The sequence below is a fragment of the Kitasatospora sp. NPDC056076 genome (genome assembly GCF_042266305.1).
Taxonomy (GTDB): Bacteria; Actinomycetota; Actinomycetes; order Streptomycetales; family Streptomycetaceae; genus Kitasatospora.
In genome coordinates this window covers 1-54,439 of sequence record NZ_JBHJWG010000013.1, presented here as the reverse complement: position 1 = coordinate 54,439, position 54,439 = coordinate 1, and the positions used below count along the sequence as shown (strand labels likewise).

General features: G+C 74.5%; 56 protein-coding genes (1 of these 56 cut by a window edge). 28 read left to right on the top strand and 28 right to left on the bottom strand.

Features of this window, described 5'->3' with window-relative positions:
* The 5 genes from ACFC1T_RS13290 to ACFC1T_RS13270 form a co-directional block, all read right to left on the bottom strand.
* Nucleotides 1-570: the 5' portion of a 3-oxoacyl-[acyl-carrier-protein] synthase III C-terminal domain-containing protein gene (locus tag ACFC1T_RS13290; RefSeq protein WP_375887501.1), read on the bottom strand. It extends 363 nt beyond the left edge of the window; only the first 570 of its 933 coding nucleotides appear in the window; the start codon lies at nt 568-570; its stop codon lies off the left edge, out of view.
* A gap of 102 nt (nt 571-672) precedes the next feature.
* Complete coding sequence (locus ACFC1T_RS13285; protein ID WP_375887499.1) at nt 673-2,268, bottom strand: ABC transporter permease subunit; 1,596 nt, start codon at nt 2,266-2,268, stop codon at nt 673-675.
* Nucleotides 2,262-3,203, bottom strand: a complete 942-nt coding sequence (locus ACFC1T_RS13280) for an ABC transporter ATP-binding protein (protein WP_375887497.1) — start codon at nt 3,201-3,203, stop codon at nt 2,262-2,264. The genes ACFC1T_RS13285 and ACFC1T_RS13280 overlap by 7 nt, the downstream gene beginning before the upstream one ends.
* A gap of 110 nt (nt 3,204-3,313) precedes the next feature.
* Complete coding sequence (locus ACFC1T_RS13275; RefSeq protein WP_375887494.1) at nt 3,314-3,913, bottom strand: TrmH family RNA methyltransferase; 600 nt, start codon at nt 3,911-3,913, stop codon at nt 3,314-3,316.
* A complete protein-coding gene (locus tag ACFC1T_RS13270) occupies nt 3,910-4,554 on the bottom strand; it encodes a class I SAM-dependent methyltransferase (RefSeq protein ID WP_375887491.1) in 645 nt (214 codons plus the stop codon). The genes ACFC1T_RS13275 and ACFC1T_RS13270 overlap by 4 nt, the downstream gene beginning before the upstream one ends.
* 368 nt (nt 4,555-4,922) lie before the next feature.
* On the opposite strand from ACFC1T_RS13270, the gene ACFC1T_RS13265 reads away from it, so the two are divergent.
* Nucleotides 4,923-5,120, top strand: coding sequence for a hypothetical protein (locus ACFC1T_RS13265; RefSeq protein WP_375887489.1), 198 nt, complete (start codon nt 4,923-4,925; stop codon nt 5,118-5,120).
* A 42-nt stretch (nt 5,121-5,162) separates the two neighbouring features.
* Here ACFC1T_RS13265 and ACFC1T_RS13260 read toward each other — a convergent pair whose 3' ends face one another.
* Both ACFC1T_RS13260 and ACFC1T_RS13255 read right to left on the bottom strand, forming a co-directional pair.
* Nucleotides 5,163-7,955 carry a lysylphosphatidylglycerol synthase domain-containing protein gene (locus tag ACFC1T_RS13260; RefSeq protein ID WP_375887488.1) on the bottom strand — a complete coding sequence of 931 codons (2,793 nt, stop codon included), beginning with the start codon at nt 7,953-7,955 and terminating at the stop codon, nt 5,163-5,165.
* A gap of 155 nt (nt 7,956-8,110) precedes the next feature.
* Nucleotides 8,111-8,872 carry an SDR family oxidoreductase gene (locus tag ACFC1T_RS13255; protein ID WP_375887485.1) on the bottom strand — a complete coding sequence of 254 codons (762 nt, stop codon included), beginning with the start codon at nt 8,870-8,872 and terminating at the stop codon, nt 8,111-8,113.
* 196 nt (nt 8,873-9,068) lie between these two features.
* Between ACFC1T_RS13255 and ACFC1T_RS13250 the strand changes: the two genes are divergently transcribed.
* From ACFC1T_RS13250 to ACFC1T_RS13230, 5 genes are all read left to right on the top strand, one after another.
* Complete coding sequence (locus ACFC1T_RS13250) at nt 9,069-9,965, top strand: helix-turn-helix transcriptional regulator (RefSeq protein WP_375887482.1); 897 nt, start codon at nt 9,069-9,071, stop codon at nt 9,963-9,965.
* Between the two features lie 50 nt (nt 9,966-10,015).
* Nucleotides 10,016-10,282, top strand: coding sequence for a UBP-type zinc finger domain-containing protein (locus ACFC1T_RS13245; protein WP_375887480.1), 267 nt, complete (start codon nt 10,016-10,018; stop codon nt 10,280-10,282).
* 120 nt (nt 10,283-10,402) lie between these two features.
* Entirely contained in the window at nt 10,403-10,669 is a 267-nt protein-coding gene (locus tag ACFC1T_RS13240; protein WP_375887478.1) for a hypothetical protein, read from the top strand.
* A 151-nt stretch (nt 10,670-10,820) separates the two neighbouring features.
* Nucleotides 10,821-11,798 (top strand): sigma-70 family RNA polymerase sigma factor, encoded by a 978-nt coding sequence (locus ACFC1T_RS13235; RefSeq protein ID WP_375887475.1) that lies wholly within the window; start codon nt 10,821-10,823, stop codon nt 11,796-11,798.
* Between the two features lie 83 nt (nt 11,799-11,881).
* The gene (locus ACFC1T_RS13230) at nt 11,882-12,373 is read left to right on the top strand and encodes an NUDIX domain-containing protein (protein WP_375887473.1); all 492 of its coding nucleotides are present in this window, start codon (nt 11,882-11,884) and stop codon (nt 12,371-12,373) included.
* 67 nt (nt 12,374-12,440) lie between these two features.
* Here ACFC1T_RS13230 and ACFC1T_RS13225 read toward each other — a convergent pair whose 3' ends face one another.
* The 4 genes from ACFC1T_RS13225 to ACFC1T_RS13210 all read right to left on the bottom strand — a co-directional run bounded on the left by ACFC1T_RS13225 (nt 12,441) and on the right by ACFC1T_RS13210 (nt 15,850).
* Entirely contained in the window at nt 12,441-13,199 is a 759-nt protein-coding gene (locus tag ACFC1T_RS13225; protein WP_375887470.1) for a Clp protease N-terminal domain-containing protein, read from the bottom strand.
* A 97-nt stretch (nt 13,200-13,296) separates the two neighbouring features.
* Complete coding sequence (locus ACFC1T_RS13220) at nt 13,297-14,034, bottom strand: tyrosine-protein phosphatase (protein WP_375887468.1); 738 nt, start codon at nt 14,032-14,034, stop codon at nt 13,297-13,299.
* Between the two features lie 177 nt (nt 14,035-14,211).
* Nucleotides 14,212-14,970, bottom strand: a complete 759-nt coding sequence (locus ACFC1T_RS13215; protein ID WP_375887465.1) for a VC0807 family protein — start codon at nt 14,968-14,970, stop codon at nt 14,212-14,214.
* 157 nt (nt 14,971-15,127) lie between these two features.
* The gene (locus ACFC1T_RS13210; protein ID WP_375887463.1) at nt 15,128-15,850 is read right to left on the bottom strand and encodes a hypothetical protein; all 723 of its coding nucleotides are present in this window, start codon (nt 15,848-15,850) and stop codon (nt 15,128-15,130) included.
* Nucleotides 15,851-16,182: 332 nt separating this feature from the next.
* Between ACFC1T_RS13210 and ACFC1T_RS13205 the strand changes: the two genes are divergently transcribed.
* From ACFC1T_RS13205 to ACFC1T_RS13195, 3 genes are all read left to right on the top strand, one after another.
* The gene (locus tag ACFC1T_RS13205) at nt 16,183-17,058 is read left to right on the top strand and encodes an RNA polymerase sigma factor (RefSeq protein WP_375887460.1); all 876 of its coding nucleotides are present in this window, start codon (nt 16,183-16,185) and stop codon (nt 17,056-17,058) included.
* Entirely contained in the window at nt 17,055-18,131 is a 1,077-nt protein-coding gene (locus tag ACFC1T_RS13200; RefSeq protein WP_375887457.1) for a hypothetical protein, read from the top strand. The genes ACFC1T_RS13205 and ACFC1T_RS13200 overlap by 4 nt, the downstream gene beginning before the upstream one ends.
* A 376-nt stretch (nt 18,132-18,507) precedes the next feature.
* Entirely contained in the window at nt 18,508-20,157 is a 1,650-nt protein-coding gene (locus tag ACFC1T_RS13195) for a protein kinase (RefSeq protein WP_375887455.1), read from the top strand.
* A gap of 15 nt (nt 20,158-20,172) precedes the next feature.
* On the opposite strand, the gene ACFC1T_RS13190 is transcribed toward ACFC1T_RS13195, so the two are convergent.
* The gene (locus tag ACFC1T_RS13190) at nt 20,173-20,916 is read right to left on the bottom strand and encodes an MBL fold metallo-hydrolase (RefSeq protein WP_375887453.1); all 744 of its coding nucleotides are present in this window, start codon (nt 20,914-20,916) and stop codon (nt 20,173-20,175) included.
* 80 nt (nt 20,917-20,996) lie between these two features.
* Here ACFC1T_RS13190 and ACFC1T_RS13185 point away from each other — a divergent pair, with 80 nt between their 5' ends.
* Together ACFC1T_RS13185 and ACFC1T_RS13180 are read left to right on the top strand one after the other, a co-directional pair.
* Nucleotides 20,997-21,599: an ABATE domain-containing protein gene (locus ACFC1T_RS13185; RefSeq protein WP_375887451.1), complete on the top strand. Its 603-nt coding sequence runs from the start codon at nt 20,997-20,999 to the stop codon at nt 21,597-21,599.
* A gap of 7 nt (nt 21,600-21,606) precedes the next feature.
* Complete coding sequence (locus ACFC1T_RS13180; protein ID WP_375887449.1) at nt 21,607-21,981, top strand: VOC family protein; 375 nt, start codon at nt 21,607-21,609, stop codon at nt 21,979-21,981.
* A 45-nt stretch (nt 21,982-22,026) separates the two neighbouring features.
* Here the strand turns inward: ACFC1T_RS13180 and ACFC1T_RS13175 are convergent, their stop codons facing one another.
* Nucleotides 22,027-22,698 (bottom strand): GntR family transcriptional regulator, encoded by a 672-nt coding sequence (locus tag ACFC1T_RS13175; protein ID WP_375887695.1) that lies wholly within the window; start codon nt 22,696-22,698, stop codon nt 22,027-22,029.
* Nucleotides 22,699-22,943: 245 nt separating this feature from the next.
* On the opposite strand from ACFC1T_RS13175, the gene ACFC1T_RS13170 reads away from it, so the two are divergent.
* The gene (locus ACFC1T_RS13170; protein ID WP_375887446.1) at nt 22,944-23,066 is read left to right on the top strand and encodes a hypothetical protein; all 123 of its coding nucleotides are present in this window, start codon (nt 22,944-22,946) and stop codon (nt 23,064-23,066) included.
* Between the two features lie 10 nt (nt 23,067-23,076).
* Nucleotides 23,077-24,207 carry a methyltransferase domain-containing protein gene (locus ACFC1T_RS13165; RefSeq protein WP_375887444.1) on the top strand — a complete coding sequence of 377 codons (1,131 nt, stop codon included), beginning with the start codon at nt 23,077-23,079 and terminating at the stop codon, nt 24,205-24,207.
* Between the two features lie 100 nt (nt 24,208-24,307).
* Here the strand turns inward: ACFC1T_RS13165 and ACFC1T_RS13160 are convergent, their stop codons facing one another.
* From ACFC1T_RS13160 to ACFC1T_RS13150, 3 genes are all read right to left on the bottom strand, one after another.
* Complete coding sequence (locus tag ACFC1T_RS13160; RefSeq protein ID WP_375887441.1) at nt 24,308-25,807, bottom strand: Ig-like domain-containing protein; 1,500 nt, start codon at nt 25,805-25,807, stop codon at nt 24,308-24,310.
* A 127-nt stretch (nt 25,808-25,934) separates the two neighbouring features.
* Nucleotides 25,935-26,126: a DUF397 domain-containing protein gene (locus ACFC1T_RS13155; protein WP_375887439.1), complete on the bottom strand. Its 192-nt coding sequence runs from the start codon at nt 26,124-26,126 to the stop codon at nt 25,935-25,937.
* On the bottom strand, nt 26,119-26,982 hold the full coding sequence (locus tag ACFC1T_RS13150) for a helix-turn-helix domain-containing protein (RefSeq protein ID WP_375887436.1): 864 nt from the start codon (nt 26,980-26,982) through the stop codon (nt 26,119-26,121). The genes ACFC1T_RS13155 and ACFC1T_RS13150 overlap by 8 nt, the downstream gene beginning before the upstream one ends.
* A 262-nt stretch (nt 26,983-27,244) precedes the next feature.
* Between ACFC1T_RS13150 and ACFC1T_RS13145 the strand changes: the two genes are divergently transcribed.
* Together ACFC1T_RS13145 and ACFC1T_RS13140 are read left to right on the top strand one after the other, a co-directional pair.
* Nucleotides 27,245-27,610, top strand: a complete 366-nt coding sequence (locus ACFC1T_RS13145) for an ATP-binding protein (RefSeq protein WP_375887433.1) — start codon at nt 27,245-27,247, stop codon at nt 27,608-27,610.
* A complete protein-coding gene (locus tag ACFC1T_RS13140) occupies nt 27,610-27,870 on the top strand; it encodes a hypothetical protein (RefSeq protein ID WP_375887431.1) in 261 nt (86 codons plus the stop codon). Before ACFC1T_RS13145 ends, ACFC1T_RS13140 begins: the two co-directional genes overlap by 1 nt.
* 132 nt (nt 27,871-28,002) lie before the next feature.
* Here the strand turns inward: ACFC1T_RS13140 and ACFC1T_RS13135 are convergent, their stop codons facing one another.
* The 5 genes from ACFC1T_RS13135 to ACFC1T_RS13115 form a co-directional block, all read right to left on the bottom strand.
* A complete protein-coding gene (locus ACFC1T_RS13135; RefSeq protein WP_375887429.1) occupies nt 28,003-28,527 on the bottom strand; it encodes an ion channel in 525 nt (174 codons plus the stop codon).
* Between the two features lie 133 nt (nt 28,528-28,660).
* Complete coding sequence (gene tatA, locus ACFC1T_RS13130) at nt 28,661-28,945, bottom strand: Sec-independent protein translocase subunit TatA (protein ID WP_360226432.1); 285 nt, start codon at nt 28,943-28,945, stop codon at nt 28,661-28,663.
* A gap of 161 nt (nt 28,946-29,106) precedes the next feature.
* Nucleotides 29,107-29,676 carry a methyltransferase family protein gene (locus tag ACFC1T_RS13125; RefSeq protein ID WP_375887426.1) on the bottom strand — a complete coding sequence of 190 codons (570 nt, stop codon included), beginning with the start codon at nt 29,674-29,676 and terminating at the stop codon, nt 29,107-29,109.
* Nucleotides 29,677-29,809: 133 nt separating this feature from the next.
* Nucleotides 29,810-30,445, bottom strand: coding sequence for a class I SAM-dependent methyltransferase (locus ACFC1T_RS13120; protein WP_375887423.1), 636 nt, complete (start codon nt 30,443-30,445; stop codon nt 29,810-29,812).
* Nucleotides 30,446-31,034: 589 nt separating this feature from the next.
* Entirely contained in the window at nt 31,035-32,600 is a 1,566-nt protein-coding gene (locus ACFC1T_RS13115; RefSeq protein ID WP_375887420.1) for an MFS transporter, read from the bottom strand.
* A gap of 109 nt (nt 32,601-32,709) precedes the next feature.
* Between ACFC1T_RS13115 and ACFC1T_RS13110 the strand changes: the two genes are divergently transcribed.
* Nucleotides 32,710-33,303: a TetR/AcrR family transcriptional regulator gene (locus ACFC1T_RS13110; RefSeq protein WP_375887418.1), complete on the top strand. Its 594-nt coding sequence runs from the start codon at nt 32,710-32,712 to the stop codon at nt 33,301-33,303.
* Nucleotides 33,304-33,360: 57 nt separating this feature from the next.
* Here ACFC1T_RS13110 and ACFC1T_RS13105 read toward each other — a convergent pair whose 3' ends face one another.
* Nucleotides 33,361-33,678 carry a cupin gene (locus ACFC1T_RS13105; protein ID WP_375887415.1) on the bottom strand — a complete coding sequence of 106 codons (318 nt, stop codon included), beginning with the start codon at nt 33,676-33,678 and terminating at the stop codon, nt 33,361-33,363.
* Between the two features lie 136 nt (nt 33,679-33,814).
* Here ACFC1T_RS13105 and ACFC1T_RS13100 point away from each other — a divergent pair, with 136 nt between their 5' ends.
* Nucleotides 33,815-34,081: a hypothetical protein gene (locus ACFC1T_RS13100; protein WP_375887413.1), complete on the top strand. Its 267-nt coding sequence runs from the start codon at nt 33,815-33,817 to the stop codon at nt 34,079-34,081.
* A gap of 78 nt (nt 34,082-34,159) precedes the next feature.
* On the opposite strand, the gene ACFC1T_RS13095 is transcribed toward ACFC1T_RS13100, so the two are convergent.
* Nucleotides 34,160-35,317 (bottom strand): acyl-CoA dehydrogenase family protein, encoded by a 1,158-nt coding sequence (locus tag ACFC1T_RS13095; protein WP_375887410.1) that lies wholly within the window; start codon nt 35,315-35,317, stop codon nt 34,160-34,162.
* 207 nt (nt 35,318-35,524) lie between these two features.
* On the opposite strand from ACFC1T_RS13095, the gene ACFC1T_RS13090 reads away from it, so the two are divergent.
* Nucleotides 35,525-36,769, top strand: coding sequence for a TetR/AcrR family transcriptional regulator (locus ACFC1T_RS13090; RefSeq protein ID WP_375887407.1), 1,245 nt, complete (start codon nt 35,525-35,527; stop codon nt 36,767-36,769).
* Nucleotides 36,770-36,903: 134 nt separating this feature from the next.
* On the opposite strand, the gene ACFC1T_RS13085 is transcribed toward ACFC1T_RS13090, so the two are convergent.
* Nucleotides 36,904-37,227: a hypothetical protein gene (locus ACFC1T_RS13085; RefSeq protein ID WP_375887404.1), complete on the bottom strand. Its 324-nt coding sequence runs from the start codon at nt 37,225-37,227 to the stop codon at nt 36,904-36,906.
* A 241-nt stretch (nt 37,228-37,468) separates the two neighbouring features.
* On the opposite strand from ACFC1T_RS13085, the gene ACFC1T_RS13080 reads away from it, so the two are divergent.
* The 8 genes from ACFC1T_RS13080 to ACFC1T_RS13045 all read left to right on the top strand — a co-directional run bounded on the left by ACFC1T_RS13080 (nt 37,469) and on the right by ACFC1T_RS13045 (nt 49,660).
* Nucleotides 37,469-39,481 (top strand): ATP-binding protein, encoded by a 2,013-nt coding sequence (locus ACFC1T_RS13080; RefSeq protein WP_375887401.1) that lies wholly within the window; start codon nt 37,469-37,471, stop codon nt 39,479-39,481.
* A 208-nt stretch (nt 39,482-39,689) separates the two neighbouring features.
* Complete coding sequence (locus tag ACFC1T_RS13075; protein ID WP_375887399.1) at nt 39,690-42,047, top strand: hypothetical protein; 2,358 nt, start codon at nt 39,690-39,692, stop codon at nt 42,045-42,047.
* 186 nt (nt 42,048-42,233) lie between these two features.
* The gene (locus tag ACFC1T_RS13070) at nt 42,234-42,887 is read left to right on the top strand and encodes a DedA family protein (RefSeq protein WP_375887395.1); all 654 of its coding nucleotides are present in this window, start codon (nt 42,234-42,236) and stop codon (nt 42,885-42,887) included.
* Between the two features lie 317 nt (nt 42,888-43,204).
* Nucleotides 43,205-44,944 (top strand): threonine/serine exporter ThrE family protein, encoded by a 1,740-nt coding sequence (locus ACFC1T_RS13065; protein WP_375887693.1) that lies wholly within the window; start codon nt 43,205-43,207, stop codon nt 44,942-44,944.
* 113 nt (nt 44,945-45,057) lie between these two features.
* Entirely contained in the window at nt 45,058-46,143 is a 1,086-nt protein-coding gene (locus ACFC1T_RS13060) for a hypothetical protein (protein ID WP_375887392.1), read from the top strand.
* A gap of 240 nt (nt 46,144-46,383) precedes the next feature.
* Nucleotides 46,384-47,709 (top strand): C40 family peptidase, encoded by a 1,326-nt coding sequence (locus tag ACFC1T_RS13055; RefSeq protein ID WP_375887390.1) that lies wholly within the window; start codon nt 46,384-46,386, stop codon nt 47,707-47,709.
* Between the two features lie 74 nt (nt 47,710-47,783).
* Entirely contained in the window at nt 47,784-48,338 is a 555-nt protein-coding gene (locus ACFC1T_RS13050) for a GNAT family N-acetyltransferase (protein ID WP_375887387.1), read from the top strand.
* A 41-nt stretch (nt 48,339-48,379) separates the two neighbouring features.
* Nucleotides 48,380-49,660: a GNAT family N-acetyltransferase gene (locus tag ACFC1T_RS13045; protein WP_375887385.1), complete on the top strand. Its 1,281-nt coding sequence runs from the start codon at nt 48,380-48,382 to the stop codon at nt 49,658-49,660.
* Nucleotides 49,661-49,768: 108 nt separating this feature from the next.
* Here the strand turns inward: ACFC1T_RS13045 and ACFC1T_RS13040 are convergent, their stop codons facing one another.
* On the bottom strand, nt 49,769-50,569 hold the full coding sequence (locus ACFC1T_RS13040) for a TetR family transcriptional regulator (RefSeq protein WP_375887382.1): 801 nt from the start codon (nt 50,567-50,569) through the stop codon (nt 49,769-49,771).
* Between the two features lie 10 nt (nt 50,570-50,579).
* Nucleotides 50,580-50,729: a hypothetical protein gene (locus ACFC1T_RS13035; RefSeq protein WP_375887379.1), complete on the bottom strand. Its 150-nt coding sequence runs from the start codon at nt 50,727-50,729 to the stop codon at nt 50,580-50,582.
* 32 nt (nt 50,730-50,761) lie between these two features.
* On the opposite strand from ACFC1T_RS13035, the gene ACFC1T_RS13030 reads away from it, so the two are divergent.
* A complete protein-coding gene (locus tag ACFC1T_RS13030; protein WP_375887376.1) occupies nt 50,762-51,400 on the top strand; it encodes a GNAT family N-acetyltransferase in 639 nt (212 codons plus the stop codon).
* Here the strand turns inward: ACFC1T_RS13030 and ACFC1T_RS13025 are convergent.
* The gene (locus ACFC1T_RS13025; RefSeq protein WP_375887373.1) at nt 51,385-51,864 is read right to left on the bottom strand and encodes a macro domain-containing protein; all 480 of its coding nucleotides are present in this window, start codon (nt 51,862-51,864) and stop codon (nt 51,385-51,387) included. The two genes, ACFC1T_RS13030 and ACFC1T_RS13025, sit on opposite strands and share 16 nt — an antisense overlap.
* 9 nt (nt 51,865-51,873) lie before the next feature.
* Nucleotides 51,874-53,130, bottom strand: a complete 1,257-nt coding sequence (locus ACFC1T_RS13020) for an MFS transporter (RefSeq protein WP_375887371.1) — start codon at nt 53,128-53,130, stop codon at nt 51,874-51,876.
* 116 nt (nt 53,131-53,246) lie between these two features.
* Between ACFC1T_RS13020 and ACFC1T_RS13015 the strand changes: the two genes are divergently transcribed.
* Entirely contained in the window at nt 53,247-54,233 is a 987-nt protein-coding gene (locus ACFC1T_RS13015; protein ID WP_375887368.1) for a LysR family transcriptional regulator, read from the top strand.
* Nucleotides 54,234-54,439 lie beyond the last annotated feature (206 nt).

The following is a 54,439-nucleotide window of genomic DNA, read 5'->3' as shown; positions in this document are numbered from 1 at the left end:
GAACCGCGGGTAGGTGCGCGCCGCGTAGCCCGTCATCCGGTCCGGGCCGGAGCGGTCCGCGCTCACCAGGACGGCGGCGGTGCCCTCGCCCATCACGGTGACGTCCGGGATGGACTGGGTCTGCGCGGTGCAGGCCTTCTCCCCGGCGACGACCAGGGCCAGCGCGTTCGGGTCCGGGTCGGCGGCGAGCAGGGTGCCGGCCAGGTCCAGGGCGAGCAGGCCGGAGGCGCAGGCGTGGTGCGAGACGACGAACGCGGTGGCGTGCTCCAGGCCGAGTTCGGCCTGGAGCGGCCCGAGCGAGGTCAGCGGGTACGGCAGTGGCGAGGGCATGGTGCGGGCCTGGAGGACGTACTTGACGCGCTGTTCCTGGCCGCGCAGTTCGACCAGCTTGGTCGCGGCGCGCAGCAGCAGCTCGGTCTCGGTGGCCGCCGGGTCGCGGCACACCTCGGCGAGCCCGTAGAAGCGCTGGTAGCGCCGCAACTGGACGTCCGTCAGCTGGAGTCGCTGCTGGAAGCGGGCGATCGGGATGGTGTCGGGAAGGCAGCTGGAGACCGCCGTGATCGACGTCATGCCCACTACGGTGGCGCGCGGCGCTGACGGGCAGCTGACGCCGGGCTGACCGTCTCCGGCCCCCACCGCCCGGCGTCACCCTCCGGCGTCACCGCCCGGGCGTCACCGTACGGCTCGGCGTATCGCCTCCAGGGCGAGCGCGGCCGCGGCCAGCGCGGCGGCCAGCCCCGCGACCGCCGCCGGGGCCGGGGCTCGGTCTCCGGAGACGCCCAGGAAGTCCAGCCCGGAGACGTGGTTGACCATCCCGTACCAGAGCATCGGGTAGACGGTCTGGAACAGCCGGGGCCCACGGCTGAGGCTGCCGCAGAGCAGGGCCAGGGCGGGCACCAGCAGCGCGCCCGCCACGGCGCCCAGCGCGGCCCGGGACTGCCCGGCGGCGGCCAGCCGCAGGGCCGGCACGGCCGTCACCGCCAGCGCCGGGACGATCCCGGCGAGCAGCCCGGCCAGCCCCCGGCGCAGCGGGGACGGGCAGGTGGCGAGCAGCTGCTCGGTGCTGCCGCCGTCGGCCCGGTGGCCCATCCGGGCCCAGAGCGGCATCGGCCAGAGCACCGCGAACGGCAGCACCGCGTGGCTCGGCCCGTCCGGTGCGACGGCCGCCGCGGCCACCGCGAGCAGGGCCGCCCCGGCCCACCAGAGCCGCTGCCCCCGCACCAGGATCCGCAGCTCCCCGAGCAGCGCGTCGAAGCCGATCCGTCCCTGCCGGGGAGCGGCCGGCCGGGCCTGGTCCAGGGCGAAGCCGGCCGCCGCGGACGGGGACCCCGCCGCGCCCCCGCCGGGCCCGTCGGCGACGCCCGGCCCGCCCGCGACGCCCGGCCGCGCCGGCCGGCTGCCCCGCCGGGCCGGATCCCCGTCGAAGCGCCGGAACCAGAGCGCCCCGACCAGCGCGATCCCCACCGCCGCGCCGACCAGCAGCACCCCCGTGGCCGCTGGTCCGCCCGCCTCGCCGGGCCCGAGCCCGGGCCAGTCGAAGGTGCCGAGCACCCGGTTGTCCGCCGTCAGGCCCACGCCGAACTCCACCCCGGCGACCGGCCGCCCGCCCGCCGCGAGCGACTCCCGGATCGAGGCGGTGACCCGCCGCATGCCCAGCAGGTCAGGCCCGCCGCCGGCCTGCGCGCCGAGCACCGTCACCAGCCAGACCGCGAACCAGACCGCCGCTCCCAGCCCGCCGCGCAGCCCGGGCACGGTGTCGAAGAGCACCGCGCACCCGGCCACCGCCGCCAGCAGCGGCAGTGTGATCAGGACGTACGGCAGCAGCAGCCGCACCGCGTCCACCCGGCCCGAGTCGCCCTTGACCAGCTGCACCGCGAGCGCCGTCCCGGCGAGCGCGAGCAGCATCGAGCCGAACAGCAGCAGGTTGCCGACGAACTTGCCCGCCAGGTAGCCCGCCCGGCTCAGCGGGGTGGCGGCGAGCAGTCGGCCGACACCGCTCTGTTCGTCCCGCCCGATGCCGCCCCGGGCGATCCCGAAGCCGGCCAGCGAGAGCCAGACCGCGCCGCCGAGCGCGGTGACCGTCCCCACGTAGCCGCTGGTGTAGCGGCCGTGCAGGTCGGTCACCTGGAACACCTCCCAGCGGGAGTCGCCCACCGGCGCGGCGAGCAGCCCGAGCGCGAGCGTGCCGAGCAGCACCACCAGGTAGCCGGGCCGGCGCCGGCGCTCCCGGAAGTCGGCCAGGGCCAGCGCCCCGATGCGCGTCACCACGCCCTCACCGCCTCCGGCTGCCCGGGCCCGGTGCGGTCGGCGGTGAGCAGCAGGTAGGCGTCCTCCAGCCGGGGCGGTACGGGCCGCGCCCCGGGCGCGGGCACCTGCCGGGAGAGCACCCGGGCCCGGACGCCCTCCGGGGTGCGGGTGGTGGCGCCGACCGGGAAGCGCGAGCGCAGCGCCGGGAGCCCGTCCGCGGCGACGGTCAGCTCCCAGACGGAGCCCTCGGCCCCGCGCAGCAGCTCCTCCGGACTGCCGTGGTGCAGCAGCCGCCCGCCGCCCATCACCGCGATCCGGTCGGCGGTGGCGGCGACGTCCGGGACGATGTGGGTGGACAGCACGACGATCCGGTCGGCGCCGAGCCCGCTGAGCAGGCTGCCGAAGCGCAGCCGCTCCTCCGGGTCGAGCCCGACCGTGGGCTCGTCCACGATCAGCAGCGCCGGGTCGTTGAGCAGCGCCTGGGCGATGCCGACCCGTTGGCGCATCCCGCCGGACATCGCGCCGAGCCGCTGCCCGGCCGCGCCGGTGAGGTTGACCAGGTCGAGGAGCTGCTCGATCCGGGCCGCGGCGGAGCGCCGCCGCAGCCCCTTGGCGGCGGCCAGGTAGGCGAGGAACTCGCGGGCGGTGAGCTGCGGGTAGACGCCGAAGTCCTGCGGCAGGTAGCCGACGGCGCGGCGCAGCGGCCCGGGCCGGCGGGCGATGTCCACCCCCTCCCACAGCACCCGCCCCGAGGTGGGCCGGGTGACCGTGGCCAGGATGCGCATCAGGCTCGACTTGCCGGCGCCGTTGGCGCCGAGCAGGCCGAGCACGCCGGGCCGGAGCGTCAGCGAGAAGGAGTCGACCGCGCGTCTGCCGCCGCGGTACTCCTTGGTGAGGTCGAGGATCTGGAGTTCGGTCACGTCCCGAATGCTTCCGTCCGGGCCGTGCCCGCACATCTGCCGTTCGGCAGATATCCGGCGGCTTCCGGCACCGGATCACGCCGGGGAACGCCGGAGGGGTGTGCCGTTCGGCACACCCCTCCGATCATCTGACGACGGATCAGATGTCAGTCCTCGTCGCCGAAGTCGCCCTCGACGTCGCCGCCGAGGTCGCCCCCGGCGTCACTCCCGTCCGGGGTGCCGCTGATCGCGTACCCCTGCCGGCGCGCCTCGTAGCAGGCCACCGTCGCGGCCGCCGAGACGTTCAGCGAGCCGACCCGGCCCAGCTGCGGCACGAACACCACCTGGTCGCAGAGCTCCAGCGCCTCGGGCGTGATCCCGCGGTCCTCGTGCCCCAGCACGAAGGCCACCGCGGGGGTCAGCCCGGCGGCGAACATCGGCACCGCGTCGTCCGCCAGCTCCAGCCCGACCACCTTGAAGCCGTCGGTCTTCGCGGCCGCGACCGCCTCGGCGACGGTCGGGAAGTGCTCCACCTTCAGGTACTTGTCGGTGCCCATCGCGGCCTTCTGCGCGCCGGACGAGCGCACCGACGGGGTGTCCCCGGTCAGGTACAGCTTCTCGGCGCCCATCGCCGCCCCGGTGCGCACCACCGAACCGACGTTGAACGGCGACTGCAGGTTCTCCAGGATCATCGCGAGCCGGAACTCGTTGCTGCGCCGCCAGGTGCGGTGCAGTCGCTTCAATTCGGTCCCGCGCAGCTGCTTCACGACGTCGTTCCCCGTCCACTCTCGGTGCCCTCGCCCGCTTCCGGGCGGGGCCGCGCTTCCAGAATCCGGAACCCGTTGACCGACGCGACCCGGGAGGTCGGGTAGCCCTGCTCGTTGAGCCACTTCTGCAGCGAGTCCGAGCCCAGGTGCTTCTGCACCACGAGGAACGCCGAGCCGTCCGGGGTCAGCCGGCCGAGCCAGTGGGTCAACAGCCCGCGCAGCTCGGCCTTGCCGATCCGGATCGGCGGGTTGGAGTAGATGGTGGCGAACCGGAGGTCCTCGGGGACCTCGTCCGGCAGCGCGGCCTGGACGTTGCCCAGCCGCAGCGCCCCCGCGTTCAGCCGGACCAGCTCCAGCGCGCGCTCGTTCACGTCCACCGCCCACACCGGGAGCCGCTTGCGGCGGCTCGCCCAGGTCAGCGCGATCGGGCCGTAGCCGCAGCCGACGTCCAGGATCGGGCCGCGGACCCGCGGCTGCGGGGCGTGCTCCAGCAGGACCCGGGTGCCCTGGTCGAGCCGGCCGTGCGAGAACACCCCCGCGTCGGTGGTGAGTTCGAGGGTCAGGTCCGGGAGCGAGACCGTGATCGGCCGGCGCTCGCTGGCGACCTCGGGCGCACTGGAGAAGTAGTGCGAGCCGGACATGGGTTCCCCGTCGTTCGTAAGGGCCGTCGTGGTCAGGCCGTCGTGCGGATGGGCCTCGGGGCCCACCGGGTGGGTGCGGGACGGCCCTGGGTACGGCACCGATCGTACCCCCGGCGGCCTGCGGGGCGTTCCGCCCGGCCCCGGGGGGACGGGCCCGCGGGCGGGGCCCCGGACCGGTCGGCGCGGCCGCCCGGGCGGCGTCCGGGGCGATCGTCGCGCGGAACGCCTCCGGAGCGGGGCGGGCGTGGTCGAGGCCCGGACAGTACGCCGGAGGGCCCTCGGCACGTCGCGTCCGCGCGCCCGGCGGCGGATACTGCGAGTACCGCCATCCGGGCCCTGGGAGCCTCCCGACAGTGAGGACGGACGCCATGCCGCAGAATCACGAGGACTACCTGATCGACGAGGCTGCCGAGACCGTCGAGCCCGACGACGCAGCGACCGACGGCGACGAGTACGACGAGGTCGCCGAGCGCCGGGCCGTCGGCGGGGACCCGGCCACCGACCTCGCGGACGCCGCCGAGCAGAGCCGGGTCGTCCAGCTCGACGAGGACGAGTACCGGGAGTAGCGGCAAGCGCCCACCGGCACCTCACCAGCCCCCACACGTCCCCTACAGCGCCTTGCGGCGCTGCAACCAGGTCATCGCCGCCCAGCCCGGCAGCACCGGCAGGATCAGCGTCAGCAGCCGGAACAGCGCCACCGCCGCCAGTGCCCCGCCCTCCTCCATCGACGCGGTCTGCTGGAGCCCCAGGAGCAGCGCCCCGTCCACCGCGCCGACCCCGCCCGGGGTCGGCGCTGCGTTGCCCGCCGCGTTGCCCACCAGGAACACCACCGCCACCGCGGCGAAGGACGGTGCCCGGCCGATCGCCAGGGCGCAGCAGTACAGGCAGGTGATCAGGCAGAGCGACACCGCCAGCTGTCCGGCCACCCCCACCGCCAGCCGCCCCGGATTGCGCAGCAGGTCCAGCAGCCGCGGCAGCACCTCGGCCGTCAACGGCCGCAGTCGCGCCGCCAGCCACCGCCGGGCGGGCGGGATCGACCACACCACCACCAGCAGCACGGCCGCCACCACCAGCCCGCCGACCACGGCCGGCAGCGCCGCCAGCTCCGAACCGCCCGGCTGCGCGTCCACCAGGTAGACGAAGGCCCCCAGCTGCAGCAGGTGCAGCACCAGCCCGATCAACTGCCCCACCCCGACGCTGGACAGCGCCTGCGCGGTGGGGATGTTCGCCCGCTGCAGCAGCCGGGTGTTCAGCGCGATCCCGCCGACGCCCCCGGGCGACACCAGCTTCACGAACGCCCCGGCCAGCTGTGCCAGCACCACGTTGCGGAAGTTCAGCCGCTCCGGCACGAACCCGACGAACCCCATCGCCGCCGCCACGTGGCTCAGCCCCGCGGCCAGCACCGCCAGCGCCATCCACCACGGATCGGCATCGGTCAGCGCCGCGATCGGGTTGTCCTCCACCGCGAAGAACTGCGGGATCAGCAGCACCCCGGCCACCACCCCGCCCGCCACGGCGAACAGGGTCCGCGGCCGCAACCGCTCCAGCCGCACCGGCCGCCCCACCACCTCCGGGCGCCCGCGCGACACCTCCGCCCGGATCTCCTCCAGCAACCCGCCGGCCACCCCGGCCTCCGCCCCGGCCGCGGAGCCGGCCTCCGCGGCCGGGCCGACCCGGCCGACCGCCGGAGCGGCGGACGACCAGGTGGGGACGGCAGCGCTGCCCGAGCTGCCGTCCGGGACCACCGGCTGTCCGGTCTGCTGCCCGCTGCCGGCCGCGTCGCCCGGCGCCTGCCCGCCCGGTGTCGACGCGCCCGGTGTCGACGCGACCGCACCGTGGCCGCCCCTCTCCGGGGCCTCCGCCCCCACCCCCGCCGGACCGGCGCCTGGGCGGCGCTTGAGCGCCTGGCGGGTCGAGCGGGCGAGGGCGATCGGTTGGAGGAGGGGGAGTGCGGCGCCCAGCGCGTCGCGGCCGAGGACGGTGGTGGCGGTGCGGACGGCGCGGTCGGCGCCGGCCCGCAGGGCGAGGGTGGTGAGCAGTTGGACGACGTCGCAGCGCAGGACGAGTTCGCTGGCCGCGATGTCGCCGTCGGCGAAGTCGACCAGGTGGACCGCGCCGGTGCCGTCGACCAGCAGTGAGGACGGGACGAGGGCGCGGTGGGCGATCTCGCGGCGCTGGAGCAGGGCGAGCTGGCCCCAGGCGTCGGTGAGGAGCCCGTCGGTGATCTCCTCGTCGTCGAGCCGGTCGAGGGTGCGTCCGGCCAGGTGCTCGTACGCGATCAGGGCGGTGTCGTGGCCGAGGCCGGCGGTGGCGGCGATCCGGCGGGTGCGGACGCCGGCGGCGAGGGCGGCGTAGGTGACCAGGGCCTCGTGTTCCAGCCCGGTGCGCGGTGAGCGCAGGGCGCGCGGGTGGGGGGCGGTGCGCAGCCGCAGGCGGCGCCAGGCGCGCTGGACGGCGGCGGCGGTGACGGCCTGCCGGTCGAGCAGTTGGACGTCGAGTTCGGGCCGGTCGTCGGCCTGCCGGACCCGGTAGCGGTCCGGTCCGGCGGGCAGTGCCTCGACCGGTCGCAGTCCGCTGTCGCGCAGGGCGCGGAGCACTTCGCCGGGCCGGGGCCGCGGGTCCGGGGTGCCGACGGCGTACAGGGTGCCGTGGGCGCCGGTCCAGCCGATGAGCAGCCCGAGCAGCAGGGCGGTGGGGGTGGCGTACCCGCCGGCCAGTCCGGCGAGGCCGGAGAGGGTGAGGACGGCCCAGGGCAGGCGCCGTTCGCGGCTGGCGGAGGCGGTCATGAAGGCGAGGACGGGCGCCAGGTAGCCGTAGACGGGTTCGGTGTGCGCGAGCGCGTCGGCGGGCAGCCGCTGGGTGAGGGCGGTGAGCAGTGAGGCCGGGGCGAGGTCGTCGGCCCACAGGTCGAGGGCGAGGGTGGCGCCGTACGCGATGACGGCGGCGAGCAGCCCGTCGGAGACCTGCTGGAGGGCGCGCCGCCGGTCGGGGCCGAGCAGCCGGCGGACGGCGAGGCCGACGGGCAGCAGCAGGACGGCGGCGGTGGTGAGCCCGCCGGCCAGGTTCGCCAGCGGCCTGGGGACCAGCGCGGCGGCCCCGGCGACGTCGGCGGCGATGCCGCCGGTGGTGGCGCGGGCGTAGTCGGCGAGCAGCAGGGTGAGCGCGATCGTGATCAGGCCGGTGAGCAGCCGGATCAGGGCGACGGGCTGTCGGACCCGTCCGGCCTCGGCCAACGGGCGGGCCCGTCGTCGCAGGCCTCCCGGTCCTCCCGGTCGGCCGGGTGCGGCCCTGTCGGCATGCCGCTGCCCGGGTATCTCCCCGTCGCTGTCCGGTCGTCCGGCCGGGGTGGTGGTGCCGCCCCCGCCGGTGTCGCCGTTCGTACTCCCCGTCACGATCGCCACGGGTGGCATGCTCCCATGCCGCCCGTGGGCCGGGGGCGCGGGTTCGGCGCCCCCGCCCCGCCCCCGTCGCGCCCCGCCCCCCGTCGCGCCCCGGCCCCCCGTCGCGCCCCGCCCCTGTCGTGCCCCGCCCCCGTCCCGCCCCGGGCCCGCCCGCGTCACGCCTGCCGGGTCGGCAGCACCACCTGGTGGCGCAGGTTGACGTGCCGGGGCCGGCTCACGGTGTAGGCGATGAGGTCCGCGATGTCGTCCGCGCCGAGCGCCGGGATCGCGGTGAACAGGCCGCCGAGCTGTTCGCGCAGCACCGGGTTGTCGATGTGCTCGCCGAGTTCGGTGTCGGTGAGGCCGGGCTCGACGGCGCTGACCCGGACGTCGCGCGGGCCGAACTCGGTGCGCAGGGCGGTGGAGAGCTGGGTGAGGGCGGCCTTGGTGGCGCCGTACACCGCGTAGTCGGGGAAGGAGACGTGCGAGGCGATGGAGGAGACGTTGACCAGGTCGGCGGTGCGGCCGTCGGCGGCGGCCGCGATGAGGTCGGCGGTGAAGGCGCGGACGATCCGCAGGGCGCCGGTGAGGTTGGTGTCGACCATCCGGGTCCATTCGTCGATCCGCCCGTCGGCGAGCGGGTTGGCGAGCATCACCCCGGCGTTGTTGACCACCAGGTCGACCGGGCCGTAGGCGGCGTGGACGGCCTTCGCGGCGGCGTCGACCGAGGCCTGGTCGGTGATGTCGGCGGTGACGGCGAGGGCCTGCCCGCCGGCGGCGGCGATCTCGGCGGCGAGCGCGTCGATCCGCCCGGTGCGGCGGGCGAGCAGGGCGACCCGGGCGCCGTTCGCGGCGAGCAGCCGGGCGGTGGCGGCGCCCATGCCGCTGGCGGCTCCGGTGACGACGGCGGTGCGGGTGGCGAGGGCGGGGTAGCTCATCGGGGACTCCTGGAGGGGTTCGACCTGCTGACGTCGACCACTCTGCGGCGCCGCCGCGCGCCTACCCAGGGCCACGTTCTTCCCGGGTAAGGACTTCCCGGGTAAGGACTTCCCGGGAAGTCCTTACCCGGGAAGTCCCTGCCTGGGAAAGGCAGTACCACCCTCGGGCCGTCGCCCCGGGGCTACCCTGCCTGGCATGGAGAACACCCTGGGGGACTTCCTCCGCTCGCGCCGGGCCCGGATCCAGCCGGAGGAGGTGGGCCTGCCCGCGCACGGCCGCCGCCGGGTGCAGGGCCTGCGCCGGGAGGAGGTGGCGCAGCTCGCCGGGGTCAGCGTGGACTACTACATCCGGCTGGAGCAGGGCCGCGGCGGGAGCGCCTCGGACGCGGTGCTGGACGCGGTCGCCCGGGTGCTGCGGCTGGACGAGGCGGAGACGGCGCACCTGCGGTCGCTGAACCGCCCGCCGAAGGAGGCGCCCGCCCAGGTCCGCGGGGACCGGCGGGTCCGCCCGGGGACGCGGCTGCTGCTGGACCTGATGACCGGGGTGCCGGCCTTCGTACTGGGCCGCCGGATGGACGTGCTGGCCTGGAACGCCCTGGGCGACGCGGTGAACGGCTTCTCCGAGCGCGCCGCGGCCGGAAAGCCCGGTGCGCCGCTCAACCAGGTCCGGGACGCCTTCCTCGACCCGGCCGCCCGCACCCTGTACCGCCAGTGGGACGCCGTCGCCGCCGAGACCGTCGCCCAGCTGCGCCGGGACGCCGGGCTGCACCCGGACGACCCGGCCCTGGCCGCCCTGGTGGGCGAACTGTCGGTGCGCAGCGAGGAGTTCCGCCGGCTCTGGGCCGACCACCTGGTGCGGGAGAAGACCAGCGGCGTGAAGCTGCTCCGGCACCCGCTGGTCGGCGACCTCGACCTCGGTTTCGAGACCCTGGCCGTCCAGGGCTCGCCGGACCAGGTGCTGGTCGCCTACACCGCCGCGCCGGGTTCGCCCACCGCCCAGAGGCTGGCCCTGCTGGCCAGTTGGACGGCCGCCGGCCCGGTTCCGGAGCCCGCGGAGCGCGCAGAGCCCGTGGAGTCCGGGGACGGGTCCTGAGCGAACGGTCTGAGCGGGCGGCCCGGCCGGAGCCGTCATAGCCTTCGAACATGACCGCCTGCGAAGACCTCGCCATGGCCCCCCGGGACATCGAGCCCGCCCCGCCCACCGACGGCTGCGCGGACTGCCTGGCCGGGGGCAGCCGGGACTGGGTGCACCTGCGGGTCTGCCTGGACTGCGGCCACATCGGCTGCTGCGACAACTCGCCGCAGCGGCACGCCACCGCGCACTTCCACAACTCCTCCCACCCGGTGATCCGTTCCTACGAACCGGGGGAGGACTGGCGCTGGTGCTACGTCCACGAGGTCATGGGCTGAGCCGGCCCCCGACCGCTCCGGTGGCACCGGCCCGTCGACCGGATAAAATCCGGACATAACACCCGAGCGGCCCCTCGGTCCGGCATCCGTCCGGCCGCGGCCGCCGAAGGGAGGCCGACGATGACCAAGCGAACCGCGGGCAGCACCGCCCAGCTCCGCAAGGGCACCCAGGAACTGCTGGAACGCCGGGGCATGGCGACGATGCCCGGCCGGCTCGGACCGAAGCCCGCCTTCGGCGCGCTGTCCGCCACCGGGAGCCCGGCCGGCGACGTCTTCCGCCACGGCGGGCGGGACGCGGCCTCCGCGATGCCGCACGCCGCCCCGGCGATGCACGCGGAACTCAAGGGGCACCGCCACCGCGGCGCCGAGAAGCACTCGGCCCACTGAGCCGGCCCCGCGCCGACCACGCACCCCGCTGACCGGCCGACTGTCAGTGGGGTGCGCTACGTTCGAGCCGTTCACCAGGACGCGGCGGGGCGCCCGGAACGCACAGGGCGCGCCGGGGCGGACGGTACGCACGAGGCGACGGGGGCGCACCATGACCGACGTGACCACGCAGGAGCCGGTGGAGCTCCAACTGGAGCGCCACCGCACCGAACTCACCGGCTACTGCTACCGCATGCTCGGCTCGGTCTTCGAGGCCGAGGACGCGGTGCAGGAGACCATGGTCCGCGCCTGGCGCGGGCACCGGGGCTTCGAGGGCCGCTCGGCGCTGCGCTCCTGGCTGTACCGGATCGCCACCAACGTCTGCCTGGACGCGCTGAACGGCCGCAAGGGCCGGGCCCGCCCGATGGACCTCGCCGGTCCGGTGACGGTGGCCACCGCGAGTGACGTCCGGCTGCCCGAGGTGACGTGGATCGGCCCCGCGCCGGACGGCCGGGTGCTCCCCGAGACGGGGGACCCGGCCGAGGTGGCCGCCCGGCGCGAGTCGGTGAAGCTGGCCTTCGTCGCCGCGCTGCAGCGCCTCGCGCCCCGGCAGCGGGCGGTGCTGATCCTGCGCGAGGTGCTCGGCTGGAAGGCCGCCGAGGTCGCCGAACTGCTCGGCGTCACGGTCGCCTCGGTCAACAGCGCGTTGCAGCGGGCCCGCGCGGTGCTCGCCGCGGACGCCTCCGCCGCCCGCCCGGCCGCCGCACTGGACGAGGCGCACCGCGCCCTGCTGGAGCGCTACGTCCGCGCCTTCGAGGCGTACGACATGGACGGCCTGACCGCGCTGCTGCACGAGGACGTCACGCTCAACATGCCGCCGTACTCGATGTGGCTGCGGGGGGCGGCCGAGGTCCGGGCCTGGATGCTGGGCCCGGGGCACGGTTGCCGGGGCTCCCGGCTGCTCCCGGTGACGGCCAACGGCGGTCCGGCCCTCGCCCAGTACCGGCCGGGCCCGGCGGGCGGGTACGCGCCGTGGGAGCTGGTCGTGCCGGAGGTGTCGGACGGCCGGATCACCGGGCTCACCAACTTCCTCGACACCGACGTGCTCTTCCCGCTGTTCGGCCTCCCGGCCCGGCTCCCGGCCGAGTAGGCCGTGCTGCTCGGCGGGCGTGGCGGCGGCGCCCCGGTGGCAGAGTGGGGGCGACCGAACCGCCCTGCCCCAGGAGGAACACCGTGACGGCTGAGCCCTTGAGATCCCGCGAGGAGTGGCTGGCCTCGCTGCCCCGGATCTACGCGGCGGCGGGCTGCCTGCTGCGCGACGAGTCCGGCCGGATCCTGATCGTGAAGGCCGGGTACCGCGAGCACTGGCAGTTCCCCGGCGGGACGATCGACCTCGGGGAGGGCCCGGTCGAGTGCGCCGCGCGGGAGTTGGAGGAGGAGACCGGCATCGTCAAGGAGGCCGGCGACCTGCTGGCCATCTCCTGGACCCACCCCTCGAACGAACTCGACCACCCGGCCCAGCACTTGATGTTCGACTTCGGCACCGTCCCGGACGGCACCCCCGTGACCGTCCCGGCCGGCGAGCTGGACACCCACCGCTGGGCCCCGCTGGACGAGGCCCTGGAGCTGCTCGGCCCGGCCCGTTCGGCCCGGCTGCGGGCGGCCCTGGAGGCGGCCGCCGACGGCCGGGTCCGGATCGTCACCACCCACATCTCCGGCTTCTAGGCCGAGCTGCCGAAGTGCCGTGCCCCGGAAGGGAGTCCACCCCGGGGCACGGTCGGTGGGCCGGTCCTCACCGAGCCCCGGGGTCGGCCTCCCGGGCGGCGATCAGGGCGGCGACGGCCTCCGAGACGAAGGTCTCCGCCTCGGTCTTGTCCACGTTCAGCCCGGCGAGCACGCCCTTCCCGTTCTCCAACTCCAGGAGGGCGAGCAGGATGTGCTCGGTGCCGACGTAGTTGTGCCCGAGCTTGAGCGCCTCCCGGAAGGTCAGCTCGACGGCCTTCTTGCCCTGGGTGGAGTACGGGATCAGCGCGGGCACCTGCTGCTCGACGGCGGTCGGCAGCGCGGCGGTGGTCGCCGTCCGGACGGCCTCCGGGGTGACGCCCTGGGCGAGGAGCGCCTTGAGCCCGATGCCCTCGGGCTCGGCGAGCAGGCCGAGCAGGATGTGCTCGGGGCCGATCTCGGGGTTGTTGGCCCGGCGGGCCTCCTCCTGCGAGGCCACCACGACCTTGCGGGCCCGGGGCGTGAACCGGGAGAAGCCCTGGCTGGGGTCGAGGTCGGCCGGGCTGCCCGGGCCCTTGGAGACGAAGCGCTTCTGGGCGGCCTGCTTGCTGACGCCCATGCTGTGGCCGATGTCGGTCCAGGAGGCGCCGGAGCGGCGGGCCTGGTCGACGAAGTGGCCGATGAGGTGGTCGGCGAGTTCGCCGAGGTGGTCGGCGGCGATGACCGCGTCGGAGAGCTGGTCGAGCGCGTCGGTGTGGACCTTCTTGATCGCGGCGATCAGGTCGTCGAGGCGCAGCGGAGTGGTGTTGGGGACAACGGGATTCTCCATGCGTCAACCGTAGGTTGTCGATCCGAGGATCGTCAACCATCGGTTGACGCTTACCGTCGGGTAGCTTGTGCTCGCCCCCCGTCGAACTCCGCGACTCCTACGCGGCGGGCAGCAGTCGGCCCCGGACGGCGGCGACCTGGGCGGGCGTGACCCCGGCCGCGAGCAGGTATCCCGCCGGGTCCAGCCCGTCGAGCGCGGCGGCCAGGGCGGCCTCGGCGGTGGTCCCGGCCTCGGCCAGCGCGGCGTCGATCCGGCGGTACGGGTCCGGCAGGCCGAGCATCCCGTACAGCGGGCGGACGTTGGGGCCGCTCAGCAGGTAGTCCTCGGCGATCGCGGCCCGGTCGACCCCGGCCAGGGCGAGCAGCAGCAGGGCGGCCAGGCCGGTGCGGTCGCGCCCGGCGCCGCAGTGCACCACCAGGCCGCCGGGGCGGGCGTCGGCGATCGCGGCGACCAGCGCGGCGGCGGCGTGCGGGCAGTGCTCCAGGTAGGGGCGGAAGGCCAGCGGGGTGCCGTCCAGTCGGCCGTGGGCCGCCCACCAGGCGGGACCGGCCAGTTCGTCCAGCGGGACGCGGACCAGCTCGACGCCGTCGGGCAGCGGGAGGAGCGGCTTGTACTCCTCGGCGTTGCGCAGGTCGACCACGGTGCGGACGCCGTGGTCGAGGAGGGCGTCCCAGCCCTCGCGGGTCAGCCGGTCCAGGTTGTCCGCCCGGACTATCGCGCCGCGGGCGGTCGGGCGGCCGGAGGCGGTGGGGAGTCCGCCCAGGTCACGGACGTTCAGGCAGCCGTCCCAGACGAGGGTGCGGTCCTCGGTGGTGGTCAGTGCGTCGGTCCGCATGTGGGGCTCCCCGGTCGGTCGTCTCGGGGGATCCCGTTATCCCCTCGTTATATGGACTCCCGGGAGATCCCATTGGTTCCTGATCGTTCGAACCCTCGGCACCGGCAGTTCGTACGGCGTACCGACGGTGTGCCGGCTGCGTTCCGACTGCGTGCCCGGCTGCGCACCGACGGGGGCTCAGGCCGCGGTCGGGGTCCCGGTCTCGGCGGCGACCAGCTTCTCGATCGGGTCGACCGCGATCCGGCCGAACAGCGAACCGGCCGCGATCGCGCCGATCAGGAACACGGTGGACAGCCAGGCCATGGTCGACACCGGCAGGGTGAAGGCGCCGACCACCCGGGCCGCGCACTCGGCCAGCAGCGCGGTGCCCCAGATGCCGGCGAACACCCGCTCGTGGCGGCGGAAGGCCCGCGAGCCCGCCGCCCGGCCCTCGACCAGCCGCTGCCAGGCGGCGGTGCGGTCCTGCTTCCCCTTGGTGAGGAAGGGCATCAGCACCGGGGTCATCACCGGCTTGCCGACCGCCGCGGAGACCAGGATCGCCAGCGCCACGGTGCCGCTCAGCCCACCGTCCTTGGCGATCATCATCCGGGCGTCGCCGGTGACGAAGGTGAGCGCCAGGCCCGCCAGGTTGACCGCCAGCATCAGCGCGGCCCACAGGTTGACCTGACGCTCGCGCAGCAGGCCGAGGACGGTCCGGCCGGCCGGGAAGACGCTGCTCCAGGCCAGCGCGGCGAACTCGCTGAGACCGCAGACCGAGTGCAGCAGGTAGTACCCCGCCAGCGGGGCGGCCACGTCGAGGACCAGCGGACCGAGCCCCGAGGCCACCGGGTTCGGCGCCGGGGCGGCGGCCCCGTCCGCGGGGGCGGGGGAGGTGGCGGCGGTGTTGGCGGTGGTGGCGGGAACGGTGCCGGCGGCGCTGACGGTCTGGCTGCTCATGGTGGGTTCCTCCCCGGCTGGTGGCCGCGGGCCGCTGCCCGCGTCGTGCCTCCAGCTTCGCCGTCCGACCCTCCGTCAGAGCAGTGCCGTCCGTTGCCTGATCCGCATGACAGCTGTCACGGTGCGGCCCGTGACACCCTCGTTGACCTGCGCCGTTCTAGGGGTGCGTCGGGCCGAAGGCCCACAGCTCCCGGCCGAGCGTGTCCAGGCACCGCACCGTGCCGAACCGTTCGTCCCCGGCGGACAGGAAGCCCTGCGCCGCTCCGGCCAGCACCGTCCGGGCGACCCCGTCGCCCCGGGTCCAGGCGCCGGTCAGCACCAGCGCCCCGTCGGCCAGCTCGGCACGCTGCACCCGGGCCACCGAGGCGGTCAGCAGCGCGGCGTTGACGTCCTCCAGCTCGGCGGGGGAGAGGTACGGCCCGGCGCTGGGGGAGAGGTCCGCCGCGGCCCGGCGCCGCAGCTCCGGCAGGCCGTAGTCGCGGACGGCGGCGACGGCGTCGTCCAGCGGCAGCCGCCAGCGCGGCCCGGGCAGCACCTCCCACCAGACGTCCTCGCCGACCGGCAGCACCTCGCCGATCCGGGCCCGCCAGACCTCGACGCCGCCCCCGGCGTCCGGGCCCGGCCGCTCCCCGTCGGTCCCGTCGGTGCCCGCCCCGTCGGCGCCGCCACTGCCCCCGCCACCGGCCCGACGGACCACGCGGAGCCCGAAGGTGAAGGCGACCCGGTCGGCGGCGGGCCGCTCGACCAGCTCGACCAGCAGCCGGTGCGTGTCGTCCGGCAGGACGAAGGCCCGCTGCCGACCGGTGAGGCCCAGGGCGCGCAGGGCGGGCGCGAGGTGTTCGCGCAGTCCCGTCGTGTGGAGCTCGTGGGCAGTCGTCATCGCGGTCTTTCCCTGCTGGTCGTGCGGTCGTCCCGGCCCCGCTCCGGCCGGGGACAGCCCGGAAGCGCCCGCCCGAACGGGTTCGGGCGGGCGTCGTAAGAACGGGCGCGGCGGGGTCGCGGGGTCACGGCGCGGGGTCACGGCGAGGGTCGGGCGCGTCGGCGGGCCCGGCGTCCGGGGCGCGGTCGGCGCCCGGATCGATTCGCCTACCGACAAGGTAGGCAGGGGCGGTGTCCCGGGGCTGCGGGCGAACGGCAGCCGTCCACGGGACCTTGGCCCCGTCCGGCCCGGTCCTTCGACCGGAGCCGACCCGTTGGCCCGGATGGCGCATCATGTGGCGGGTGCAGAGTGCAGAACAGCCCGGAGCGGGCACCGGCAGCCCCCTCGGCCGGTCCGGACCAGTACCCTCCGTCGGCCCACCACCGGGCGGGGGCCCCGCTCCCACCGACCTGACCGAGGCGGTCCGCGCCGCACAGGAGGGGGACGAAGAGGCGTTCCGGCTGCTGTTCCGGACCGTCCAGCCGGGCCTGCTGCGCTACCTGAGGGTGCTCGTCGGCGGGCGGCCCGAGGACGTCCAGGACGCCGAGGACATCGCCTCCGAGGCCTGGCTCCAGATCGCCCGCGACCTGCGCGGCTTCTCCGGCGACGGCGACGGCTTCCGCGGCTGGGCCGCCACCGTCGCCCGCAACCGGGCGATGGACCACCTGCGCGCCCGGCGCCGCCGCCCGGTCGCCGACCTGCCGTACGAGTACCTGGCCGAACTGGCCGCCGGGGACGACACCGCCCGCACCGCCCTCGCCACCGTCGGCACCGCCGACGCGCTGGCCCTGATCTCCCGGCTGCCGCGCGACCAGGCCGAGGCGGTGCTGCTGAGAGTGGTCATGGAACTGGACGCCGAGAGCGCGGCCCGGGTGCTCGGCAAGCGGGCCGGCAGCGTCCGGATGGCCGCCCACCGGGGGTTGCGCCGACTGGCCAAGCTGCTGGACCAGCCGTTCGCCTCCGGGGCCGGGATCCCGGCCGCCCGCCGGGCCGAACCGGGCGCCCGCCGGGCCGAGCCGGCTGCCCGCCGGGCCGAAGCGGCCGCCGGGGAACGGTCGCCGGCCCGGGCGCGGGAGTCCGCGGGGCGACCTGCCGTGGAACCCACGGAAAAAACTTCTCCGCAGGGTGTGACAGAACGCCGGGCCGCGACGCTGAAGGACATGAGATGAGCACCAACCGATCCCGTCGGATCGACCGTGATGCCGCCGAGCACCTGCTCGGCGGTGCCGTGGGCGGCCCGTCGGCCGGGCAGGACGCCTCGCTCACCGGACCGGACGGTCCCGGGCAGCTCGCCCGGGTGCTGGCCGCGGCCGCCGCCCCGGCGACGGCCGCCGAACTGGCCGGGGAGGAGGCCGCCCTGGCCGCGTTCCGGCAGGCGAGTCTCACGCCCGACCCCGTAGTGACACCCGTCCGGAGACGATCCATGGCAACCGCCGCGCTGGCCAGGGCCTTCAGCACGAAGGCCGCTGCCGCCGTGCTCGGCGCCACCGCGCTGTGCGGGGTCGCGGTCGCCGCCGGCACCGGCAACCTGCCGTCCGCCCTGGGCGGCGGCCCGTCCGAACCCGAGCACGCGGTCGCCGCCCCGGGCGGCCCGTCCGGCTCCCCGCACGGCACCTCCACCGGAACGGGAACCGGCTCCGGCTCCGGCTCGGCCTCCCCGGGCGGACCCACCCGGCCGTCCATCGGCGCCCCCGCGGACCCGCACCGCACCGTCCCGTCCGACCCCGGCTCGCCCGACGGCCCCACGGCCGGCGAGCACCCCGGGCACCCCGCCCCGCCCGCCGCCCTGGTCCCGCTCTGCCAGCGCTTCGCGGACCGTACGGGCAAGGGCGAACGCCCCGGGAAGCTGGCCGGCGACCCGCTGTTCGCCCCGCTGGTCGCGGCGGCCGGCGGAGCGGACGAGGTCCAGGACTACTGCGAGGGCGCCCCCGGCCAGGAGGACGGGGACCACCAGGGCACCGGCCCGCAGCCGAGCCCCTCCGGCGCCGGGAAGGGCAACGGCGACGGCGACGGCAAGGCCAAGCCCGGCAAGGGCAACGGGAACGGGACCGGTACCGGTACTGGCACCGGGAACACCAACGGCAACACCAACGGCAACGAGGACACCAACGGCAACGGCGACGGCAAGGCCAAGCCCGGCAAGGGCAACGCGATCCCGACCCCGTCGAACCTCCCCACCCTGCCGGACACCCGTCCGGGCAGGACCGGCCCCTCCGAGGACGAGCAGTCCGCCCGGAGATGACCCCCAGAACTCCGGATGGGCGGCGAGCGACTCCCCCCGGGCTCGCCGCCCATCCGGATCGCACCACCCGCAGTACGCACAACCACCCGAAGACCCCGGGTGGCCGGTCGGCTCCCCCGTGCCCACCGTCCATCCGGTCGGCCCCGGCCGGCTCGGCAGGCGCTCACCCCGGACGCGCCGCCGGCCCGGCCGGTCCGGAACGTGCGGCCCGCCCTCCCGCAGTCAGGGCGGGCCGCACCCCTCGACCGGCGGTCGGGGGACCGCTGCCCGGTCCCCCGGCCGCCACCCCCTCAGGTCCCGGGCCCGGGGCGGCTATCGTGCACAGGTGCACGAGGCCGCTCGGGACCCCGGAGGCCGCACGTGAGGGGAGTCCCAGGTGATCGGACGCGCGCTGAACGGGCGTTACGAACTCGTCGAGATACTCGGCGTCGGAGGCATGGCCACGGTCTGGCGCGGCGTCGACCGGGTCCTGGGCCGCCAGGTGGCCGTCAAGGTCCTCAACGGCGGCCTCGCCGACGACCCCCGTTTCGCCGAGCGTTTCAGCCGCGAGGCGCAGCACGCCGCGATGCTGGTGCACCCGAGGATCGTGATGGTCTTCGACTCGGGCGTGGACGAGGGCACCCCGTTCATCGTCATGGAGCTGGTGAACGGCCGTTCGCTCGCCGCCGTCCTGGTCCAGCAGCCGCAGTTGCCGGTGGAGCGCGCGGTCGGCATCGCGGCGGCGGTCTGCGAGGCGCTGTCGGTCGCGCACGCGGCGGGCCTGGTGCACCGGGACATCAAGCCCGGCAACATCATGATCACCGACGACGGCGGCGTGAAGGTGGTGGACTTCGGCATCGCCCGGGCCGGTTCGTCCAGCAACCTGACCCAGACCGCGAGCGTGCTCGGTACGGCCGCCTACCTCTCGCCCGAGCAGGCCACCGCCTCCGCCCTGGACGGCCGCACCGACCTGTACGCGGTCGGCTGCGTGCTGACCGAGATGCTCACCGGCGCGACGCCGTTCACCGCCGAGACCCCGGTGGCGATCGCCTTCAAGCACGTCAGCGAGCAGCCCCTGCCCCCGTCCGCGCGCCGCCCGGGCCTGCCGCCGGCCTTGGACGCGGTGGCGCTGCGCCTGCTGGCCAAGGACCCGGCCCACCGCCCGGCCGACGCGGCCGCGGCGCGGGCCGAACTCCTCGGCACCGTACCGGGCCTGGCCGTCGGCGATCCGACCGCGGAGCTGCTCGCGACCGCCGCTCCCACGCAGCTGCTGCCGCCGGTGGGGCCGACGGGGGCGATGCCGCCGATGGGGTCGATGGCACCGATGGCACCGATGGGGCCGATGGCGCCGGTGCACCCGAACCAGCAGCACACCACCCTGCTCCCGCCCCAGATCCCGCACGGCGTCCCGCACCACCCCGTCCCGGCCGCGACCTCGGTGATGGCGCCGCTCCCGGCGATGCCGCCCGCGGCGCACCCGGCCGGACGGCTCCCCATGCCCGCCCCCACGGTGAGCCGGCGCAACAAGCCCCTGGTCCTCGGAGCGCTGGGCATAGCCGGCCTCGCCGGGGTCATCGCCGTGGTACTGACCGCCGCCGACGAGCCGGCCGGCAACGCCGCCGCCAAGCCCCCGGCGGCGACCAAGTCCGTGGCCACCACTGCGACGACGGCCCCGACCTCCGCTGCCGCCGCCCCCACCACCCCGGCCGCCACGCCGACCGCCCCCGTGCCCACCCAGTCCGTCCCGCGCAACCAGCCCGCGGAGCTCCAACTCCAGTCCTTCCGGCAGGCCGTGGCGCAGGCGCAGGTCGGCAAGGAGCGCGACAAGCAGACGGAGCTGCTGCAGATCCTCGACGAGACCGCCTCCCGGCTGAACGAGGGCAACCCCGACGACGCCGCCCAGGAGCTCCGGGCCGCCCAGAAGACGATCAAGGACCTGGGCAAGAAGCACGCCATCGACGGCCCCACCTACGCCAACTGGAACGCCCGCCTGTCCGCGCTGTACGCGACCCTCCACACGTCGGCGGGCAACTTCCAGGACGACTGAGGCACTCCGCCCCGGTCAGGCGAACTGCAGCCGGTCGCTCAGCCCGGCCGCCGCGAAGGCCGCCTCCAGCGCCGTACGGCCCTCGGTGAAGTGCGCCCAGCTGTCGAAGTGCGCCGGTACCACGCGCCGCGCGCCCAGCAGGGCGGCGGCCTCGGCGGCCTGGGCGCTGTCCAGGGTGAGCAGCGCGCCGTCGAAGGGGCCGGGGCGGGCGGCGCCGGCGAACAGGACGGCGGTGTCCACCGGGCCGAACCGCTCGGCGATCTCCTCGACCAGCGGCAGCGAGGCGTTGTCGCCGCTGACGTAGACGCTCGGCAGGTCGGGCGCGGTCAGCACGAACCCGATCACCTGGCCGAGCACCGCCTCGGCGCCTTCGGGCCCGTGCAGCGCGGGGGCGGCGGTGACGGTGACGCTGCCGCCGTCCGGGCGGGCCAGTTCCACGGACTCCCAGGGGGCGAGCCCGCGCGCGGTGCCGCCGAGCCGCTCGGCGCCGCTGGTGGTGGTGAGGACGAGCGGGACGGTCGGCAGCAGGGCGCGGCCCGAGGTGTCCAGGTTGTCCGGGTGCTCGTCATGGGAGAGCAGGACGGCGTCGACCGGGCCGAGGTCGGCGGGGGTGATGGGGGAGGGAGCGGTCTTGGTGAGGGCGCGGCCGCCGCCGCGCGGGTAGTCGCCGGGCTCGTCGAAGGTCGGGTCGGTGAGGAAGCGGAGGCCGCCGAATTCGATGAGGGCGGTCGGGCCGCCGAAGACGCGGATGTTCGACATACTGGTTCACCTCACGGAGAAAGTCATCGTTTGACGTGATGAAACCTAACTCTCCATCACGGAAGAGCGCAAGGTTTACCATGAGAACCGTGAATGCCACCCTCACCGCCCCGCCGCCCGCACCGGGTTCGGAGCAGCACGTCGCCCTCGACTTCGCCAACAGCGACCTCGCGCTCACCACCGGCCGCCTCGACCTCCTGGCCACCCCCGCCGACGCCACCCGCTGGCTGGTCGAACGGGGCCTCGCCCCCGAGGGGGCGGAGGTCTACGAGTACTGCACCGGACGGCTGCGCGAACTCCGGTCCCGACTGAGGGTGTTGCTCGCCGCCCGGGTCGACGGCGCGGTGCCGCCGGCCGAGGCCGTGGACGCGCTCAACGCCGCGCTCACCGCCACCTCCGCCGCCGCCCTGCTGCGCTGGGACGAGCCGGACGGCCCGTACCGCGCGCCGGCCCACCCGGCCGACCAGGTCGCCGTGCACGCCATGGCCGTCATCGCCGCCGACGCGGCGGACCTGCTCACCGGCCCGGACGCCGACCGCCTCGCCGCCTGCGCCGCGAGCCCCTGCATCCGCTTCCTGGTCCGCACCCACGCCGCCCGCCACTGGTGCTCGACCCGCTGCGGCGACCGCGTCCGCGCGGCCCGGGCCTACGCGCGCCGGAGCAAGGCTGAGGCCGCGTCATAATGGCGCGGTGCTGACGATCGGATCCCTCGTCCTCGGTGTCGCCGACATGCCCCGCGCGGTCGCCTTCTGGACGGCCGCGCTCGATTACGTCCCGAGGGACGGCCTGGTCGAGGACGACTGGACGGTGCTGCTCCCCGCCGACGGCGGCACCGGCGTCCAACTCGCCCTGGGGATCTCCGAGTCCCCCGTCCAGGTTTACCCCCGCGTCCACCTCGACCTCTACGCGGACGGCGCCGCCGCCCAGGCCGCCGAGGTCCGCCGCCTGATCGCCCTCGGCGCCCAGGAGGTCGACTGGGACCTCTACCCCGACGACCCGGACTTCGTCGTCCTCGCCGATCCCGAGGGCAACCGCTTCTGCGTCATCGACACCGCCCACGGTTGACCACAGGGTTGTCCACAGCCTGTGGACAACCCTGTGGGTCATCCCCTACGGCGTGTACTCGTACCCGATGGTGAACTGGGCGGGCAGGCACGACTCCGTGTACTCGATCAACCCGTCGTCGTCCGACCACCGGTGGACGAGAGCCAGGATCGGACTCCCGACCGCCACCGCCAGCCCGGCCGCCTCCCGCTGGTCGGCCGCCCGCGCGTGCATGTCGTCGCGCGCCGCTGTGACGGTTCGCCCTGTTGCTTCGAGGACCCGCGCAGTGATCCCGTCGTTCCGCCCCGGCGCCGTGCTGAGAAGGTCGGGCACGAGCGCGGCGAAGTGCGCGGGGTACCAGGACACTGCGAAGAGGGTCCGTGACTTGCCGCGCCCGGTGATGTATTCGCGGCGCACCAGCTGCGCGCCGTGCTCCAGGTCGAAGAGATCCGCCACGTAGAGCGGAGGTGTGACGAGTTCGGCAGCCGTCACACGGCTGGTCTCGCCCTCCATCAGGCTGGACCGCACCCGCTGCACCCGGGCGAGCCGGCCCCGGCTGCTGGCGGTCACCCTGGGGTCGTCCGCGACGAACGTGCCACGCGGCGAGGTGCGGAGGTAGCCCTCCACCTGGAGGTGCTGGAGCGCCCGACTCACGGTGGCCACGGCGACGTTCCAGCGGCCGCTGATCTCCTTGTTGCTGGGCAGCTTCGAGCCCGGCTCGAGTTCCCCGGAGAGGATTCACTGGCGGTAGTGATCGGCGATCACGGACCATGTCTTCGGCGTCTTGCTCGGCATGTGCGCTCGCTTCCGCTCGGTGGGCGATCCCCCGTATGGGCAGACTGGTTCACTCGTAACCGTAGCGGCCGACCTAGGCCACTCCCCATGCTGGACTAGTTCACTGACGGTCCGTCGGATGGCCGAGGCTCGGTGGGATCCGGAACACCGAACGGGCCGGACACCAAGTGGTCGAGAGGAAGTCGAACATGGGAAAGCGCGGAGACGGCAAGGGCGGCGAGTCCGGGGACAAGAAGCAGTCCAAGCGGGAGTCCGACGGCCAGTGGACCAAGAAGGTTCCGCCGGCCGACCCGGGCGAGAAGAAGAAGTGAGTGCCAACCAATGGATCAGTACGCACAGTTGCTGGCCGACCTGACCGAGGCCGGCGTGCTGGGCGAGCAGTGGCGGGGCGCGTTCGAGCGCGCCCCGCGCTCTGCGTTCGTTCCGGGCACCGTGTGGGTCCCGGACGACGACGCCCCGACGGGCTGTCGGCGGATCACCCGGTCCGATGACCCCGATGGTTGGTGGGCCGTGGTCGATGCCGACGATGTGGTCGTCACACAGGTGGACGACGGGGATGACGACGGACCCGGGGTCGCGACGTCATCGGCGTCCATGCCGTCCCTGGTCGCGGACATGCTCCGCCACCTGGACGTGGGCGACGGGCACGACGTGCTCGACATCGGCACCGGAACCGGTTGGACGAGCGCCCTGCTCTCGGCCCGGCTCGGCGACGGGCACGTGACGACGATCGAGGTGGACCCGAGCGTGGCCGCCGAGGCGGCGGCGAGGCTGCGGGCCGCCGGATTCACGCCCGAGTGCGTGGTCGGTGACGGGCTGGCCGGGTGGCTCCAGGGGGCTCCCTACGACCGCATCCATTCGACGGCGGCCGTCCGACTGGTGCCGTCCGCCTGGATCGAGCAGACGCGGCCCGGCGGCGTGATCGTGACCCCGTGGGGCACCCCGTACGCCAACGCCGGACTGCTGCGCCTGCTCGTCGGCGGGCCGGGCGAGCCGTCGCACGGCCGCTTCGTCGGCAACGTCAGCTTCATGTGGATGCGGTCGCAGCGGCCCCACGCCGTGACCGGCCCGGAGAGCCCGCCGGAGTGCCGGGGCCCGTCCCCGATGGACCCCGGTCTCGCGGAGGAGGACGTTCACGCGGCGTTCGCCATCGGCCTGCGGGTGCCGGGCGTCCGGTATCGACACGTGTGGGACGACTCAGACCCCAGCGGCACCTACCGCATGCACCTCTCGGACGGCGCGGGTTCGTGGGCGTCCGCCCGCTACGCCGGATGGGACGCCGGGGACGCCGTCTGCCAGTCCGGGCCGCGCCGGCTGTGGGACGAGGTCACCGGCGCCCGGCTGTGGTGGCTGGCGGAGGGCAAGCCGGACCTTTGCCGGTTCGGCGTGACCATCGCCCCGGACGGTGCGCAGTCCGTCTGGCTGGACGACCCCGACAACGCCGTGGTGTGACCCTGGTCCCTCGCAAGATTGCGAGGGACCAGGGAGGGTGGGTGGCCGGGCGCAGGAAGTCGGCGGGGCCGACTTCCCACTCCGCGGTCAAGCGGTCCGGTCAGCCCGAGGAGGGGCGGGCGGCGACGGCGACGTTGACGGTGCCGGTCGCGGTGCGGCCCAGGCCGTCGCGGATGGTGTAGGTGAAGGTGTCGCAGCCGGTGAAGTCGGCGGCGGGGGTGTACCGGACCTTGCCGTCGACGACTGCGGCGGTGCCGTTGGCCGGGGTGGAGACGCCGGTGAGGGTCAGGCCCCGGCCGTCGGTGCGGCCGGTGTTGCTGTCGACGGCGAGGACGTCGACGGTCGTCGCGGTGCCCTGGACGGCGGCCCCGGCGGCGGTGCGGGCGACCGGCGTCTGCGGGACGCGGGTGCTGCCGTAGTAGGTGAGGACGGCATAGGTGCCGTCACCCAGGTCGACCAGCTGGAGGCTCTGGGGCTGGGTGCCGTTGTAGGCGCTGGTGGTGACGGCGCCGTTGGAGCTGTCGACGGTGACGGCGTCGCCCGTGGCGGCGTTGCGGATGCCGGTGGAGCCGTCGTTCTGCGGGGTGAGGGAGAAGCGCTGCGAGGCGAGGCCGAGGGAGGGGCTGGCGCCGACGGTGAGGCCGTTGAGGGTGGTGGTCGCGACCAGGCCGGAGGCGGGGTTACGGATCTCCGTGGAGCCGTCGGCACGGGGGGCCAGGGTGAACTTCTGGGCCGCGTTGCCGTCCTGGTACGCCGAGCCGGTGATGAGCACGCCGGACACCGTCAGGGCGGTGCCGCTGATCGGTTGCGCGACGGCGTCGTTGACGTCGGCGACCGCCACCCGCACGGTCGCGGTGGACTGCTGGCCGAACTTGTCCCGGATCGTGTAGGTGAAGGTGTCGCAGCCGGTGAAGCCGGCGGCGGGGGAGTAGCGGACCTTGCCGTTGGAGACCGCGGCCGTGCCGCTGGACGGCTTGGAGACACCGGTGATCGTCAGGCCGAGCGGCTGGGTGGTGCCGGTGCCGGAGTCGTTCGCCAGGACGTCGACGTCGACGGCCCGACCCTTGCTCGTGGCCGCGGCGTCGTCCCGGGCCTGAGGTTCCTGGGGGTAGCTGTGGTCGGGGTAGAAGGCCCGGAAGCCCCAGGAGCCGTCGGCCTGTTGGACCAGCTCGAAGCTCTGGGACTGGGTGCCGTTGTAGGCCGCGCCGGTGACGGTGGAGCCGTTCATGGTCAGGACGGACTTGTCGCCCTGGTAGAAGCTGCGGATGCCGAAGGAGCCGTCGGCCTGCTTGGTGATCCGGAAACTCTGCGGCTGGGTGCCCCGGTAGGTCGCGCCGGTGACGGTGGAGCCGTTCATGGTCAGGACGGAGTCGTTGCCCTGGTAGAAGCTGCGGATGCCCCAGGAGCCGTCGGCCTGCCCGACGATGGAGAAGCTCTGGGGCTGGGTGCCGTTGTAGGCCGCGCCGGAGACGGACGAGCCGTTCATGGTCAGGACGTTGGCCGTGCTGGCCTGGGCCGGAACAGCGGCGGCGCCGACGCCGACGACGGCGGAGCAGAGAAGGGCCGTCGCGGTACGCGCGCGGCGGGTGGGAGTGGACATGCGCCTCTTCCTCGGAACAGGGGAGTGCCCGGGGAGGCTTCCCCGGGCACCTGGCCACCTGCCAACGGAAGATCCACTCGGTCCGTGACGGCCTGAGGGCGGATTCGTTTGTGTACGGCGATGCGGGTTAGGAGTGGTGGTCGAACTCGCCGGCCTTGAGGCCGTCGAGGAGGGCGGTGAAGGCTGCGAGGTTGGTGCGGAGGATGGTTTCGCCTTCGTCGGACTCGCGGAGCTCGACCAGCCCGTCAGCGGCGCGGACCTCCACGCATTCGTTGGTCGCGCCGCTGTAGCTGGACTTCTGCCACTTCGACTCAGGCATAGCTGTCTTCCACTTCTTTCTTCACTGATTGGATGAGGTCCCGCGATCGTTCATCGGAGAGCGCAAGGGCGTCCATGCGCTCGAAGATGGCCCGATGCTTGGCCAGGTCGGCCGGAGCGTCGAAGAACATGACGCCGTGGGCGAGGTCCGTCTGGACGGTGTCCAGCTCGGGGACTGGCCCGGTAGCGAATGTGAGGTTCTCGGAGGCGCCTGGGAAGGTCGCGACGGCGAAGGGCACTACTCGGATCGAGATTCCGGGTCGCACCGAATCGTCGATCAGCGCGTCCAGCTGGTCCAGGAGCACCTTGGGGCCTCCGAACTGCATGCGCAGCGCGGCCTCGTGGATGAACGCTTGGAGTGGTGTCCTGCCTGAGCGAACGATCTGCTGACGCTGCACTCGGAAGGCCGTTCGGACGTCGATGTCCGGGCGCGGCAGCGGTGGATAGACCCTTGTGAAGACCGCAGAAGCGTAGGCGCCGGTCTGTAGCAAACCGGGGATGTAGGCAGTGGTGCAGGTTGAGAGCGTCGTTGCGTAGTTCTCGATCTCTGCGACTTCGAGGAAGTCAGCTGTCAGGACTTCGCGGTACTCCTCCCACCAGCCTTTTCCTCGCTCAGTGACTATTCCGGCGAGCGCATCGATCAGAGGGCGATTGGCACATGCGCAGGCGGCGGCGATGGTGTGCAAGCGGTCGACACTGATGCCGATCCGTCCCGATTCCATCTGCGTGACCTGGGCTGGACTCATGCCGACAGTCCGGCCGAGCTCAGAGCTACCGAATCCAGCCTGTTCGCGCATCCTCCTCAGCTCGGTGCCAAGCCTGCGTTGGCGGAGTGTCGGATTGGAGCGTGGAGGCATGGGTTCCTTCCGTAGGTGCGGTCCGGCCCAGTGTGCCGCGCTCGTCGCAGGGTGGTCCACCAGTTACCACGTTAGGGGTAACTTCCAGAAAGGGTGGAAATTTGGATACTCATGTGAGCTATGGTCGATCTCACATCGATCCGACGGATCGTCAGTAACGCATATCCGTCGCACCGCAGAGCAGCCGTGCCCATCTGCACGGCCTGGTTCACGGCGACGTATCCGCCGGTTCTCCACCCCGCACACGCCCGGGAGTTCTCCCATGCGTCACCTCAACACGCCCTCCCTCGCCCTCTCCCGCCAGTCCCTCCGCAACGCGATGGTCCGCGCGGGCTGGCACCCCTCCGCCACCTTCGAGGCCGAACTCGCCCTCGGTGAGCTCCTCGCGAACGCCTGGCTGCACGGTGGCACCCCCGCGCCGGTCACCGAGATCCTCTTCCTCCACAACACCCTCCGGGTCTCCGTCGCCGACGAGAGCCCGCAGCTTCCCGTCCCGCAGCCCCTCAACCTCCTCGCCGAGTCCGGCCGGGGCCTCCAGCTGGTCGCCGGTCTCACCCACCGGTGGGGCGTCGACCCGCAGGAACGCGGCAAGGTCATCTGGTTCGAGTGCGACCTGGGCGCCGCCTGATGTCCCTCCCCCGCCGCCCGCTGCTGCCGACCGATCCCCGGGTCCGGGCCTGCACCGACGAGCACATCCGTACGCTCCTCGCCGAACTCCTCCAGCGCGGACGTAAGTTCGGCCTGCTCTTCCCCTCCGTCGACACCGACCGGACCCTCGACGGGCGCGTCCTGGTCTGCTTCAACACGGCGCCAGCGTCGACGCTGCTGAACCTCCTGTCCCTCCTCCTCGAAGCCGAACGACAGTGGGGCGCCCCGTGCGATTCCTGATCGCCGCGGCCTTCGCCGTCCTCCTCGCACTCGCGCTCGCGACCGTCGCCCTGGGGGTCGTCACCGTTCTCCGCGCGACCCCGCCCGAGCCGGACGAGGGCGACTGACGGGCCGGCGGGACGGCAGCGGTCCTCACCCGCGGCGCCGGATCCGGCGTTCCATGTTCCCGCGGATCGTCCGCGACGCCGTCCCGGCCGCCGCCGCGAGGAACACGAAGTTGTACCCGATCTGCAGCACCACCACGAGCCGCGCCGTCTGCCCCGCCGGGGTGATGTCGCCGTACCCCACCGTCGCCATCGTCACGACCGTGAAGTACAGCGCGTCCAGCCGCGTCTCCAGCCCCGCGAACTCGGCCTTGTGCGCGCCCAGCGCGTAGTACGTCGCCGAGAAGATGACCATCGCCAGGAAGATGAGGAAGGCCAGCCAGGCCACCGGCTGCTTCGCCGTCCCCTTGAGCACCCCGACGATCTTCGCCAGCATCAGCCAGCTCAACCCGCCCAGTGCCGCCACGAAGACCGTCCAGCTCAGGAGCGGCCGCCGGTCGCCGAACCACTCCAACGGCAGCGTGAAGTACCCGACCATCAGCAGCGTGAACGCGCCCAGCAGCCACGCCACGGCCCGGAGGTCGGCCGACGGGAGAGGAGGGATCTCGGACATCCCGCCCAGCCTGGTCCACCCCGGCCCGCCCCGCCCGCCCGGCTACTCCGGCCGGGGCGAGGCGGACCGGGAAAGCGTCGAGCCCCCCGGTGGAAATCCACCGGGGGGCTCGACCAGAACCTCGTACGACGACTCAGGCGGTCGTCTCGGGGCGCTTCGCCTCGGCACTCTTCGTCACGTTGGTCGGAGTGACGGCCGGGCGGTCGGCGGCCTGCTGGGGGGCGGCCGTGCTCTGCGCGGTGCCGGCGTCCGCCTGCTCGCCGCCGTCCTCGCGCATCGCCTTGGTCTCCGCCTTCAGGATGCGCATCGACTTGCCGAGGCCACGGGCCATCTCCGGCAGCTTCTTCGATCCGAACAGCAGGACTACGACCGCCAGCACCACCAAGATGTGCCAGGGCTCAAGACCGTTCCGCAGCATCCCTGGCCACCGGTCCCTTCTTGTCTAGAGTCACGGAGGGCGCTAGGCCCTGCTGGCCAGTATGCCTGGCCCCCAGGCCGAACGGATACACCGGACGGGAAACGCTGGCCGAAAACCAGGTGCCGCCCGAACGGATCACCGATGGCGGCGCCGCCGGGCCATCAGTAGACGAATGGCACCAGCCGCTTGGAAACCCGCTGGTAGTCGGCGTACGCCGGGCCGAACGCGCCGAGCAGCAGCCGCTCCTCGGCGGCGATCCGCCAGCCGTACGCGCCGAGCAGCAGAACGGTGACCAGCAGTGCCGCCGCCCAGCTGCCGGTGCCGAGCGCGTAGCCGCACCAGACCAGCAGGCTGCCCGCGTAACCCGGGTGGCGGATCAGCCGGTACGGGCCGCTGCGGACCACCTGCTGGGTGTCCACCGTCCGCAGGGTGCGGGTGTAGTAGCGGCCCAGGGTGCGCATGCCCCAGGCGCGCAGGGCCAGCCCGGCGACGACCAGCGCGACCCCGGACCAGCGCGGCCCGGTGGGCAGCATGCCGACGCCGGCGCGTTCGAACAGCACCACCACCAGGACGGACGCGACGTAGCAGGTGAGCAGCAGCCGGGTCGAACCGCGGTCGCGGTCGTCGGCGCGCCAGCTGCCGGCGGCGCTGTCCTCGCGGCGGCGCAGCAACAGCTCGTAGCCGACCCAGCAGAGGACGCCGAGCAGGGAGAGGAGGGACGGCAGGGACATGGGGAGCTCCTGACGGTCGCGGACTACCCCTCCACGGTCCCCCGGCCGCGCCGCCGGGACACGCACCCGGGGGTGGATGCCGCCGGGTCCACCCCGGGGTGGACGGTCTCCGCGATCGCTGCGGTCACCGCGGTCACCGGGGCCGCCGCGCCAGGAGGTAGCCGCGGCGGGTGTCGGCCTCCTCGGGCAGGCCGTCCCGCTCCAGCCGGGCCTCGACGGCGAACCCGGCCTCGGCGAGGCGGGCGGCGACGGTGTCGGTCCGCAGGAAGTGGAAGTCCACGTCGACGTCGTGGCCCCACCACTCCGCCAGGTGCCGCACCTCCTCGCCCAGGTGGAAGGAGACCAGCAGCAGCCCGCCGGGCCGCAGCACCCGCAGCATCTCGGCGAAGGCGGGCAGCAGCTCGTCCGGCTCCAGGTGGATCACCGAGTACAGGGCCACGGCCGCCGCGAACTCGCCGTCGGCGGCGGGCAGCGCCAGCAGGTCCCCGGTGCGGAACTCGGCCCGCGGGTGCTCGCGCGCGGCCAGCTCGACCATCCGCGGCGACAGGTCGATCCCGACCACCCGCGCGCCCTGCCCGGTCAGCCACCCCGCCACGTGCCCCGGCCCGCACCCCAGGTCCGCCACCACCCCGCCGGCCGCCTCCTCCACGACGGCCCCCAGCAGCGCCCGGTCCACCACCTTGTGCGCCAACTCGCCCCCGATCCGCCCCAGGTACTCCTCCGCCACCACGTCGTAACTCCCGCGCACCCGCCCGTGTCCAGTCCCCATGCCCCTCACCCTGACACGGCCCTGCCCCTTCTCACCCCCCAGCACGAGAAACCGGACCACCCACACCCTCCGCCCCACCCCCGCGAACCCGCCAACCCTTCCCCACCGCAGGCGACGCACGGGAAGGCGGCAGGGCCGACTTCTCGTGCGCGCTTCCGACCGCCGTGCTCCGACTCCTTGCCGCATCTCTGCCCTTGCCGGTTCTCCCTGCACGGGAAGTCGGTGGGGCCGACTTCTTGTGTTGGCGCCGACGGGGTTGCCGGAGTGTGCGGCAGTGCTCGTTGGCTGTGCGATGAATCAGCGGGGTCGGGGTTCGGCTCGTCCCAGGGGATTCCCGGAGGCAGGTGGTGCACGGGAAGTCGACGGGGTCGACTTCTTGTGTCAGCGCAGACGGCCGCCGGAGCGTGCGGCAGTGCTCGTTGGTTGTGTGGCGAGTCGGCTGGGTCGGGGGGAATCCCGGCGCCGGGCGGGGCGCAGGAAGTCGGCCGGTTCGACTTCTCGTGCACGCCCGGGGGAGGACGGCGGAGAGCCCCCGTCCGGGTGGGCGGGGGCTCTCGATGACTCGCGTGGACGGTGGCCGTGCGGTGGGTCAGGCTGCGACGGGCTGCTCCGGGGCCGGGGCCGGGACCGGGGCGGGGGTGGCGGCGGGCAGGTGGCGCAGGAGGCGGTGGGCCAGGACGGCGGCGCCGAGGGCGAAGACCAGGCCGACGACGGCGGCGACGTGCAGGCCGTCCGTGAAGGCGCCGCGGGCGGTCTCCAGCAGGTCCGGGCCGAGCCGGCCGGGCAGGTGGGCCGCGACGGAGACCGCGCCGCCGAGGGTGTCCTGCGCGGTGGCGGCGGCGGTGCCGTCGACGCCCGCCGGGAGGGCGCCGTCCAGCTGGTGGCGGTAGACCGCGGCGCCCGCCGCGCCCAGCAGGGCGATGCCGAGCGAGCTGCCGAGTTCGACGGCGGTCTCGGAGGTGGCGGAGGCGGCCCCGGCCTGCTCGACCGGGGCGGCGGAGACGACCATCTCGGCGGTCATCGTCATGGTGCCGACGGTGCCCGCGGCCAGCACGCCCGCCGCGGTGAGGATGAGTGCCAGCGGGGAGTGCGGGCCGACCTGGGTCATCATCGCGAAGCCGCCGGCGCCGACCACGAAGCCGCCGCCCATCAGGGCCGCCGGGCGGACCTTGCCGGCCAGGGCCGAGCTGATCCCGATCGCCACGCCGACGCCGACGCTCGGCACCAGCGACCAGAGCGAGGCGGTGAACGGGCTCATGCCCTTGACCAGCTGGAGGTACTGGGAGGTGAAGAGGGCGAAGCCCATCATCGCGAACATGGCCAGGGTGTTGACGCTGATCGCGCCGCTGAACGTGCGGATCCGGAACAGGCTCAGGTCGATCAGCGGGTTCGCGGCGGTGCGCTGGCGCTGCACGAAGGCGACGGCGATCAGCAGCCCGGCCGCGGCGGCGAGGGCGGGGAGCGGGCTCCAGCCGTCCACGGCGAGGGTCTTGACGCCGTAGACCAGGGGCAGGATCGCGGCGAGCGAGAGCACGGCGCCGGGCAGGTCGAAGCGGCCGGTGCGGGCGGTGGTGCGGTACTCGGGCAGCAGGACGGGCGCGGTCAGCAGCACCAGGACCATCACCGGGACGGCGACCAGGAAGGCCGAGCCCCACCAGTAGTGGTCGAGCAGCAGCCCGCCGGCGACCGGGCCGAGGGTGGCCCCGGCGGTGAGGGCGCCGCCCCAGGCGCCGAGGGCGACCTGCCGCTGCTTGGGGTCGTGGAACATGTTGCGGATCAGCGCCAGGGTCGAGGGCATCACGGTAGCCCCGGCGACGCCGAGCAGGGCGCGGGCGGCGATCAGCTGTTCGGCGCTGCCGGACCGGGCGGCCAGCAGCGAGGCGACGGTGAAGCCCGCAGCACCGATCATCAGCAGCCGGCGGCGGCCGATCCGGTCGCCCAGCGCGCCCATGGTGATGAGCAGTCCGGCCAGCAGGAACGAGTACATGTCCATGATCCACAGCTGCTGGGTGCCGCTGGGGGCCAGCTCGGTGGAGATGTACGGGACGGCGAAGAACAGCACGCCCATGTCCATGGAGAGGACCAGGGTCGGGAGCAGGAGGACGGCCAGGCCGGTCCATTCGCGACGGCCTGCGCGGCCGGTGGTTGCGGTCATGGGGAAGACGGTACGGACGTTTCAGACGCTTGTCTAGTACAGATGTGTAACTCGCTCGTCCAAGACGTTCGTGCAAGACATCCGTGCAGATGTTCCGTAGGATCGGGGCATGGGAAACCGCGAAGACCTGATGGCCGGCGCCAAGCACTGCCTGTACGAGAAGGGCTACGGACGCACCACGGCCCGCGACATCGCGAGCGCCTCGGGTGTCAGCCTGGCCGCGATCGGCTACCACTTCGGCTCGAAGGACGCGCTGCTCAACGCCGCGATGATCGAGGCGATCGGCGAGATGGGTGAGGCCCTGGGGGTGGTGGTGTACGGCGCCAACCAGGTGTCCGACGACCCGGAGACGCGCTTCGCCGCCGCCTGGAACGGCCTGCGGGACGTCTTCGCCGAGCACCGGGGGCTCTGGGCCGCGCAGTTCGAGGCGCTCGCCCAGGCCGGGCACAACCCGGAGCTGGCGAAGGCCTTCGAGGACGCGCAGAAGGACGGGCGGCTCGGGCTCGCCGCCGTGTTCCAGGGGCTGCCCGAGGTGCCGGACAACGAGGAGGAGCTCGCCCGCGGCACCTTCTACCAGATCCTGCTGGCCGGCTACGTCGCCCAGTGGCTCGCCGCGCCCGACCTGGCGCCGACCGGCCAGGAGTTCCTGCGCGGGCTCCGGCTGGTCAGCGGCACCGTGCTGGGGGCGGGCGCCACGCCCTGACGCGCGTTACGCCCTGACGCCCGCCGGGCCCCGACACCCGCCAGGCCCTGACACCCGCTACGCGGTGACGGCGGTCAGCAGCACCACCGAGTCGACGTGGGCCACCAGCCCGTGCCGCTCTTGCGGCACGGGCTCCAACTCGCCCGCGGCCAGCTCCACCCGCCGCCCGGCGATGGTCAACGAGACCCGGCCGCGCAGCACCTGGACGCTCCCCGCGGTGGGCGGGGTGTGCTCGTCCAGCGAGGTGCCCGCGGTCAGGGCGATCACGGTCTGCCGCAGCACCCCGTCGTGCAGCACCAGATGGGCGCTGCGCCCGTGCGGACCCTCGGCCGCCCGGGCGGCGTGCTCCACGGCGAGCCGTTCGAGATCGGGCATCGCGCCGCCTCCTCCTCTGCCGGGTGCCCAGGCCGTGTGCCCAGGCTGGCGGACGTACTGCCGGGGCGCACCCGGGAGGGGTCCGGAGCGGGCCGCCCGAGGTGCAGGCCCCGCCGACTGCCCGCATCGTGGAGGCATGGCGACCAACCAGAGGATCTTGAACGGACTCCAGGTCAACCGCTCGCTGCTGGCCGGCGGCGTGGTGCTGACCGGCATCGGCTCGGTGCTCGGCGCGGCCGGGGCGGCGCTGGTGTGCGCGGCGCTGTTCACCGCGGGCCGCGACTGGGTGCGCAGCATGGAGACGCCGCCGGGCACGCTCGCCCAACGGGCCCTGCACGAGGCGAAGGTGGCTTCCTCGGCCGGCTGGGAGGCCTGGCGCGCGGAGCACGGCTCGCCCAACTGAGCACGGACGGGCGAACGTACGGCACGGCGGGCCGCCATGGGGGTGCGGCCCGCCGCGGTTCCGGGGGCTGGGGCGCCGCTACAGCCCCAGCGACTTGGCGATGATGCTGCGCATGACCTCGCTGGTGCCGCCGTAGATCCGGAAGACCCGGTTGTCGGTGTAGAGCCGGGCGATCGGGTACTCCAGGATGTAGCCGTAACCGCCGTGCAACTGGAGGCACTTGTCGATCACGGTGGAGGCCGACTCGGTGCAGAACAGCTTCACGGCGGCCGCGTCCGCGACGCTCAACTCGCCGTTCTGGTAGAGCTCCAGGGCCTGGTCCACCATCGACTGCTGCGCCAGCACCTGGGCCTGGCAGTCGGCCAGGGTGAACTTGGTGTTCTGGAACTCGGCCACCGCCTTGCCGAACACCTTGCGGTCCTTGACGTACTGCACCGCGAACCGCACCGCCGCCGCGGCCGCCGCGTACGCGCCGACCGCGATCGCCAGCCGCTCCTGCACCAGGTTGTGGGTCAGGTACGAGAAGGCCCTGCCCTCCTCGCCGAGCAGGTCCTCCACCGGCACCTTGACGTCGACGAACGCCAACTCGGCGGTGTCCGAGGTGCGCAGGCCGATCTTCTGCAGCTTGCGCCCGACCGAGTAGCCCGGCGAGGTGGTGTCCACGCACAGGATGGAGAGCCCGGCCCGGCGGTTCTCCGGGTCGTACGCGGCGGTGCGGGCGACCACCAGGACCAGGTCGGCCAGCACGCCGCCGGTGATGAAGGTCTTGGCGCCGTTCAGGACGTAGTGGGTGCCGTCCTCGGAGAGCCGGGCGGTGGTGGTGATGCCCGCGAGGTCGGAGCCGGCGCCCGGTTCGGTCATCGCGATCGCGGTCATGATGTCGCCGGAGACGAAGCCGGGCAGCCAGCGCCGCTTCTGCTCCTCGTTCGCGTACTCCAGCAGGTACGGCAGCACCAGTCCGGTGTGCACGCCGGAGGAGCCGAAGCTCACCCCCGCGCGGGCGGTCTCCTCGGCGATCACCGCCTGGTACTTGAAGCCGCTCTCGCCCGCGCCGCCGTACTCCTCCGGCACCTCGATGCCGTAGACGCCGAGTTCGCCGAGCTGGCGGTAGAAGTCGCGGGGCGGGTGGCCGTCGGCCTCCCAGCTCTCGTAGACCGGGACGACCTCGTTGGCGATGAAGTCCCGGATGGTCTCCCGGAAGGCCTCGTGGTCCTCGTTGAACACGGTGCGGCGCACGGCGGCGCTCCCTTCGACGGTGCCGGCCGGAGGGCCGGCGGAGGCGGAACGTACCAGGTGGTGGCCCGACAAGTTAATCCCGGGTAGCCTCGACTGTCCAGCGTCGGCGGGCCCGGGGCGGGCCCGGAAACGCTGCTCGACGCGGCTGCCAAGTGAATCCTTGCTAGCCTTCGGGCGGAGCTCGGGACGGATGCGGGGAGGTGCGCGATGGTGGTCCGGAGGCCGCCCGGCCGACGCGCCCAGATCCTCGCCGTGGCCGCCGACCGCTTCCACCGCAGCGGCTACCACCAGGTCTCGATGTCCGAGGTCGCGGCCGGGGTGGGCATCACCGCGCCCGCCCTCTACCGGCACTTCCGCGGCAAGCCCGAACTGCTGGACCGCGCCGTCCGGTTGGGCCTGGACGCGCTCGCCGACGGCCTGCGCGCGGCCGGCAGCACCGCCGAACTCGGCGCCGCGCTGGCCGCGGTGGCGGTCGGCCACCGCCCGCTCGGCACCCTGGTGCAGCGCGACGCCCGACTGCTGCCGCCGGCCCGCCGGGCCGGACTGCGCCGCGAACTCCGCGCGGACGTTGCCCTGATGGTCGCCGTACTGCGCGCCGAGCGGACGGAACTCTCCGCCCCGGACGCCGAGTTGCTCTGCTGGTCGGCGCTCTCCGGCTGCGCCGGGCTGTCCTACCAGTCGGCCGCCCCGCAGCCCCGCCGGGCCGAGGCGCTGCTGCGCGAACTGGTCGCGGCCGTCCTCGCGGTCCCCCTGGACGGCACCGCCGAGAGCGCCGACGACACCGCCCCCGCGTCGCAGCGGACCCAGGAGCGGACCCAGGAGCGGACCCAGGGCCGGGCACAGGAGCGGACCCAGGAGCGGGCCCAGGCGCAGCCACCGGAGCAGCCGAGGCCGCAGGCCCGCCGCGAGGAACTGCTCGCCGCCGCCGTCCGGCTGTTCCACCAGCGCGGCTTCGACAACGTCAGCACCGATCAACTCGGCGCCGCCGTCGGCATCTCCGGCCCGAGCGTGTACCGGCACTTCGACAGCAAGGCCCAGCTGCTCGCCGCCTCCCTGGTGCGCAGCCGGGAGCGGCTCTGGCACGAGGTGGACGGCGCGATCTCGACGGCCGCCGGGCCGGCGGAGGCACTGGCGGCCGGGCTGGGCGCGTACGTCGACTTCGCGCTGCGCAACGGCGACTACCTGGGGGCGATGCTGAGCGAGACCGAGCGGCTGGCCCCTCCGGACCGCCGGGCCGCGGTGGACTTCCGGCGGGACTTCCTGCGCACCTGGGTGGGGCTGCTCCGGCAGGTGCGCCCGGAGTACGACGCGGTGACCGCCCGGATCCGGGTGCACGCGCTGTTCTCGCTGGTCAACGACGGGGTGCGGAACCGCCCGTACAGTGCCCGGCCCGACCTCGGCGACTGCCTGCGGCGGATCGGCCGGGCGGCGCTCGGAGTCGAGACTTCGTAGGCGCACCCAGGCGCACCCAGGCGCACTCAGGAGCACCCGGGAGACGGAGCGGGCCGGGTGCCCGCCACCGTCGGAACGGCGGCGGGCACCCGGCCCCGTGCGGTGCGACCGGGCGCGGACCCGGTCGGGCCCGGCTAGTAGAGGACGTGCGGGTAGTAGACCCGGGCGTCGAAGTTGCCGTTGCCCTGGAGGGCTCCGACGTTCCCGCTGTTGCCCGCCACGGCGAGGCCGTTGTTCTGGTTGCTCGCCCCCGAGCCGGTGGCGGTCTGCTGGGTGTTGACCACGTTGCCGTTGACGGTGCCGATGACGTTGCCGGAGCCGACGTTGCTCACGACGCTGCTGTTGGAGTGGTCGATCGCGCCGGCGCCGTTGTCGGCGTGGGCGGTGGCGGCCCCGACGCCGACGAGGAGGAAGGCCCCGAGGGCGGTGACGGCGGCGGCTGCGCGAATACGGGACACGCTGGTCTCCCTGAGCTGGAAGTGCGAATGTGGCGCGATCCGGAGTGGCCGCTCCGTAGCGCCGTTGCCTGACGTCGCACGTTCAGCATTCACCAGTGACGTGGACGAACTCCACCAAACGGGTGGCATTTCCCTCGATGGTGGGGGAGCGGTCAATTCCGAGTTGACCAGAATCCGTCATTCCGCCTGATGTATAGAAAGAAATGGTCGACGGATTGTCGCACTGGCACACTGAGGACCCATGTCTGAAGGTGCCCCGACCGAGCCCACCCCGACCGAGCCCACCCCCGCCGAGCCCACTCCGGCCGACGGCGTGCGCACCACCGAGGTCGACCTCGGTGGCCTGGTGAACGTCCTCGCCACCCACCTCTACTCCACGCCCCTGGTCGCCCTGCGCGAACTGGTCCAGAACGCCCACGACTCGCACACCCGCCGGCTCCTGGAGGACCCGGACGGCGAGCACCGGCCGCGGATCCGGGTACGTGCCGACGCCGCGCGGCGGACCGTCGCCATCGAGGACACCGGGGCCGGCCTCACCGAACCGGAGATCCACGCCTACCTCGCCACCGTCGGCACCGGCTACACCCGGATGCTGCGCGAACTGACCGGGAACCAGGAGCTGATCGGCGCCTTCGGCCTGGGCTTCCTCTCCGCCTTCTCGGTCGCCGACGAGGTGACCGTCACCACCACCTCGCACCGCGAACCGCGGCTCGGCCACCGCTACCGCAGCCGCGGCGGCGAGCAGTACCAGGTCGACCCGGCCCCCGCCCGCCCGGAGCCCGGCACCGTCGTCGAACTGGCGCTCAAGGCCGAGCACGCCCACCTCGCCGACGAGCACGCCCTGCGCGAAGTCCTCGGCCGCTACTGCGTCCTGCTGCCCGTACCGGTCTACGTCGGCGACGACGAACGGCCCGTCAACGCCGTCCAGGTGCCCTGGCGCCAGCGGGTCGACGGCGACCAGCACGCCGCCCGGATGCGCTTCGCCACCGCCTTCGGCCGCCGCTTCGAGCCGCTCACCGCCTTCCCGGTGCTGCCCGTCCAGGGCGACGGCCCCGGCGACGGCCCGTCGGACGGCGCCACCGACGGCCCGGCCGGCAGCGCCACCGACGGCCCGTCAGGCGGCGCCACCGACGCGGTCGGCCTGCTCTGGGTCCAGGACGGCGGTTCCTACGGCAGCAGCGACAACCGCGACCTCGCCGTCTACCTGCGCGGCATGCTGCTCGCCGAGGACGCCCGCGACCTGCTGCCCGGCTGGGCCGGTTTCATCGGCGGCGTGATCGAGTCCAGCCGGCTCACCCCCACCGCCAGCCGCGAGGACCTCCAGCGCGACGAGCACTACCGCGCGCTGCAACGGGCCCTCGCCGACGCCGTCGTGGACGGCCTGTACGAGACGGCCCGGCTGCGGCCCGCCGTCTGGCGCCGGATCCTCACCCGGCACGGCCAGGAGCTGCTCGGCGCCGCGCTCTGCGACGACCGGCTGTTCACCCTGCTCGCCGACGACGTCCCGGTGCCCACCTCGCAGGGCGACCTCACCGCGGGCGGCCTGCGGGCGGCCGGCGGGGGCGCGGTGCACGTCGCGCTCGGCAGCGGCGGCGGCTTCGAGGAGATGCTGTACCGGGCGATGCGCGTCCCGATCGCCCGCGGCGACCGCTACGCCGTGCTGCCGTTTCTGCGCCGCTACGCCCAGTTGCGCGGCTGCCGGCTGGTCGAGCTGGGCAGCGAGCAGGGCAACCGGGAACTGTTCCGCGACCCGGAGCGGCCGCTGCCGCCCGAGGAGGCGGCCTGGCTCGCCGGCGCCCTCGCCGACCAGGGGGAGCAGCTCGTCCCGGCCCGCTTCGACCCGCCCGGCCTGCCGCTGGTCCTGGTGCCCGACCGGGAGGCCGAGTTGAAGGCCCGGATCGAGGACGACCAGGCCGACGCCCGGATCCCGTCCGCCGCGCTGCGGCTGGCCCGGGCGTTCACCGCCCGCACCGACGGCGCGGTCAAGGCCCGGCTCTACCTCAACCTGGACTGCCCGGCCGTGCGGGACCTGCTCGCCGCCTACCGCACCGGCCACACCGGCAGCGCCACCGCGGCCGGGCTGCTCCGCTCGCTCAAGGTGATCATGGCGGCGGCCTCCACCGGCCCCGCCGAGGGGGACCTCGGCGCCGCGCTGGCCGGCATCGGCACCGCCGTCTCCGCCCTCACCGCCGCCGTCCCGCCCGGCCTGCCGGACGTCCCGGACAGCCCCGGCGCGCTCCGGGGCGAGGCGTGACGGCCGACTCCCCGGCCGACGCCCAGCCCTCCGCCCAGCCCTCCGTCCCGCCGGACGCCCCGCCGGACGCCCCGCCGGACGCCCCGCCGGACGCCCCGCCGGGCGCCCCGCCGGACGCCCCGCCGGGCGCCCCGGCGGGCAGACCCGCGGGCGCCCCGACAGCGGCCCACGCCAGACCACACACCAGCACCACGCAGGGGGAACAGCCATGACCACCGACATCTGGGCCTGGGTGCGCGACACCCACCAGCAGCTGCGCGAGGCCGGCCACGCACGGCTCGCCGACGCCATGTACGAGCTGCCCGAACACGCCACCGAGGGCCGCAACGAGCAGCTCGACGCGGTCTTCCCGGAGGCGGTCGCCTCCGCCCGGGCCCTCGGCCTGCCCTGGGTCGAGGTCTACCTGCGGCACTGGCGGATGCAGAACCTGCTGAACAAGCGCCAGCAGGGCGAGTCGGTGATGCCCGAGGCGGTCGACCTGCTGGAGTTCGCCCACCGGGAGGAGACGGCCGGCTGCCCGCAGTCCGTCTGCGTGGTGCAGGACTTCGCGATCTGCCACGCCCGGGTCGACGGCCCCGGGTACGTGGCCGAGCGCCTGGAGGTGGTCGGCGAGACGCTGGAGCGGATCGAGCCCGGCCGGGCCTGCTTCGACTGCCTCTCCCGCGAGTACTCCGACGCCCTGGAGGACGACGGCCGGGCCGCCGACGCGCTCGCCCACCTGGACACCGCCTCCGCCCGGATGCAGGCGGCCGGCCAGCAGGTCTCGCTGCGCTTCCACCGAGCCCGGGCCGGCACCCTGCACCTGCTGGGCCGGCACGAGGAGGTGCTCACCCTGCTGGACACCACCGACCGGACCGCCAGGGCCAGGGGCGAGGAGCTCGACGAGAGCGACCGGCGCTGGGGCGACCTGCTGCGGGCCCGCGCGCTCGCCTCGCTCGGGCGCACGCCGGAGGCGCTCGCCCTGCTGCCCGCCCGGGCCGAGGCCGAGCGGCACGCCGACCTGCGCGAGACCTGGACCCGGACGGTCGAGCTGCTGGTCGCGGCCGGGGCCTGGGAGAACGACGCCGAGCTGGGCGCCGTGCTGGCCGGCTGGGTCGGCTACCTGGACACCACCGGCTCGCACCGCCCCTGCGTGGACCTGCTGCTGGCGGCGGGCCGGCTGGCCCTCGCCCGCGGCGCCCGCACGGTGGCGCTGACGCTCGCGGCCACCGGGGAGCGCAAGCTGGCCCGGCTGCGCCGCACCGAGGGCGTGGCCGGGGAGGTGGCGGCCCTGCGCGCGGCCGCCGAGGCGCTGCCGGTGCCCGAGCTGCCCGTCCCGCCCGGCGAGCTGGCGGCGTACCTGGCCGAGGCCGAGGTGCCGGTCGAACCCGGTGCCGACCTGCTCGCCGTCGCCCTGGAGCGGTACCGGGGCGAGCCCGCCGGCGCCACCGGGCTGGCCGTGCCGCTGGCCACCGTGCTCGGCGGGCTGGGCCACGCCCGGGCCGCCGCCGACCTGCTGTGGCAGCGGCTGGACGTCGACCCGGGTAGTGAGCACCTGGTCGGCACGCTCGGCCAGCTGCTGATCGAGGCCGGGGACGCCGAGGGGATCCGCCGGCTCGCCGACCGGCTGGCCGCGACCGCCCCGGCCGACGCGCACTGGATCCGCGCCCGCTGGGCCGCCGCCGAGGGCCGCTGGGCCGAGGTGCTGGAGCAGTGCGGGGCGATCCTGGCGCTGGAGGCGAACCGGATCAACACCCGCCGGCTGGCCGCGGCCGCCGCCACCGAACTGGGCGACCACGCCACCGCCCAGCGCCTCTACCAGGAGCTGCTGGAGCACGCCCTGTCCGCCGAGGAGGCGGGGGAGGAGCAGCTCCACCGGACGGTCCAGGAGCCCGACCTCTGGCACCTGGTCACCGCCGCCACCGCCAACCGGGACTGGGCCGTGGTCCGCTCCACCGGTGCCCGGATCGGCATCGAGTTCGACGAGCCCGAGGGCCCGGTGGACGAGGAGTGGCAGCTGGTCACCGTCCGCGCCACCCGCACCAACGGTTCGACGGCCGACCTGCCCGCCGTCCGCACCGGCCCGGCCACCGCCCGGATCCTGCCGGTGCTCGGCGACGACCTCACCCTCAACCACGGCGACGTGGTGGTCTTCGCCCCGGCCCTGCTGGAGGCCCCGCCGGCCGAGGACGCCCCGGAGCCGGAGCGGGCGAACTGGCGCCCGGTCTTCGCCCTGCTGACCCTGCTCGACCCGGCGGGCTTCACCACGTACTGGATCGACGGCGCCTGGCCCGGCGACGAGGCCTGGTCCGGCTTCCGGGACGACCTGCGGGCGGCCGGCTACGCGGTCTGGGCGTACAGCGGGGAGCAGTACCGGATCACCGACCCGACGGAGGACGACGGCTCGCTGCCCGGCGTGTACGCCGCGCTCGGCGTCCCGCCGACCGCCTCGGCGCAGGCGGCCGACGCGCTGCTGCACGAGCTCACCGCCGGCTGGGCCCACCCGCTGGCCTGGCTCGACCTGGCCGACGCGGCCGGGGCGGACCTCGGCCGGCACGCCGGGATCGTCGAGCGCTACGACCTCTGAGCCGGCCCGCCCCCAGGCCCCGCCCCTGGTCGGTTCCCCGGCCCGTTCCCCGGCCCGTTACCCGGCTCGTTCCCCGGCCGGTCCGCACCTCCGGGCCGGCCGGGGAACCATCACCGTCCCCGGCGAGTCTTTGTCATTGCTTTACCATGACATTGCCAAGACTCGACCTCCAGGAGAGCCAGCACCGTGACCAGCATCGCCCTCGGCCCGTCCTGGCTCGATCCGACCACCCTGATCTCCACCTTCGGCCTGGTCGGCATCCTGGCCATCGTCTTCGCCGAGTCCGGCCTGCTGATCGGCTTCTTCCTCCCGGGCGACTCGCTGCTGTTCACCACCGGCCTGCTGGTGGCCGGCGGCACCTACCTGCACCAGCCGCTCTGGCTGGTCTGCATGCTGATCGTGCTGGCCGCGATCGCCGGGGACCAGGTCGGCTACCTGTTCGGCCGGAAGGTCGGGCCGGGCCTGTTCCGCCGCCCCGACTCCAGGGTCTTCAAGCAGGAGAACGTCGAGAAGGCCGCCGCCTTCTTCGAGCGGCACGGCCCCAAGGCGATCGTGCTGGCCCGCTTCGTGCCGATCGTGCGCACCTTCACCCCGATCGTCGCCGGGGTGAGCAGGATGAACTACCGCAGCTTCGTGCTGTTCAACGTGGTCGGCGGGGTGCTGTGGGGTGCCGGGGTCACCGTGCTCGGCTACTTCCTGGGCCAGATCCCCTTCGTCCGGGACAACATCGAGGCCATCCTGGTCGGCATCGTGCTGGTCTCCGTGGTCCCGGTGGCGGTCGAACTGCTCCGGGCCCGCCGTTCCGGAGCGCGCGACACCGCGGGCCGCCGCGCCGGGTAGGCGTCCGGGGGTGCCGCCGCCGGACGTCGCGTACATGTGCGTCCGGCTGTTCGATCAGGCAAGGTGTATCCGGAGATCGAACGGTGGCCGACGGCCACCAGGGGTGGCGAGGAGCGGAAGTGCCTAAGCGGGGCCGACCGGGTGCGGGCAAGCGGGCGAGGGGAGGCCGGGCGGTCCGCCAGGTGCGGCAGACACCGCCGCAGCCGGTGCACCCCGCCGAGGCGCCGCCCACCGAGGGCCTGCTCGGCTACCCGGCCCCGGTCGTCGAGCCCACCACCGTGGTGCCGCTGCTCCCGCCGGTAACGGAGACCAAGGGCCTGCTGGCCCCCGAGCCCGCGCCGGAGTCCGGGGTCGGGGCCGGTGTCGGTGTCGGGGCCGGGACGCCGCCGGAGCCGCTGGAGCCGCACCCCGAGCTGACCATCGACCTGCGCCCCCGGGACGGGGGCGCCGAGGAGCCCCCCGCCGGGCGCCCGGCCCCCGAGCGCCCTGAGGGCCCCGAGCGCCCCGCGGCCGCCCGCCCCCCGCGCCGCCGCTCGGTCGCCGAGGACACCCTCACCCCCGAGGAGTGGCGCGCCGCCGGCTACACCCCGCCCACCGGCATCCCGATCCCCGAACTGACCGCCGGCGCCCCCGGCGAAGCGCCCTGGCCGGACCGGATGCGCACCCTGCTGCGCACCCCGATGTCCGAGCGCCCCGCCTTCGAGCGCACCGCCCGCGAGATGCACCCCTCGGCGGCCGCCGCCCGCAACGTCCCCCGCATCCTCGATCTGACGCTGCGCATCGGCGAGCTGCTGCTGGCCAGCGGCGAGGCCGCCGAGGACGTCGAGGCGGCCATGCTCGGCATCGCGCACGCCTACCGGCTGGACCACTGCGAGCCGCAGGTCACCTTCACCCTGATCGGCATCTCGCACCAGCCCTCGCTGGTCGAGCCGCCGGTCACGGCCGACCGCGTGGTGCGCCGCCGCACCTCCGACTACACCCGGCTGAACGCGGTCTACCAGCTGGTGGCGGACATCACCGCGGAGCAGGTGACGGTCAACGACGCCTACCGCCGGCTCGCCGCGATCCGCCGCAACCGGCACCCGTACCCGGCCTGGTTCCTCGCCCTGACCACCGGTCTGCTGGCCGGCGCGGCGACCTTCCTGGTCGGCGGCCGGCTCGACGACAAGGCCTGGCTGGTCTTCGGCAGCGCCTTCGTCGCGGCCGTTCTCGGCGACCGGCTGGCCTCGGCGCTGGCCAAGCGCCGGCTGCCGGAGTTCTACCAGTTCGTGGCGGCCGCGATGCCGGCCGCCGCGTCCGGGATCATCCTGTCCTTCAACGACTGGGGCCTGCGCGGCTCGGTGGTGATCACCGGCGGCCTGTTCGCCCTGCTGCCCGGGCGCGCCCTGGTCGCGGCCGTCCAGGACGGCCTGACCGGCTTCTACATCACCGCCGCGGCCCGGCTGCTGGAAGTGATCTACCTGGTGGCGGGCATCGTGATCGGCGTGATCATGATCCTCTACCTGGGCGTCGGCTTCGAGGCGAAGCTCAAGCCGGACGAGAGCCTGGTGGGCATCAGCTACCCGCCGGTCCAGATGGTCGCCGCGATGGTGCTGACCCTGGCCTTCGCCACCCTGCTGCAGACCGACCGCCGCACCCTCGCCCTGGTCACCCTCAACAGCGGCATCGGCTGGGCCAGCTACGGCGCGCTGGTGTACAACGCGCACGTCAACCCGATCGCGGCCACCGGGGTGGCGGCCGGCCTGGTCGGCCTGTTCGGCCAGCTGATGGCCCGGGCCCGGAACGGCTCGGCGCTGCCGTACGTCACCGCCGCGATCGGCCCGCTGATGCCCGGTTCGGCGCTCTACCTCGGGATGCTGGCCTTCGCCCAGGGGCACTCCAGCACCGGCCTGGTGTCGGTGTTCCGGGCGGCCGCGATCGCGATGGCGCTGGCCATCGGGGTGAACCTCGGCGGAGAGATCGCCCGGCTGTTCCTCAAACTGCCGGTGGGCGCCGAGCTGCCCTCGCTCTACCCGGTGGTGCCCCGCCGGGCGGCCAAGCGCACCCGGGGGTTCTGACCGCGCGTTGAGCCCGGTGACGGATTCCGAGCGGGGTCCGTGTTGGGCGGCTATTGGGCCCCGGGCCATGTCACGGCAGGCAGGACGCAGGACCAGGAACGAAGGTAAGACCCATGACGGCAATGCTGGACAGCTACCGCGAGCACATCGTCAACACGCACAAGCAACCGCTGTTCCTGCTGCTGGTCGGCTTCATCACCTCCTTCGTCTTCATCCGGTTCAGCGTGCGGATGATCCGCGCCAAGGTGCGCTGGTGGCCCGGCAACGTCACCCCCGGCGGCCTGCACATCCACCACATGGTGTTCGGCCTGGGCTTCCTGCTGGTCGGCGGCATCGGGGTGTTCGCCACCTACGGCGGCACCCCGTGGATCGACTGGTTCGGGCTGGCCTTCGGCATCGGCTGCGGCCTGGTGCTGGACGAGTTCGCGCTGATCCTGCACCTGGACGACGTGTACTGGAGCGAGCAGGGCCGCAAGTCGGTGGACGCGGTGATCTTCGGCATCCTGTTCACCGCCCTGCTGCTGATCGGGTACGTGCCGCTCGGCGTGGTGCCCGGCGAGGACACCCGGTGGGGCCTGATCACCGTCATCTCGGTGAACGCGCTGGCCTCGGTGATCACCCTGCTCAAGGGCAAGGTGTGGACCGGACTGCTCGGGATCATGGTCCCCGGCCTGTCCTGGATCGGCGCGATCCGGCTGGCCCGCCCGAGCAGCCCGTGGGCCCGCTGGCGGTACACCACGCGCCCCCGCCGCCGGGCGCGTGCGCTGCGGCGCGAACGCCTGCTGCACCGGCGCGCGGACCGGGCCCGCACCTGGCTCTTCGACCTGATCGCCGGCGCGCCCGACAAGGTGCCCGCCAACCACCCGGCCGCCCACCGGGTCGCCGAGCGGATGGCCGCCCGGGCCTCCGCCCACCTCGACGCCCACGCCGCCCGGGCGCTGTCCCGCCGCCGGGCCCGGCTGGCCGACCGCCGCTCGGCCGCGACCGCCGGGGCGGCGGCGAAGGCGCCCGCGGCGCACCCGCAACCGGCCGAGGGGCCGGCCGAGGGCGTGCCGGCCCGCTCGGCCGGGGCCCGGCAGCGCCGCCGTACGGTCCGCGCCGGGCGCAACCGGACGTACGCGGTCGGCCCGACCGGCCTGGAGCGCCGCCCCGGCCGACACCCCCACCTACGGACGAAGACCCGCCGGATCCACCGCTAGTTCGTATACCGTGTGCGCCTGGGCGACGGTGACACCCGGTCGGATCATCGGATGGTCACCCGGCCGGCGGAGCGCGTTCGAGGTGTGAAAACCCTCGGAGTTGAGAACATGATCGGCGAGTGACCGTTCTGTCACGTGATGGGATGATTCGCCGGACCCCGCCGCCCGACCGCAGCCCCGCCGCCGCGCGCCGCCCGGCCACCGCCGTCATCCCCTCCGGACCGTGAGAAGGGATGTCTCGTGGCGCGCAGGATCCTGCCGACCCTCCTGTTGTCCCTCACCGCCCTGCTCGGGCTGCTCCCCGCCGCCCAGGCAGCCCCGGTACAGCCGGAACCGGCGCGGCCCGCCCCGGCGCAGGCCGAACCCGGGCAGGCCGAACCGCCGGCCGCAGCGACCCCGGCCGGCCAGGACCCGTACCCCTCCGCCGAGGAGATCGACCGCTCCCGCACCGAGGCCGACGGCAAGGCCGCCTCCGCCGCCGAGCTGGAGACCGCGCTCACCGCCGCCCGCACCGAACTCGACCGGACCGCCCGCGGCGCCGAGCAGGCCGTCGAGGCCTACAACGGCGCCCAGCTGGCCCTCACCCGGGCCCGCACCGAGGAGACCGCCGCCAACCGGCGCGCGGCCGCCGCCGAGGCCGAACGCTCCGAAGCCGCCGACGATGCCGCCCGGCTCGCCGCCGAGACGTACCGGCAGGGCGCGGGCGCCGAACTCTCCGCCCTCAACGCCCTGCTCGGCGCCCACGGGCCGCGCGAGGCGAGCGCCCGCGCCGCCGTCGTCGGCGTGGTCAGCGAGCGCACCCGGCAGATCCTGGACGCCGCCACCTCCACCGCCGCCACCGCCCGCACCGCCTCGGCCGCCGCCCGCACCGCCACCGCGGCCGCCGAGAAGGCCGCGACCGAGGTCGGCGCGGCCAGGACCAGGGCCGAACAGCGGCTCGCCGCCCAGCAGGCCGAAGTCGCCGCGGCCGGCCGCCACCGGGAGCAACTGCTCACCGAACTCGCCGCCGCCCGCAACACCACCGTCGAGCTGGAGCGCAAGCGGCACGATGCCCTGGAGGCGATCGCCGCCCACGAGGCCGAGGCGGCCGCCCGGGCCGCCGCCGAACGGGCCGCCGAACAGGCCGCCCGGGAGGCCGAAGCCGCCGCGGCCGAGGCCGCCAGGGTCCAGGCGCCGCCGCCCGACTCCCGCCCCTGGTCGGCCGAGGGCGCGGCCGCCGCGATCGCCTTCGCCCGCTCCAAGATCGGCCTGCCCTACATCTGGGGCGGCGAGGGGCCGGAGGGCTACGACTGCTCCGGGCTGACCATGATGGCCTGGCGCGAGGGCGGCAGGCAGCTCAACCACTTCGCCGCCGACCAGTACGCCCAGTCCACCCCGGTCACCTACCGCCAGCTGCGCCCCGGCGACCTGGTCTTCTGGACCGACACCGGCCGTTCCGCCGACATCCACCACGTCGGCCTCTACATCGGCGACGACCAGATGATCGAGGCCCCGAGGGTCGGCATGCCGGTCAAGCAGGCCAGCCTCTGGATCATGGGCACCCCGGACTACTACGCCCGGCCCTGACCCCCGCCGTCCCGGGCGCCGGTGTCGGAGGCCTCCGTTAGCGTGGCCGCTCCGACCACTCCCGAGGAGGAACCGTGCGGCTGAGGAACGTGGCAGCGGGCGACGTCGAGGCGTACGTCCGGATGCGCTGCGACGAGGCGATGATGGCCGAGCTGGGCGGCCCGCTGCCCCGGGAGCAGGTGGAGGAGCGGCTGCGCAAGGACCTCCGGCTGGTGGCGGAGGACGGCGCCTGGATCAAGGCGATCGTGCCGGACGGCGCAGAAGACGGTGCGGCGGCCGGGGTGGTGACGCTCTGGCAGGACGAGGAGGACGGCGCGACCGTCTCCGAGATCGGCTGGATGGTGCTGCCCGCGTTCCAGGGCCGCGGCCTGGCCAAGGCGGCGGTCCGCCGGGTGCTGGACGCCGCGGCGGAGGACGGCCGCTGGGGCGAGGTGCACGCCAGCCCGGGGACGACCAACGGCCCGTCCAACGGGATCTGCCGCGCGCTCGGCTTCCGGCTGCTCGGCGAGCGGGACGTCGACTTCGGGGACCGCGTCCTGCGGACCAACCACTGGGTGGTGACGCCGGGCGAGCACCGCCGGGCACCGGACGGCCTGGGGTCGGGCGGCCTGGGGTCGGACACGGATTAATTGGGGTGCTCGGCCCCGGCCACCGCCCGTACGGTGGCCGGATGCACAACGACAGTGATCACACGGCCCCCGAGACGGTCAACGGGATCCAGGTCCGGGCCGTAGCCGTGGACGAAGTGGAGGAGTGGAACCGGGCGCTGAACTTCGGCTTCCTGCGCCCGCACGCGGGCGTCGCGCCGGAGCTGCGCCGCCGGCAGTGGCAGCCGGGCCGGATGGTGGCCGGCTTCGACGGGGACCGGCAGATCGCGACCTTCCGCAGCTTCGACGTCGACCTCACCGTGCCCGGCGGAGCCGTGGTCCGGGCCGACGCGATCACCAACGTCACGGTCAGCGCCACCCACCGCCGCCGGGGCCTGCTCAGCGCGATGATGCGCCGCGACCTCGCCGCAGCCGCCGGGCGCGGCTGCGCCGTCGCCGTCCTGATGGCCGCCGAGTACAACATCTACGGCCGGTTCGGCTTCGGCCCGGCCACCCGCGGCAGCGGCTGGGACATCGACCTGGGCCGCACCCGCGGACTGCGCGAGGGCCTGCCGGGCGTACCCGGCGGCCGGACCGACTTCGTGACCCTGGCCGAGCAGGCCGAGCTGGGCGCCGAGCTGTACGACCGCTGGCGGCTCACCCAGCCGGGCGCGATCGCCCGGGACGAGATCTGGTGGGAGCGCCACACCAACCGGATCCAGGTGCCGGGCGACACCTTCAAGGAGCCGTTCACCGCCGTCCACTGGGACGCCGACGGCACGGTCACCGGGATGGTCGTCTACCGGATCGAGAACAAGTGGGACGGCGCCCACCCCGACGCCACCCTCACGGTGGAGGACTTCATCGCCCTCGACCTGCCCACCGCCGTCGCACTGTGGCGCCTGGTGCTGAGCGTCGACTGGGTGCGCAAGGTCGTGGTGGCGGGCCTGGCCCCGGACGACCCGCTGCCGCTGCTGCTCCAGGACCCGCGCGCGGCCGTCCCGCGCAAGGACAACGCCGACGCGATGTGGCTGCGGCTGCTGGACGTCGAGGCCGCCTTCGGCGCCCGCGCGTACGGTGCGCCCGGCCGGGTGGTGCTGGAGGTCGAGGACGAGCTCGGCTACGCCTCCGGCCGCTTCGCGATCGAGGTCGCCGAGGACGGCACCGGCCGCTGCGTCCGGACCACCGACGAGGCCGACCTCGCCCTGGGAGCTTCGGAGTTGGGCTCGCTCCAGCTGGGCGCCGAGACGGCCCCGCGACTGGCCGCGGCCGGTCTGGTCACCGAGCTCCGCCCGGGGGCGGCCGCCGCCGCCGACCTGCTGCTGCGCACGCCGCTGCGGGCCTGGACGCCGACCGACTTCTGAGCGGCGCGAACGACGATGCCGGGAACGACAGTGCCGGGAACGACGCCGGAGGCCGGCCCGCAGTGTGCGGGCCGGCCTCCGGCGGTCACAACTCGTGCCCGGCCGCGCCTACTTGACGGCTGTCTTGCCGATCGTGGGCAGGATGAAGTCCTGGATCAGGCCCTTGGCGTCCCGCACGATCGGCCGGAACACCCGGTAGCGCGAGAGGTTGATCACCCGGGCGGCCATCGGCGTCGAGCGCCGGACGAACTCCCTGGTGCGCTCGGTGTCCTCGGTCCGGTCGAAGACCCAGTAGAGGACCACGACCATCAGGTGCAGCCAGAGCACGTCCGGCAGCAGCTCGACGAGTTCGGCGTCCAGCTTCGGCGCCAGCTCCGAGCCCTGGAGGACTTCCCGGAACAGGTCGACGGCCACCGCCCGGGCCGGGTGGGACTCGTTGGAGAACGGGCTGAGCGAGCTGGTCGGGTCGGCCGCGGTGCGGAAGAACTGCGCGGCGAACTCGTGGTACGGCGCGGCCGTGTCCAGCCAGGAGTCCAGCGCGATCTGCAGCCGCTCGGCGAAGTCCCGGGTGTGGGCCATGCGGAGCCTGGCCTCGGCCGCGTGGTCGTGGGTCATCCGGTCGTAGAACCCCTGGATCAGGAATTCCTTGGCGGAGAAGTAGTAGTAGGCGTTGCCGACCGACACGCCCGCCTCGGTGGCGATGGCGCGCATCGTCGTCTTCTCGTAACCCCGGTCCTGGAACAGCCGCATGGCCGTCTCCAGGATCAGCGCCCGGGTCGCCTCGCTCTTGTCGGTCTTGGGCTGGGCCCGGCCGCCGGGCATGGGCCCGCCGTCCGTGCCGGGTGCGGCCGAGGCGTCGGCCGCACCCTTCTCGCCGTCCGTTCGGTTCGTCGCTGCCAGGTCGTCCACAGGCACGAGCCTAACCGGAGACGAGGTTCCACCCGGTGTCGGTGCTGTCGGTGTTCGTGGCACCGGATGCCCCCTCCGCATCCGGTGCCACGAAACCGTCCCCCGTCATTTCGAACGCGTTCAAAACCTTGGCAGAACTGTAGACGTTACGGTTGAACATGTTCAACTCCATCTTCGTGGGAGGCTCGTCACATGACCGGTCCTGAACGGACCACCATTCGGTACGGCGGAGCGCAGGACGCCGCGGACGTCGCGGACCTGCATGCCGAGAGTTGGCGCACCAGCTATCGCGGGATGGTCCCCGACGAGGCGATCGGGGACGGACTGGCCGCCCAGCGGCGCGAACTGTGGGAGCTGCGCCTGGCGGTGGACTACGGGCCGCCGGAGAACACGCCCGTGCTGTTGGTCGCCGAACGGGCCGGTGAGCCGGCCGGGTTCGTCTATCTGGTGCCGCAGGCCGACGGACGGGTGCTGGTGGACAACCTGCACGTCCGCCCGGGCCTCACCGGCGGGGGCATCGGCCGGCACCTGCTGGCCGCCGCCCGCGCCGAACTCGCCGAGCGGTTCCCCGCCGCCGAGCTGTACCTGGAGGTGCTGCGCGCCAACACCCGCGCGATCGCCTTCTACGAGCGCGAGGGCGGCGTGCGGATCGCGGCGCAGGAGGGCGTGTTCCCGGGCGGCTGGGTGCTGCCCGAGTACGTCTACGCCTGGCCGGCCGCGAACGCCCGACCGGAGAACGGTCGGTCCGCGAACGCCCGGCCGGAGAACGGTCGAACGGAGCACGCCCGGCCCGAGGGCGGTCGGTCGGTGAGCGGTCAGTCGATGTCGTAGACCGTCACCGGCACGCCGCGCGCCGAGAGTCGGGCCGCCACCAGCGGCTCGACCTTCTCCCAGCGCCCGCCCGCCAGTCCGCAGCCGATCCGCGGCATGTGGACGGAGGCGCCGAGTTCGAGCGCGCGCCCGCCCAGGGCCGCCAACCCGGTGTCGATGGCCTCGTACCGCACGGGCACCCCGGTGGAGCGCCCCGTCCGGATGCCGCGCTGGCCGACCAGGTTGGCCACCCAGACGTACGGCTCGACCTGCACCAACTGCAGGGCGCCGAGGCCGAAGTCGTTCTTCGCCCGCTCCCGGTGCCACCGCCGGAAAGCGGCTTCGGGTTCGGGCCAGCGTCTGGAGAGCGCGAGCACGAAGCCCTTGCCCCAGCCGCCGAGGTCGTTGCAGACGTGCGCGATCACCTTCACGCCCTTGCCCTGGGGCGTGGTGGCATCGCCTCGGACGTAGGTGATTTCCGCCATGACTCGAAGTTAGACGGAGGCACTGACAACCCGCGCCCCATTTTCCGCGGGGCCGGACGCCCGCAGGTGCCGCCGCCCGGCCGACGCGATCAGCAGGGCGAGCGCGGCGGCCCCGACGGGCAGGACGTAGCCGGTGCCGGGCGCGGCCCGCTCGGCGAGCGTCCCGGCGAGCGCCGCCCCGGCCGAGATGCCGACCACGATGCCGGACACCGCCACCGCCATCCCCTCGTTGAACTGCCGCTGCGGCAGCAGCTCCTGGACCAGCGTCATGCCGGTCACCATGGTCGGCGCGGTGGCCGTGCCGGCCGCGAACAGTGCTGCACCGAGGGCCACCGGCCCGGCCCCGCCGAGCCCGGCGGCGAGCGGCAGCAGCAGGACCGCGGCCATCGCCGCCACCCCGAGCAGGAAGCGCGCCCCGGGGGCCCGGCGCGGGGTCAGCAGCCCGAACAGCAGCCCCGCCAGGCAGGATCCGCCCGCGACCAGGGCCAGCAGCGGGCCGGCCGCCGCCTTGTGCCCGAGCGCGTCGGCGTAGGCGACGGTGGTGACCTCGGTGGCGCCGAAGACCGTGCCGGTGGCGAGGAAGGTCAGCGCCAGCACCCGCAGCCCGGGCACCCGCAGCGGGGAGCCGTGCCGCTCGCCGGTCGGGGCCGGGGCCGGCAGCGGCGGTTCGGTGCCCCGCTGGGCGGCGAACAGCAGGGCGCCGGCGGTGCCGGCGGTGCCGGCGGTGAGCAGCCCGGCCTCCGGGGCGATCGTGGTGCAGAGCAGCATCGCGAGCACCGGCCCGGCCATGAAGCAGAGTTCGTCCAGGGCCTGTTCGAGGGAGTTGGCCAGGTGCCGGGCGGCCGGGTCGTCCCGGTGCAGGTGCGCCCAGCGGGCCCGGGCCATGCCACCGAGGTTGGGCGCGGCGGCGCAGGCGGCCCAGCAGGCGTACAGCGTCCAGTCCGGGGCGCCGAGCCGGACGCAGAGCAGCAGGGCGACGAGCGGAACGGCGTTGTACAGCGCGGCCGGTACCGCGACCCGCGACTGCCCGTACCGGTCCACCAGGCGGCCGAGCAGCGGCATCCCGATCGCCCCGGTGGCCAGCCCGGCCGCCGAGACCGTCCCGGCCAGCGCGTACGAGCCGCGCCGTTCGGCGAGCAGCACCACCAGCGAGACGCCGTTCATCGACAGCGCGATCCGGCCGAGCAGCCCGGCCAGGGTGAAGGCGGTGGTGCCGGGGGCCGCGAACAGCCGTCGGTAGGAGGCGAGGAGGGCGCGCGGGGGCAATCGGGCTCCTGGGACGCAGGGCGGGAGGGGGTGCGCCAAGCCTCGCGGTGCGCTGCGACCGGCGTCCAACACCTGTTCCGCCGCAGTCACAACACGGTGTTGTTAATCTGCCGCCCATGCCCCGTGACCTGCACCCCCGACTGCTCCGCGGCTTCGTCGCGACCGCCGAGACCCTGCACTTCGGCCGGGCCGCCGAGCGGCTGTACGTCGCCCAGCAGGCGCTCAGCCGGGACGTCCGCACGCTGGAGGGCCTGCTCGGCGAGGCACTGTTCACCCGCACCACCCGCAGCGTCGACCTCACCCCGGCCGGGCGCCGGCTGCTGCCCGGGGCGCGCCGGCTGCTCGCCCTGCACGACGACCTGCTCGCCGGGTTCGGCGCGGGCGCCGGTGCCGCCGCCAGGCCGCTGCTGCTCGACCTCAACAGCGACGTCACCGGCCCGGACCTGACCGCCGACCGGGTGCTGCAACGGGCCCGCACCGCCTGGCCGGAGGGCGAGCTGCTGGCCCGCTTCCACGGCGGTCTGGCCGCGGCCGCCGACGAACTGCTGGCGCACCGGCTGGACGCCTCGTTCGGCCGCTTCGCCGGACTGCCCGCCCCGGTGCGCGGCCGGCTCGCCCAGCGGCCCGTACGGCTGGAGCGGGTCTCGGTGATGATGGCGGACACCCACCCGCTGGCCGGCCGCCCGGCGCTGCGCCCGGCCGATCTGCTCGGGCACCCGGTCGACATCTGCGCGGGCAACCCGGCCACCACCGAGTGGGCCGACCTCGGGGCCCGGCTGCTGCGCGAACACGGTCTGCGCGCGGCCGAGCCGTACGTCCCGCCGGTGGGCCCGGTCGAGACGGCCCGCTACCTGGCCCGGCACGGCGATCCGATGCTGACCACGGTCGGCGGGCCGAGCCTCCCGGGGGCGGTGAACGTCCCGCTGGTGGACCCGGTCCCGCTGAGTCTGGTGAGCCTGGTGCACCGGCCCGGGGAGCGCCGTCCGGGCCTGCTCGCACTGGCCGCCGCGGCGGCCGAACTCGGCGCCGCCGAGGGCTGGTTGGACCGCCCGGCCGGCAGCTGGCTGCCCTCGGAGGACGCCGCGCTCATCGTGCGGACGTAGGGTCCGCGGACCTTGGGTCCGTCTTCGAACTCCCGTCTGCAGGGCGACGCCGGGGCACGCACCTCGCCGCGTTGTCGTCGGTCGCCAATGCGCTGCATTGGGCTCCCTCCTCCGCCTTGCGATGCACGCACCCCACCGCCGCCCCGCCCGCCCTCGGGGCGGACGACGGGAGTTCGAAGACGGACCCAAGCACACCGCCCCTGCCC

What these genes read in the sequence shown, in the direction of transcription:
- ACFC1T_RS13280 (WP_375887497.1), bottom strand. Translation starts at nt 3,203, where the DNA reads ATGTGCGGGCACGGCCCGGACGGAAGCATTCGGGACGTGACCGAACTC.
- ACFC1T_RS13270 (WP_375887491.1), bottom strand. Translation starts at nt 4,554, where the DNA reads ATGTCCGGCTCGCACTACTTCTCCAGTGCGCCCGAGGTCGCCAGCGAG.
- ACFC1T_RS13265 (WP_375887489.1), top strand. Translation starts at nt 4,923, where the DNA reads ATGCCGCAGAATCACGAGGACTACCTGATCGACGAGGCTGCCGAGACC.
- ACFC1T_RS13255 (WP_375887485.1), bottom strand. Translation starts at nt 8,872, where the DNA reads ATGAGCTACCCCGCCCTCGCCACCCGCACCGCCGTCGTCACCGGAGCC.
- ACFC1T_RS13250 (WP_375887482.1), top strand. Translation starts at nt 9,069, where the DNA reads ATGGAGAACACCCTGGGGGACTTCCTCCGCTCGCGCCGGGCCCGGATC.
- ACFC1T_RS13245 (WP_375887480.1), top strand. Translation starts at nt 10,016, where the DNA reads ATGACCGCCTGCGAAGACCTCGCCATGGCCCCCCGGGACATCGAGCCC.
- ACFC1T_RS13240 (WP_375887478.1), top strand. Translation starts at nt 10,403, where the DNA reads ATGACCAAGCGAACCGCGGGCAGCACCGCCCAGCTCCGCAAGGGCACC.
- ACFC1T_RS13235 (WP_375887475.1), top strand. Translation starts at nt 10,821, where the DNA reads ATGACCGACGTGACCACGCAGGAGCCGGTGGAGCTCCAACTGGAGCGC.
- ACFC1T_RS13225 (WP_375887470.1), bottom strand. Translation starts at nt 13,199, where the DNA reads ATGGAGAATCCCGTTGTCCCCAACACCACTCCGCTGCGCCTCGACGAC.
- ACFC1T_RS13220 (WP_375887468.1), bottom strand. Translation starts at nt 14,034, where the DNA reads ATGCGGACCGACGCACTGACCACCACCGAGGACCGCACCCTCGTCTGG.
- ACFC1T_RS13215 (WP_375887465.1), bottom strand. Translation starts at nt 14,970, where the DNA reads ATGAGCAGCCAGACCGTCAGCGCCGCCGGCACCGTTCCCGCCACCACC.
- ACFC1T_RS13210 (WP_375887463.1), bottom strand. Translation starts at nt 15,850, where the DNA reads ATGACGACTGCCCACGAGCTCCACACGACGGGACTGCGCGAACACCTC.
- ACFC1T_RS13205 (WP_375887460.1), top strand. Translation starts at nt 16,183, where the DNA reads ATGTGGCGGGTGCAGAGTGCAGAACAGCCCGGAGCGGGCACCGGCAGC.
- ACFC1T_RS13200 (WP_375887457.1), top strand. Translation starts at nt 17,055, where the DNA reads ATGAGCACCAACCGATCCCGTCGGATCGACCGTGATGCCGCCGAGCAC.
- ACFC1T_RS13190 (WP_375887453.1), bottom strand. Translation starts at nt 20,916, where the DNA reads ATGTCGAACATCCGCGTCTTCGGCGGCCCGACCGCCCTCATCGAATTC.
- ACFC1T_RS13185 (WP_375887451.1), top strand. Translation starts at nt 20,997, where the DNA reads ATGAGAACCGTGAATGCCACCCTCACCGCCCCGCCGCCCGCACCGGGT.
- ACFC1T_RS13170 (WP_375887446.1), top strand. Translation starts at nt 22,944, where the DNA reads ATGGGAAAGCGCGGAGACGGCAAGGGCGGCGAGTCCGGGGACAAGAAG.
- ACFC1T_RS13165 (WP_375887444.1), top strand. Translation starts at nt 23,077, where the DNA reads ATGGATCAGTACGCACAGTTGCTGGCCGACCTGACCGAGGCCGGCGTG.
- ACFC1T_RS13160 (WP_375887441.1), bottom strand. Translation starts at nt 25,807, where the DNA reads ATGTCCACTCCCACCCGCCGCGCGCGTACCGCGACGGCCCTTCTCTGC.
- ACFC1T_RS13155 (WP_375887439.1), bottom strand. Translation starts at nt 26,126, where the DNA reads ATGCCTGAGTCGAAGTGGCAGAAGTCCAGCTACAGCGGCGCGACCAAC.
- ACFC1T_RS13150 (WP_375887436.1), bottom strand. Translation starts at nt 26,982, where the DNA reads ATGCCTCCACGCTCCAATCCGACACTCCGCCAACGCAGGCTTGGCACC.
- ACFC1T_RS13145 (WP_375887433.1), top strand. Translation starts at nt 27,245, where the DNA reads ATGCGTCACCTCAACACGCCCTCCCTCGCCCTCTCCCGCCAGTCCCTC.
- ACFC1T_RS13140 (WP_375887431.1), top strand. Translation starts at nt 27,610, where the DNA reads ATGTCCCTCCCCCGCCGCCCGCTGCTGCCGACCGATCCCCGGGTCCGG.
- ACFC1T_RS13135 (WP_375887429.1), bottom strand. Translation starts at nt 28,527, where the DNA reads ATGTCCGAGATCCCTCCTCTCCCGTCGGCCGACCTCCGGGCCGTGGCG.
- tatA (WP_360226432.1), bottom strand. Translation starts at nt 28,945, where the DNA reads ATGCTGCGGAACGGTCTTGAGCCCTGGCACATCTTGGTGGTGCTGGCG.
- ACFC1T_RS13125 (WP_375887426.1), bottom strand. Translation starts at nt 29,676, where the DNA reads ATGTCCCTGCCGTCCCTCCTCTCCCTGCTCGGCGTCCTCTGCTGGGTC.
- ACFC1T_RS13120 (WP_375887423.1), bottom strand. Translation starts at nt 30,445, where the DNA reads ATGGGGACTGGACACGGGCGGGTGCGCGGGAGTTACGACGTGGTGGCG.
- ACFC1T_RS13115 (WP_375887420.1), bottom strand. Translation starts at nt 32,600, where the DNA reads ATGACCGCAACCACCGGCCGCGCAGGCCGTCGCGAATGGACCGGCCTG.
- ACFC1T_RS13110 (WP_375887418.1), top strand. Translation starts at nt 32,710, where the DNA reads ATGGGAAACCGCGAAGACCTGATGGCCGGCGCCAAGCACTGCCTGTAC.
- ACFC1T_RS13105 (WP_375887415.1), bottom strand. Translation starts at nt 33,678, where the DNA reads ATGCCCGATCTCGAACGGCTCGCCGTGGAGCACGCCGCCCGGGCGGCC.
- ACFC1T_RS13100 (WP_375887413.1), top strand. Translation starts at nt 33,815, where the DNA reads ATGGCGACCAACCAGAGGATCTTGAACGGACTCCAGGTCAACCGCTCG.
- ACFC1T_RS13090 (WP_375887407.1), top strand. Translation starts at nt 35,525, where the DNA reads ATGGTGGTCCGGAGGCCGCCCGGCCGACGCGCCCAGATCCTCGCCGTG.
- ACFC1T_RS13080 (WP_375887401.1), top strand. Translation starts at nt 37,469, where the DNA reads ATGTCTGAAGGTGCCCCGACCGAGCCCACCCCGACCGAGCCCACCCCC.
- ACFC1T_RS13075 (WP_375887399.1), top strand. Translation starts at nt 39,690, where the DNA reads ATGACCACCGACATCTGGGCCTGGGTGCGCGACACCCACCAGCAGCTG.
- ACFC1T_RS13060 (WP_375887392.1), top strand. Translation starts at nt 45,058, where the DNA reads ATGACGGCAATGCTGGACAGCTACCGCGAGCACATCGTCAACACGCAC.
- ACFC1T_RS13045 (WP_375887385.1), top strand. Translation starts at nt 48,380, where the DNA reads ATGCACAACGACAGTGATCACACGGCCCCCGAGACGGTCAACGGGATC.
- ACFC1T_RS13035 (WP_375887379.1), bottom strand. Translation starts at nt 50,729, where the DNA reads ATGTTCAACCGTAACGTCTACAGTTCTGCCAAGGTTTTGAACGCGTTC.
- ACFC1T_RS13030 (WP_375887376.1), top strand. Translation starts at nt 50,762, where the DNA reads ATGACCGGTCCTGAACGGACCACCATTCGGTACGGCGGAGCGCAGGAC.
- ACFC1T_RS13025 (WP_375887373.1), bottom strand. Translation starts at nt 51,864, where the DNA reads ATGGCGGAAATCACCTACGTCCGAGGCGATGCCACCACGCCCCAGGGC.
- ACFC1T_RS13015 (WP_375887368.1), top strand. Translation starts at nt 53,247, where the DNA reads ATGCCCCGTGACCTGCACCCCCGACTGCTCCGCGGCTTCGTCGCGACC.